Consider the following 54,408-nt stretch of genomic DNA (forward strand, 5'->3'; position numbering starts at 1 on the left):
TTGTGAGGGCGGCCCAAGCGGTGCCTGAGACAATCGGGCCGGAAGGCTTCGACAAGTTCCTCTTCATGCTGCGCCAGACCACAATCGCGCCTCTCTTTTCATGGTACGGGCCGGAAGGCTTCGATCCGAAAGAAGAGCACCAGCGGGACACCATTCGGGCGATGCTCAGCGCCTACATTTCGTCCATCCCAGGGCGGCTAACCCGCGCCCCCAGCCATTTCCATGTGGAGCTATCATGGCTCCCCGAAACACCTGAACCCGAAACGACCGGAGGCGACCATGGGTAAGACCCGAGCCACCAAGAACCACCCGGGCCACATCGAGAAGCGCGGCGAGGACTCGTGGCGCGTGACGCTCTGTGTGGACGGCCAGTACTCGAAGTACACCGTCCGCGGGGACCGAGAGGCCGCCGAGACGAGGGCGCGCACGGAGTACGACACGCTCAAGAGCCGGAGTACGATAGGGCTACCTGGCCCGATGTCGTTCTCCGCCCTCCTGGCACGCTTCGAGGACGCGAAACTGCCTGGGCTCGCGCCGAACACGCAGGCGGGGTACACGAACAGCCTGGCGGCGTTTCGCACGTACTTCGTGAGCGAGGGCCGGGACCCGCAGCTCCATGCGATCCGCCCCGGCCACGTCGAGGGCTTCCTGGCGTGGCGCCGGATGCGCCAACCGGACGGCACGCGGCGGAAAGAGGCGTTGTCGGCCCGGAGTCTACGCAAGGACCGGGCGACGCTGCACTTGCTCTTCGCCTTCGCGCTCACCCTCGAGGTCGTGGACTCCAACCCCGTGAGCAGGACGAAGGCCCCGAAGGGTGACCAGCGCGAGCCGATCATCATCACCGCCGATCAGTACGAGGCGCTCCTGACCGCGTGCGAGGGTCAGCCCATGCTCTACCTGTACGTGCTCATGCTCGCGGAGACGGGTATGAGGTGCGAGTCGGAGGCGCTCTGGGTCCGGTGGGAGGACATGGACCTCGAGACGGGCCTCCTCAACGTCGAGAGCGTCCGAAAGGGCCGTAGGACGAAGAGCGGCAAGTCCCGGCGCGTTCCCATAACGCCGCGCCTCCGCACAGCGATCAGGGCCCACATGGCGCTCTATCGGTTCGCCCGGTACGGCTCACACGCTGACCCTACCCCGTGGGTCTTTCACCACGACGTGAAGCGCCGCCACGCGAAGGCCGGGGACCGTATCCGGTCGCTACGCCGTTCCTTCGCCGGGGCCGTGAAGCGTGCGGAGCTCCCTGCCGACCTCAACCAGCATGACCTTCGCCACCGGCGCGTGACGGTGTGGTTAGCGGAGGGGAAGCCCGCCCACATCGTGCAAAAAGCGATGGGGCACTCTGACCTGCGCACGACGCTGGACTACGCGCACCTCGTGGACGATGACCTGCTCCAGCTCGTGGCTGGACCTACCGAAAACGTCCAAAGCACGGGGTGACGGCCCGGCTCTTTATTCCCAAATCTATTCCCAAACACCGAAGGGCTCCTGGGGAAAACCCCTGGGAGCCCTTCTCCTACCTAGAGGCGCCGCCCGGATTCGAACCGGGGATAAAGGATTTGCAGTCCTCTGCCTTACCACTTGGCCACGGCGCCATACACGACGGGGAGCGGACAGCTTTGGCTGCCGCCCCCCCGATGCCAGAGCGGGAAACCGGACTCGAACCGGCGACCCCAACCTTGGCAAGGTTGTGCTCTACCAACTGAGCTATTCCCGCACGTTTACGGTACCGAACCTAGAAGAAACATTTGGGGTGGTCAATGGCTCCAAACGGGGAGGGAACCAAGTTCCTCGATAGCCCGTAAACCCTTATGTTACGCGGTCAATCGGCCCCATGGGTCTCGGACTGGACCCACCCCCACTACCCGATCCTCATGCGCCGAACGCTGGCTCTCGCCCTCGTGATCCTGGCCCTCTCGAAGGGCGACACGGTCGCCCAGGTCTCCGACGAGACCCTGGTGCCTCAAGGTCGTCTGAGACTCCAGTTCAACCCCTCGTTCACGGCCTGGAACAGTCGGTTCGGCGAGCGCACCGAGGGTGGCGCGCTCGTTTCTGGTAAGGAGGCACTGGGATCGGATCTCACCGACGAATCTGGAGCCGCGCTCTTCCCCGCTGTCGCCGATCTGGAGAGCCATCTGCGGGCACTCTCGGGGAACGACACGTACTCCGGAGTGCTCGGCGCCACGAGTGGCCTGGTGAGTCAGGACGTGACGCGCATCGACCTCGGTGCCCACCTGGGCGTCTTCGATTGGCTCACGGTCGGTGTCGTGGTTCCTCTGGTGAAGACACACACGTCCGTGGACGTCGCGGTGCGGCAGAACGGCGTGGGCAGCGACCTCGGCATCAACCCGACGGTCTCGGAGGCGGACGCGGTACAGCGCTTCCTCGACGCGCTCTCTGGCGCGCACGCGTCATCGCTGGCTCAGGCCGAGACGCTGTGCTCGGCGGACCCGGCGAGCGGCGCCTGTTCCGCGGCGCAGTCACTCGCCAGTCGGGTAGGCTCCTTCTTCGCCTCCTCTGAAGGAGCCTACTTCGCCTCGGCGTTCTTTCCCCTGCAGGGCAGCTCGATCGCTCAGTCGCTGGCCGACCGGGCGACCGCGCTCGATGGCGAGCTCGTCGATGCTGGGCTGGGCGGGATCGGCGCCACGATGGCGTTCGCGACTGAGCTGCTCACGCAGGCGTCGCTCGCCGACGCCCCCTCGGTGGGCGCTTTCGGTATTCAGGGCTCCCGCCTGCAAGGGCTCAACTCCCTGTGGGTGCTCGGAGATGTGGAGCTGTCCGCGCTCGGGCGTATTCTGGAAGGCGAAGTGCGCGACTCGAGCTCGGTCACGCCGCGCGTGAGCTATTCACTCGCCGCTGGCGTGCTCGCCCGGCTCGGCACGGGCTCCGTCGATGCGCACGACATCTTCCTCGATGTCGGGACCGGCGATGGCCAAATGGACATCGAAGCGCGCGTGCTCGCCTTCCTCGGTCTCGGCAGCCGGGTCGGCATCCACCTCGGGCTGCGCTACGGCGTGCAACAGTCCCTGAGTCTGCTGCGGAGAGTCGCGCCAAGGGAGCTCGTGATGCCGCCAGCCAACACGCTCCGGGCGGTACGTTGGACGCCGGCCTCGTACATCGGTGTCGATCTCGAGCCGGTGTGGCGGTTGTCGCCCGAGCTCTCTGCGTTGGCGAGCTATCGGCTCTACTCGAAGGGCATCGATTCCTATGCGATCCTGGGCGACGAACCGGAAGGGAGCGCCCCGGTCGACATCACCGACCTCGAACGCGAGAGCGGCGTCACGGTCCACCGCGCGGGACTCGGCCTGCGGTACTCGACCCTCGAGCCATGGAGCGCGGGCGAAGCGTCGCGACCGCTCGAGCTACACCTCCGCATCATGTCTTCGATCGCCGGCAGCGGAGGCCATACGCCTGTGGCGACGACGGTCGAGTTCGGAATCCGACTTTTCCGTGGAATATGGGGCGGAAGCTAGGCTCCAAGCAGCTCCCGGGCGTGCTCGCGGGAGGTCGGCGACTCCGGGTCCCCCCCCAGCATGCGTGCGATCTCTTGCACTCGAGCCTCCCCCTCCAGCAGGGTCACGGTCGTGGTGGTGCTGAGTGGGTCCTGCGCCTTCTCCACCAGCATGTGTCCGCGGGCCCGAGACGCCACCTGCGCGAGATGCGTGACGACGAACACCTGATGCCGCTCGGCGATGTCTACCAGCTTCTTGGCCACGGCCGACGCCACGACACCGCCGATGCCGGCGTCGATCTCGTCGAAGACGAGTACCGGCACACGATCCACGTCTGCCAAGATCGACTTCAAGGCGAGCATCACCCTCGAGAGCTCCCCGCCGCTCGCGATGCGAGCAAGCGGCATCGCGTCGAAACCCGGATTTGGCGAGACGAGGAATTCGACGCTCTCGGAGCCGCCGCTGCCGGTCGCCCCATGCGCGCGTAGCGCGACCTCGAAGGTGGCGGACACGAGCCCGAGCTCGGGAAGAGTCTCACATACCGAGGCCGCGAGCCGCGTCGAGCCCTTCTGCCTCATAGCACTGAGCCGAGCGGCTTCCTCTTCGAGCTCGCGTCCCGTGACCTCGATCCGCTGACGCAGGAGCTCCAGGTCGTGATCGGAGTCGCCCAGCTCCGCCAACTCGGTCCTCACCCCCTGAGCCACCGCCAGTACGTCCGCCAACTCCGGGCCGTACTTCCGCTTCAGACGAAAGATCAGATCGAGCCGCGCCCGTACCTCCGCAAGCCGATGCGGATCGTGGTCGATGCCCTGAGCGTAGTCGCCCACGTGCCGTCCGACGTCGGAGACCGCATGCGCGGCATTCTGCAGCTCGGTGAGTTGGTCCTGCAGTGAAGGATCGTAGCTCGCAAGCTGCTCCAGGAGCTTAAGCATGGCTGCCATGCGGTCGGCGACCGAGTCATCGGCGCCGTAGAGCGTCTCGTAGATCGAGCCAGCCCCTCGGGCCAGCTCCTCGGCATGCTCGTGCCGTCCAGCTTCCGCCGCGAGCTCCGCGTCCTCGCCCGGTCTTAACGCGGCCTCGTCGATCTCGTCGAGCTGGAAGTGCAGAAAGTCTGAGCGGGTCTCGATCTCGCGCAGACGTTCCTCTCGGTCTTCGAGCTCGCGCTTCAGCGCCTGTCGCGTGCCGTAGAGCGTGGCCACTTTCTCGGCCGACTCTTCTGCGCCGGCATACGCGTCGAGGAGCGCGCGCTGATCTCGCGGCCGCAGCAGGGTCTGATGTTCATGTTGACCGTGTAGATCCACGAGCGCGGAGCCGAGGCTGCCCACAGCACCGGCGGTCGCCGGCGAGCCGTTCACCCAGGCGCGATTGCGCCCTTCGGCCGCGACTTCGCGGCGGAGGATCATCAGACCGTCCTCGAGCCGGAATCCGCTTTCCTCGAGCTCAGCCTCTATCTCCGGCCGATCGCTGACGTCGAAGACCGCTTCCACCGTGGCGCGGTCGGCACCCTTCCTGACCACGCTCGAAGAGGCTCGCTCGCCGAGCAGGAGCGACAGCGCCCCGACGATGATCGACTTGCCCGCACCGGTCTCTCCGGTGAGGGCGTTCAGGCCGTCCGAGAGCTCCAGGGTGAGATCCTCTACGACGGCGTAGTCACGGATGCGCAGCTCTACCAACACTCCTATGCCCGCTCCGGCGGACGCGCCGCCCAGTTCAGCTTGGTTCGCATCGTTCGGAAGAACGTTTGCCCGGGTAGACGGACGAGCGAGACCGTGTGCGGCCCGCGCCGCACCACGACTGATTCGTCCACACCCACGGCTCGCTCTACTTGTCCGTCGACCGTGAGCTGAAGCTCGTGGGAATGGTCGATCGCCTGGACGGTGATCTCCTCGTGCGCGGGAACGACCAGCGGACGTACGGCGAGCGAGTGCGGGCAGATTGCCGTGATCACGATGCACTCGACTTCGGGCACGATGATCGGGCCCCCGGCAGACAGAGAGTAGGCGGTCGATCCCGTAGGACTGGTCAGGATCACGCCATCCGCTGAAATGCTGCCGATGTCCTCCCGGCCTTCCGTGCGACCGACCGAAAGGTTCAACGGTGTCACACGAGCCGCGCCCGAAGTGTGGACCACAATGTCGTTGAGCGCGTGAAACGGCCCAGCCTCCTCACCGTCCGCACTCTGGACCGTCGCCTGGAGCGTGAAGCGACGATCGAGCACAGCCGCCCCATCCAGGACCTCGGTGAGGCACTTCTCGAGATTCTCTTCGGGGGTCGCGGTCAAGAAGCCCAGACGCCCGAGGTTGACCCCGAACACGGGCACGTCGGCGCCCATCGCGAGGCGTGCCGCGCGCAGCATCGTGCCGTCCCCGCCGAGCGCGAGCAGGAGGTCGACCGGTGCGTGCTGCTGATCCAACAGCTCCGCTCCAGTCGGCGCATACGGGTCGCCTTCCTCGAACATCAACTCGAGGCCGCGTGCTTCCGCGAACGTGCGCAAGCGCTCGACGACCGCGGGGGCCTCCGGGCTTCGACGCCGCAGGACGACGCCGATGCGGCGAATGGGTCCTGTCAGCGCCTGCCCTCCTGAGCCTTTCACACTCCCGCGGTGCCTTGGGAGGCCACGGTGCCTTGGGAGGCCACGGTGCCGTGGGAGGCCACGGTGCCGTGGGAGGCCACGGTGCTGCGGGAGGCGGAGCCGACGAGCTCCTTCACTCGAGCCACAATGCCATCCACGTCCAAAGCGATAGTGGCGAGCAGCCCATCGCGTGCGCCGTGTTCGATGAACTCGTCCGGCATTCCCATCGACGCCATGCGCGGTGTCGTCGCCAAGTCCAGATCATGCATCTCGCGCGCCATGAACGCGCCAAAACCGTTGGAGATCTGCGCTTCCTCGACAGTCAGCACCGCCGGGTGCCCACGCACCATCTGCTCGAACACCGTTCGGTCGTACGGCTTCAAGAAGCGGCAATTCACGACCGAACAGCGAATACTCTCGGCGTCCAACGCCTCTGCAGCGGCCACCGACGGCAGCACCATCGTGCCTGTCGCGAGGATAACGCAGTCGCCGCCGCTGCGGAGAACTTCCCACGTGTAGGGCTCGATGCGCTCGATGTCAGCGAGGTCCGGTACCTCCTCCGGCACCGCTGCCCGGGGCCAGCGCACACTCCACGGGCCGTCGTTCTTTTCCGTGGCCAGACGGAGCAGAGCGAGCATCTCGCTGCCGTCCTTCGGAGCCGTCACGGTCATGCCAGGGACGCACAGCATGTACGCGATGTCGAGCCCTCCGTGGTGAGTCGGGCCATCCTCGCCCGCGATGCCGGCTCGGTCCATGCCGAATACCACGGGCAGACTCTGAAGCGCCACGTCGTGCACGATGTTGTCGAAGGCGCGCTGGAGAAACGTGGAGTAGATCGCGACGATGGGCTTCACACCCTGTGTCGCCAGGCCGGCGGCGAACGTCACCGCATGGCCCTCGGCGATGCCCACGTCGAAGTAGCGATCTGGGTGCGCTTCCGAGAACATGTCCGTCGACGTGCCATCGGGCATGGCCGCAGTGATCGCCACGATCTGCGGGTCGCCGTTGGCCAGTTCGATGAGCCCCTTGCCGAACACCTTCTGGTAACGCGGGAGGCCCCCGCCCTTCTTGGTGCCCCGGCCAGTGACCTTGTCGAACGGAGCCGCCGCGTGCCACGTCCACGGATCGTCTTCGGCCTTCGCATAGCCCTTCCCCTTCTTGGTGATCACGTGCACGAGGATGGTGCGCTTCATGTCCTTCACGCGGGAGAAGGTGTCGACCAGCGCGTTGACGTTGTGGCCGTCGATCGGACCCACGTACCGGAAGCCGAGCTCCTCGAAGATCAGCCCTGGGGTGAGCAGGTGCTTTGCGCTCTCCTCCAAGCGGGCCACCATCGTCTCCATGACGTTCGGCGTCCTGTTCAGGATCTCCTTCACGAGGTTGCGCGCCTTGTTGTAGGCCGGGTTCGTGATCATCCCCGTCAGGTACTTGCTCATGGCACCGACGGCAGGCCCGATCGACATGTCGTTGTCATTGAGCACGACCACGAAGTCGCGCTTGGTGTGGCCCGCGTTGTTGAGCGCCTCATACGCGAGCCCACATGTCATCGCTCCGTCGCCGATCACGGCCAGGACGTTGAAGTCCTCACCCCTGAGGTCGCGCCCCACGGCCATCCCCCACGCGGCCGAGATCGAAGTCGCGGCGTGGCCAGCTCCGAATGCGTCGTACTCCGACTCGTCGCGGCGCAGGAACGGTGCGAGACCACCGCGTGTGCGGATCGTCGGCAGGGACTCGTTGCGACCCGTCAGCATTTTGTGGATGTACGCCTGATGTCCGGTGTCCCAGACGATCTTATCGCGCGGAGTATCGTAGACGTAGTGCAACGCGACGGTGAGCTCCGCGACGCCCAGGCTGGCCCCGAAGTGCCCCCCCTTCTCCGACACCACGTCTATGTGCCGGGCACGCACCTCGTCGACGAGCTGGTCGAGCTCATCTCGCCCAAGGCGCCGGATGTCCTCCGGGTATTTGACATGATCCAGCAGCGGCACCGGACCCGCTCCTTCTCAGATGTTCGGCGGTGACGAAAAGAAGATACCCGCACGGACCGTGCCGAACAGGCTATTTGGGGACTAGTTGTCCCGCTCCACGACATAGAGCGCCAGCGAGCTCAGAGCCGGCGCGTCGATGCCTCCGGAGCTGAGCGCCTCCAGCGCATCGTCCACGTGCGCTCGGGCCCGGTTTCTCGCTTCCTCCAGCCCGTAGAGGCCTACGTAGGTCGACTTGTCGAGCTCGGCGTCGCTGGGCCGCTTGCCCAGCGTCTCAGCCGATTGCGTGGCATCGAGCAAGTCGTCCGCGATCTGGAACGCGAGCCCGATCGAAGCGCCGTACCGTCTCAGCGCCTCGACGACATGATCGGCCCCTCGCGCGGCTCTAGCGCCGAGCACGAGGGACGCCATGAGCAGAGCGCCGGTCTTACGGCGGTACAGTCCATTCAGCTCGTCGGGCCCCAGGGCCTCACCCTCGCCCTCCAGGTCGAGCCACTGCCCACCGACCATCCCACCTGCGCCGGCAGCCTCCATCAGCTCACGGGCGACGGCGATGGCACCCTCTGGTCCGCACTCCAACTGCTCTGCCGAAGAAAGCGCCTGTAGTGCTGCCGCGGGAATCAGCGCGGCTCCGGCTCTGGAGGTTACGTCTTCGCCATGATCGACGTGCGTCGTCGGGCGTCCCCTCCTGAACTCCGCGTCATCCATGCACGGAAGGTCATCGTGCATCAGCGAGTAGGCGTGGATCAGCTCCACGGAGACAGCCAGCGGATAGATCAATTCGTTCGCCGCGCCCCCACTGGCTCGATACGCGGTAGAGCAGAGAATTGGTCGGAGTCGTTTGCCCCCGCTCATGACACCATGCCGGATCGCCGCCGCGACATCCGCGTCCGTCTCCGACTCCAACCGGGAGACGACGCGTTCCAGTGTGGCCTCCACCTTCAGCCTCTCCGCGGCGAGGTAGCTCGAGAGACCGAAGCCGCTCACGGCTCGTCTACATCCAGTTCCCGGGTCTTGCCCCCGGCCAGTAGCTCCTCCACGCGTAGCTGCGTTTCGGAGAGCACCCGCTCGGCTTCACGCACGTGCCCGATCCCCTCCTCGAAGAGTTCGAGGGCCTCCTCGAGGGAGACCTCATCGGACTCGAGTCGCGTCAGGATCAGTTCCAGGCGCGAAATCCGCTCCTCCAGCGAGACCGCATCGCTGCTTCCGGCGTCGCGTTCGGTTTCGTCGCTCACGATGGATCGAGCTCCCTGGTTTCCAGCGCCTCGCAGGACACTTCACCGTCGCGAACACGTAGCTCGAACGGTTGGCCCGGCGTGAAGTCCTGCACCGAGCGAAGGACCGACCCGGTTTCAGAACGCGCGACCGAGTAGCCCCGCCGCAAAGTAGCGAGCGGCGAGAGTGCGTCGAGCTTGCCCGCGGCCGCCGCGATGCTCAGGCGCCGCCGTCCCAACGCGGAGAGCATGCCGCGTTCGATCCGGCCCGTGGCGCGGTCGATGGTCTGCTGGACCGGCATGATCCTGCGCTCCATCCGGACTCCCAAGCCCACCAGGTCCTCCCGCAACGCAGATCGACGTCTTTGCATGGTGCCCTGCAGCCCCTGCGCCAGGCGCGAAGGCATCTCTCGGAGTCCGTCGATGAGAACGGCGGCGTCGGGGACGACCGCTTCCGCAGCGGCCGACGGGGTGGGAGCCCTGAGGTCCGCTACGAGGTCCGCGATGGTCACGTCGATCTCGTGGCCCACGCCTGAAACTACAGGCATCGGACAGGCGGCAATCGCCCGAGCCACCGGCTCCTCGTTGAACGCCCACAGATCCTCCACGGAGCCGCCGCCGCGACTCACGATGATGACGTCGGGTTTGCCCGTGGCGGCGAGGGCCTGAAGCGCGCGCGCGATGTCGACCGAGGCGCCTTCCCCCTGAACGCGCGTGGCGCCGAGCAGCACCCGAACCCAGGGCGCACGTCGGCGCAACACCGACACGATGTCGCGCAGCGCCGCACCGGTCGACGACGTGACGACTCCCACTACCGCCGGATAGCGCGGTAATGCCCTCTTCCGCGTCGCTTCCAGGAGGCCCTCGGCCTCGAGGGTGGCGCGCAACTTCTGAAAGGCCAGCCTCCACAGCCCCTCGGCACCCTCTGCCTCGATGCGAGAAGCCACCAATTGGTACTCGCCGCGAGCTTCGTACAGGGTCAGCGATCCGAGTGCTCGGATCTTCATGCCCTCTTCGGGATCGGTCGGTAGATGTTGGGCTTCGCGATTGAACATCACGCAGCGCATCTGTGCACGATCGTCCTTCAGGGTGAAGTAGCAGTGCCCCGGACGCGACCGTGTCCAGCTCCCCACTTCACCGCCGATCCAGAGGGGATCGACGCTGTCCTCGAGCAGTGAGCGCACCGCGCGATTGACCTGCGAGACGGACCAGACCTTCGGTTCGCCAGCAGTTTCGTCCACGGGTGGCGGGGCCTCGACGTGCTCCGGCTTCGGCTCTGGGAAGAGGTCGAGGCTCAGGTCGTTCGACATGGCGCGATTCCTAGCCGGCTGTGAGCCGAGCCGACCTCACGGTATTGCTGAGCAGCATGGTGATCGTCATCGGTCCAACGCCTCCCGGCACTGGGGATATCGCTGCTGCGATCTGGGCGACTTCATCGAACAGGACGTCGCCACACACCCGGTAGCCCTTCTCGCGCGTGTCGTCTTCCACGCGGTTGGTGCCGACGTCGATTACGACGGCACCAGGAGCGACCATGTCGGCCGTGATCATCTCCGGTTGGCCCGTCGCGACGACCAGGATGTCCGCGGTGCGCGTCACTGCTCCGAGATCGGGCGTCCTCGAGTGGCACACCGTCACGGTAGCGTTCCCGCCGGGCGCCTTGCGCATGAGGAGCGAGGCGAGCGGGCGACCGACGATGTTCGAGCGTCCCACGACGACCACGTGCTTCCCGGCTGGATCGTGCCCGCTACGCGTCAGCATCTCGATGACACCGGCCGGCGTGCACGGCGCGAAGAAGTCCCCGGAACCCGTCGCCAGACGTCCCACACTCATCGGGTGGAAGCCGTCCACGTCCTTCGAGGGGTCGACCGCCTCGATCACTCGTCCCTCATCGATGTGCTCCGGAAGCGGGAGCTGCACGAGGATGCCGTGGATCTCGGGGTCGGCGTTCAGGCCCGCCACGACGCCCAGAAGCTCATCCTCCGGCGTGTCCACGGGAAGCGTGATCTGTCGCGAGTGGATCCCCATCGCGGCGGCGGCCTTGTTCTTCATGCCGACGTACATCTGGGATGCGGGGTCGTCCCCGAGCAATACCGTCGCCAAACCCGGTGTCACACCCGCCTCATCCTTCAGGCGAGCGACCTCGGTAGTGAGCTCGCCACGGATCTCGTTCGCGATGTCCTTGCCGGAAATGATCTGTGCGCTCATGCGGCCTAGGCGTGGTTGGTGTCGTCGCGGGCAGAGGAAGGCAGAAAAGTAACACCTCGAGATGCCCCCTACGGCCGCTGTCGGGGGAACTCCACGACAGCTCTCCGCGTTCCTCAGAAGGCTGGAGGGGGCGGTAAGGGGCCGCGATTTCTCGAGAGCGGACAGCGGGTGACTTCAAAGCATCGGTGGCTTCTTCTCGCCACGCTCGTCGCAGCGTGCCAGCAGGAAGCCGGGAGCCCGCTGGGGCCGACGGGCGGACGCACCGGTCAGCAGGATAATCCTCAATGCACCGGCCTGGCGCTCCCGCTCAACGCGACCAACGTCGCCAAGGATGGCATCCCGGCTCTCTCCGATCCCACCTTCGTGGCACCGGACGCGCCCGGGGCTGCCTACGTGAACGGAGAGACGCGCGTGGTCGGCATCGTCATCGCTGGTGAAGCTCTCGCGATTCCCCTGAACATCCTCTGGTGGCACGAGATCGTGAACCTCAGGCGGGGATCACAGGATGTGGCCGTCACCTATTGCCCATTGACCGGGTCTTCGATCTCGTTCGATCGCTCGGTGATCGGCGGCCAGGAGCTACGGGTCTCCGGCCTGCTCTCCGGCAACAACCTCGTGATGTTCGATCGCTCGAGCAATGAGTCGCTGTGGGGCCAAATGGCGGCGCTGGCGCTCTGTGGTCCCGCTCGGGGGCAGGCGCTACCCTCGGTACAGAGCATCGAGACCAGCTTTGCCGAGTGGCAGTCGATGCACCCGGACACGAGGGTCGTCTCGAGTGAGACCGGTCATGACCGCAACTACGGGATCAATCCGTACGAGGATTACTGGATGCTGGACGCTCCCCCCGCGTTCGGCTCCGAGCGTCTTCCGGATCCTCGCCTCCTTCCCAAAGAGCTCGTCCTCGCGATCCCGAGCGGCGAGAGCGCTGGGCTGGCGATCCCCTTCAAGCACCGCGACCCGCAGGCCCGCGAGGCGTTGAACCTCGAGTTCGACGACTCCTTCATGGTGGCGTTCTGGGACGGGCCGAGCCGGACCGCGGCAGCGTACTTCGCGTTCGCCGAGTGGCCGAAAGGCTTCGACGCGGCTGTGGGTCTGTTGACCTTCGACGCGGTAGAGACCGGCTACGTGGACCGCGAAACCGGGACCCTGTGGAATCTGGAAGGCGTCGCGATCGACGGGCCCGGAGTAGGAGGGCGCCTCATGCGGCATGCGCGCTCGTACGTGGCGTTTTGGTTCGCTTGGGCGGAGCTGAGGCCGGACACCGAGATCTACTAGGCTCAACTCTCACGACCGCCGGCGACTACCTCGCGAAATCGATCGCTCTCGTCTCGCGTACGACGACGACCTTGATCTGGCCGGGGTACTGCAACTCGCTCTCGATCTTCCTGGCGACGGCCTCTGAGATCTGCGCCATTTCCCCGTCCGTCACCCGGGAGGGCTCGACCATGACACGCAACTCGCGACCCGCCTGGATCGCGAAGCAGCGCTCCACTCCCGGATGCTCCATTGCGAGCTCTTCGAGCTTCTCGAGGCGTTTCACATAGCCCTCGAACATCTCGCGACGAGCGCCCGGCCTCGATCCACTGATCGCGTCAGCGGCGGAGACCAGGAACGTCTCCGCGAAATGGTGCGGCTCTTCGTCGTGGTGCGCCTTGATCGCGTTCAGGACGATGGCGCTCTCTTCGTGTTTCTTGCACAGCCGGTACCCGAGCTCCACGTGGGTGCCCTCGTGCTCATGCGTCATGCCCTTCCCGACGTCGTGCAATACGCCGGCGCGCTTCGTCTCTGAGACGTCGAGCCCCATTTCCGCCGCCATGTTGCCCGCGAGCAGCGCGACTTCCCTGGCATGCTGGAGCTGATTCTGACCGTATGAGGTGCGGAAGCGGAGTCGACCGAGCGTCTTCACGATCTCTGGGTGAACGTTGTGGATCCCGAGCTCGTAGAGGACCTCCTCCGCGCCCTCGAGCATCGTCCGCTCGACCTCCTTCTGGGCCTTCTCCACGGTCTCCTCGATACGACCAGGGTGAATGCGACCATCCTCGACCAGTTCAGTGAGGGCCATGCGGGCGATTTCCCGCCGCACGGGGTCGAACGCCGACAGCACGACGGCCTCAGGTGTATCATCGATGATCACGTCGACGCCGGTCGCTTGCTCGAACGAGCGGATGTTGCGTCCTTCGCGACCGATGATGCGACCCTTCATTTCATCCGATGGGAGCTGAACGACGGAGACCGTGGTCCGTGCGGTCAGGTCGGCTGCCATTCGTTGGATCGACAGCGCTACGATCTTCCGAGCCTCGCGCTCGGCGTCGCCTTGCGCCTGCTCCTTGACCTCGCGCAGCATGTTGGATGCGTCTGCGCGAGCCTCGTCCTCGAGCGTCTCGATGAGCTCCTTCTTGGCCTCCTCGGCGCTCAGACCCGCGAGCTGCTCCAGCCGCGCACGGGCTGTGCCCTCGGCCTCTCGGGCAGCTGCGTCCCTCCGTGCGACCTCGGCATGGCGGTTGTCGAGCCCCGCGACGCGCTCGTCCAGCTCGGCCTCGCGGGCGTCGAGACGATCTACCTGACGGTCAAAGGCTACCGAGCGCTCCTCATTGCGGCGCTCTGCGCGCTCGACGTCCGCACGGCGCCGTGACTCTTCCTTCTCCCACGCCTCACGAAGGCGGAAGCCCTCCTCTCGCCCGGCGAGTTCGCCGGCTCTGAGCGCGGTGTCCGCATCGTCACTTGCCCGCTTCAGGATGCGGGAGGCCTCGTCCCTCGCCTCGGCTTTTTCCAACTCCCGGTGGGCCCGTTCACGGCTCCGCACGACGAAGAACGCAACGATACCACCTAGGACGAGGCCGACCGCCGCCGCCAGCATTAGCTGCGGGGTGACCATGTATTTACTCCAAATCGGCACCGTGAAGCGCCGAAGGTGAGCGATATGCGACCCTACGGGCTCATGTCAAGAACCGCAGAATCCGACGTGCATCGGGAAATAGGAGGCGGTGGACTCTCTCACGCAAGCTAGCAGCCCGTGGTAGAAGTACAGTGGGCCGCGTTACGGTGCCACGGCTCCAGATCCTAGGCGGTGCGACGACGCCATAGCCGTCGCTACGGCTAGGAGCTCCAACGACGGAGATGGGGCCGTGCCACCGTAACCCACGAACCGGTAGTATTGTCACACCTGGTGGCGGGCGCAGGGGGGTCGCGGCCCAATAGGTCGTCTCTCCTCCTCGCCGTAGAACAACTACGACTCGTCGTCCTTCCTACTCTTGAACTCGCGAGACCCCTGCGCGCGGCCCACTGTACTTCTACCACGGGCTGCTAGAGTTTCTAGTGAGAGCGTGGCACGCCGCGGGCTTCAGTTGTTTTTGTCGCTCGCCGGCGCTTCCGCCTCGATCCGGCGGGTCAGATTCGTCGCCCGCGAGGCGACCTCCTTGCGAAGCTGCTCCAGTTCGTCGATCGCCTGGAAGCACTGGTCCGCGATCGAGAGCGCTGCCAAGATCGCCGCCTTGTGACCTTCGATGAGCCCCGCCTGCATGCGGATCTCATGGATGCGGTCGTCGACCAGTTTTGCGCACCGTTTCGTGTGCTCGGGCGCGACGTTCGCACGAATGGTGTGTTCTTCACCCGCGATGCGGACCGTGACCGACGCTTTCTCGGGACTCATCGCTGCTCCTCCAAGAAGCGGATCTTGGCCAACAGTTTGTCTACGCCGGCCCTGCCCCTCTTCAACCGACCCCGGAGATCCTGGTTTTCCTCTTCCAGCCCGTCGAGTCGGGTCAGCATGCGGCCCGCCTCGGCATCATCGCCGGTAAACCGCTTGACGAGCTCCTCGAGCTCCTCGCTCTTGCCCTCCGCCTCTTCGGCGCGAGTGCTGACATCCGCGAGTCGATCGAGCAGCCCGCCCACCGCGCTCTCGAGCTCAGTGAGCGCAGCGCGGTCGGAGCGTTCACCGCTACCCCCGGTGTTCGACACTCAGCTCCTCCGTGAGCCGTGCCAGTATTCCGTTTACAGCCTCGTCCACTTGCCTGTCCTTCAGGGTCCGGTCCGGCGAGCGGAAACGCAAACGATACGCCAACGACCGTGTCCCTTGCTTAACACCTTCGCCTCGATAGAGGTCGAACAACTCGACCCCCTCCAGAAGCGCGCCACCGTGCACCCGGATCAGCGCCTCCACATCGTACGCCGAAACGCGGTCGGGCACGAGCAGCGCGAGATCCCGTTCCACCGCGGGAAACTGCGGGAGCGGCTGGAAGGTGACGGCCGCGGCCGGGCGCGGATCGGAGGGCAGCTTCACTTCGAGGCCCCAGATCTCTCCGGCCCAGGCAGGCGCGTCGACCGCCTCCGCTCTCAGAAGCCCTCCACGACCCGCGATGGACCCATCCGCAAGGGCGACGTCGAACGCCACGCCCTCCACGAAGGTCCCGTCTTCCGCGGCGGCCGTTGGAGCGACCACGGCGCCCCTGCGGTAGATGGTGGAAGCGACACGCTCGAGGAGCGCCTTGAGGTCCCAGACGGCGATCGCTGCGTCTTCGCTGGACCAGTGAGGCGGTTCCCGACGACCGTGCAGAACCGCGGCCACATGCGTTTCCTCGTGCGGTGCCTCGCCAGAGCCCGCCGACCGGAACGACGTCCCGATCTCGAACAAGCGCACGTCGTGGTTTCCGTGTTTAAAATTGTGCTCGAGCCTGCGGATCAGCGACGGGAGAATCGCACGTCGAATGAACGGCTCGGTCGTCGCGAGCGGATTCGCAACGCGGACGTCGCCCTCACCCTCGGGCACGAACGCCGGGGTCTGGGCTTCGAAGAGGCCGCCGGCAGCCAGCGATCGCCTGAGCTCGTCTTCGAGGGCGAACATCGGGTGGTCGGCAACCGTACCCGGCCGATACGGACCGAGATCGGACGGGAAGTTGTCGTAGCCGTGGGCGCGGGCGACCTCCTCGATGAGGTCGACCTCGCGTCTGACGTCATAGCTGCGGAATCCGGGCACCCGCACGTGCAGCGTGCCATCGGACTCGCCCACGATGTCGAAACCCAGCGGCGTCAGCAGCTCTCGGACGCGGTCGGCCGCGAAGGCGACGCCCAAGAGGTGCTCGATACGTGAGAGCCTGAGATCCACGGTCTCGGCCTCGAAAGCAACGGGACAACAGTCCAGGACCGGCCCGTCGACCTCTCCACCCGCGGTAGCGAGAATCAACGCCACGGCACGAGAAACGGCGAGATCCATACCCTCGGGATCGACGCCGCGCTCGAAGCGATACGACGCGTCCGTGGACATGACCAGCGCCTTGCGCGTCGCGCGAATGGACTTGGCGTCGAAGAGTGCGCATTCCAGCAGGACGTCGACCGTGTCGTCTTCCACCTCCGAGTCGAGACCACCCATGACGCCGCCGATGGCAACCGGACGCTCGGCGTCGCAGATCATGAGCATGTCGGTGGTGAGGGTCCGCATCTCGCCGTCGAGCGTGGTGAAGCTCTTCTCGTCCGCCCGCACCCGCCGCACCACGATGGACGTACCAGCCAGTCCGTTCAGGTCGAACGCGTGCATTGGCTGACCGAGCTCGAGCATCACGTAGCTGGTCGCGTCGACCACGTTGTTGATGGGACGGGCACCTGCGCCGCGGAGCCGTTGCTGAAGCCACGCGGGCGATGGACCTATCTTCACGCCACGAATGACCGTGCCCAGATAACGCAGGCACAAGTCCGCATCATCGATCCGAATCCCCACTCGCCCACGCCGGACCTCAGGAGCGTCCCGCTCGAACGACAGCTCGACGCCGGGATCTCCCTCGATCTCGGGCAGCTCGACCCGCCCCTCGCCCTCCGAAGCGAGCTCGCGCGCGACACCGGCGTGAGAGAGCAGATCGCCGCGGTTCGCCGAGATCTCGACATCGAGCGTCACATCATGCAAAGCGATCGCCTCGACGAACGATTCACCAGCTGTGAAATCACCGTGGATCTCGAGAATACCCTCGTGCTCAGATCCCAATCCTAACTCCTTGGAGGAACACAACATACCCTCAGACACTTCACCTCGGATCTTGGACTTCTCGATCTTGAAGTTCCCGGGTAGTACCGCGCCCACCGGTGCGAACGGATACCACGATCCCGCCTTCACGTTCGGTGCACCGCAAACGACCTTCACCGCCCCCGCGCCGCCGTCGACGGTGCAGAGCGAGAGGCGGTCTGCATTGGGGTGCTGGATGGTCTCGAGTACCATGCCGACCACGATGTCGCCCAACTCGGCTCCGGGAGAGCTGATTTCCTCGACCGGAGCGCCTCGTAGCACGAGGTGCTCCGCGAGCTTCTCCGGGGTCAACTCGAGGCCGGGCACCATGTCCCTGAGCCAACGGTAGGAGACCTTCATGGAGTGAATTGCTCGAGGAAGCGCATGTCGTTCTCGAAGAAGGTGCGCAGGTCGTCCACGCCGTGCTTCAGCTTCGCAATACGTGCGGGTCCCATCCCGAAGGCGAAGCCCGTGTAGCGCTCGGAGTCGTAGCCCGCGTTCTCGAGCACGGCCGGATCGACCATGCCCGCGCCCATGATCTCGAGCCAGTCGGTTTCTTCCTTGGTCCCGTCCGAGCGGGTTACGAAGCGTTTCACGTCGACTTCGGCGCTCGGTTCGGTGAAGGGGAAAAACGACGGTCGGAACCGGGTCTGAGTATCCGAGCCCCAATAGCGCCGGGCGAATTCGGCCAACGTGGCCTTGAGGTCGACAAAGGTCACACCCTCGTCGATCACGAGGCCTTCGACTTGCATGAACGCAGGCGTGTGCGTCGCGTCGTAGCTGTCGCGGCGGTACACCCAACCCGGCGCGATGATGCGAATGGGCGGCTCGTGCGTCTCCATGGTACGCATCTGCACCGGAGACGTATGGCTGCGAAGCAGCACCGAGTCCACCAGATAGAGCGTGTCCTGCTCGTCTGCCGCCGGGTGGTCGAGCGGTGTATTGAGTGCCTCGAAGTTGTACCACTCGGTTTCTGCTTCAGGCCCCCGCGCCCTCGTGAAGCCCAAGTCCCGGAAGATGTGCCAGATCTCGTCTACGGCCTGCGTCACCGGGTGGAGACCACCCTTCCACGGCCCGCGACCCGGCAGCGTGAGGTCTTCGCTGCCGGCCGCGGCCGGAGCTGCGAGCGAGCGCTCTCGTTCCTGCAAGGCGTCGGACACGACCGCCTTGATTCGGTTGGCTTCCTGGCCGACCGAGGGCCTCACTTCCGCCGACATGCCGCCCAGACCGCGTAGAATCACCGAAATCCGTCCTTCTTTGCGCCCGAGGTAGGTGATCCTCGCCACCTCCAGCGCGTCCGAGTTCTGGACGCGTTCGATCGCCGCCAACGCTTCGACCTCCAACGCTCTCAGCGCGTCCCTCGGGTCCTGATCAATCATGCTCTACAGCTTCCTCCGATGGCTCGGAAAAAGGGCCCCACGGCCAAGCCGCGGAGCCCTTCGTACCCGAGCGAAACTGAGGTGCTCAGCCAGCTTTCGCGGCGAGGCCCTCTTTCGCCAGGTCCACGATCGCCACAAACGCCTCGGGGTTGTGAACCGCCAGATCCGCAAGCGCCTTTCGGTCCAACTCGACCCCGGCCTCTTTCAGCCCGTTGATGAAGCGGGAATAGGTCAGGTCGTGTTGACGAACTGCAGCGTTGATGCGGGCGATCCACAGCTGCCGGAAGGTCCGCTTCTTCTTCTTGCGGTCCCGGTAGGCGTGCTCCCAACCCTTCTCGACGGCGTCCTTCGCGGTACGGTAGAGGTTCTTGCGCCCGCCGAAGTAACCCTTGGCGACCTTGAATATCTTCTTCTTACGCTTGTTCCGCGGTACGGCGGAGGTTGCTCTAGGCATGGATCTCCCTCCTCAGGAGCCGTAGGGGAGCATGCGATTGACACGCTTCTTGTCGGCGGCCGACACGAGGGTGGAGCTTCGCAGCCGGCGCTTACGCTTCCGGTCCTTCTTGGTGAGGATGTGGCTCTTGAACGCGCGCATGCGTTTGAGCTTTCCCGTACTGGTCCTCTTAACCCGTTTAGCCGCACCGCGGTGCGTCTTCATCTTCGGCATCGATCTATCTCCGTTCTCCCTGGGGTCCAGGCCCAGGGCCCGGTCTTCACTCTTACTTCGTACTCAGCGGGGCCACGACCATCGACATGACCCGACCTTCCATGTTCGGTTGCGACTCCACCTTGCCGAGTTCTTCGAGATCCTCCATCACGCGCGAAAGCACCTGAAGGCCAATCTCCGGGTGGGTAACCTGCCGTCCCCGGAACATCATGGTCAGCTTGACCTTGTTCCCTTCCTCGAGGAATCGGCGGGCGTGCCCCACCTTGAACTCGTAATCATGATCTTCGATCCCGGGGCGGAACTTCACCTCCTTGACTTTGATCGTGTGCTGCTTTTTCCGCGCTTCGCGGGCGGCCCTGGCGGCTTCGTACTTGTACTTTCCGTAGTCCATCATCTTGACCACGGGCGGCCGGGCCTCCGCGGCAACCTCTACCAGATCCATCCCCCGCTCCGTCGCCCGTTCCCGGGCCTCGTCGATGGAGACGATGCCGATCTGCTCGCCATCGTCCTGGATGAGCCGCACAGGGCTGATCCGAATCTGATCGTTAACGCGGACGCGGTCTCTGCTGATTTGTGCTTACCTCCAATCGAATCGTGACAAAAAAAGGCCCGAGACAGGTCTCGGGCCGCGACCAGGGAAGATGCCAGGAGCAGCCAGAGCACCGACCCCCGCGACCCTCATGTCAGCCTGTTAGAAGCCCTGAGGGTGGGACCGGCGGTCAGCACGGCCCACTTCTCAATTGTGACCCGCCATGAAGACGGACGCAGAATTTGCCGGAACTCTCGTGACACGTCAACTGTGTTGTTTCCATGCCTAAACAGATGGCGCTCAATAGCACGGTTTTCTCGATTTCGGGACGACCCACGGTCGCCAGTGGCGGCGAATCAGGCGTGAGCATCACCCTTTCGGAGCGCTCAACCGAGCGCCCTCGTCTCGACCTCACCGACCACTAGGGCGATGAACTGCTCGCGGCCCATGACCTCCTGCTTCTTTCCCGCGCCCCGCCGGCGGACCGCGACCGTGCCGTCCGCGGCCTCCCGCTCCCCGACCACGCCCATGTATGGGATCTTGAGGGTCTCGGCTTCCCGAATTCGGTAGCCGAGCGTCTCCCGCCCCTCCACCGACGCCCGAATCCCGGCCGACTTTAAGTCGGCCACTAGGGAGCGGGCGCTCTCGTCCCAGTGCTCGCCGACCGGGAGAACTCGCACCTGTTCCGGTGCTATCCAGGTCGGAAACGCGCCGGCGTAGTGTTCGATCAGGCCACCCACGAAGCGCTCCATCGAGCCGAGCAACGTGCGGTGGATGACGACCGCCTTGTGCGGCGTATTGTCGGACCCGATGTACTCCAGGCCGAAGCGTTCCGGCATCTGGAAGTCGAGCTGGAACGTACCTCCTTGCCACTCACGCCCGATCGCGTCCACGACGTTGACGTCGATCTTGGGACCGTAGAAGGCGCCACCGCCCTCGTCGACCTGGTACTCCACACCGCGCCCGTCGAGCACGCCACGCAGCGTCTCCGTGGCCTCGTCGTAGACCGCCGGGTCCCCGATCGCCTTCTCCGGCCGGGTCGCGAGCGCCAGACGGTATTCGTAGCCGAAGATCTTCAGCAAATAGTCCGCCAAGTCCAGCAAGCTGTCGTACTCGTCCGCGATCTGGTCCGGTCGAACGAAGATGTGGGCATCGTCCTGAGTGAAGCAGCGCACGCGAAACATGCCGTGCAATGTGCCGGACCGCTCATAGCGGTAGCACGTGCCGAGCTCTGCGAATCGGAGCGGCAGGTCGCGGTACGAGCGCGTCTGGGTCTTGTAGATCATGAAGTGATGCGGGCAGTTCATCGGCTTCATGCGGAAGCGCGTGCCCTCATCGTCCATCGCCGGGAACATGTTCTCCTCGAAGACCTCGAGGTGCCCGCTGATCTTGTACAACTCCTCGCTCGCGATCTGCGGCGTATACACGAGGTCGTACCCGTGCCGCAGAAGCGTCGTCTTGAGGAACTCCTCGATGGTGTGCCGGATGATCGCGCCCTTGGGGTGCCAGAGCACCAAGCCCTGCCCCACCACCTCCTGGATGGAGAACAGGTCGAGCTCTTTGCCAAGCACACGGTGATCCCGCTTCTTCGCCTCTTCGAGACGCTGCAAGTGCTCTTCGAGGGCGGCCTTCTTGTGGAACGCGGTGCCGTAGATGCGCTGCAGCATCTGGCGCTTCTCGTCGCCTCTCCAATACGCGCCCGCGCCCGAAAGCAGCTTGAAGTGCTCCAGCTTCCCCGTGGTCGGCACGTGCGGACCCTTGCACAGGTCGAGGAACGGACCGTTCTCGTAGACCGTGATCACTTCGTCGGCGTCGAACTCCTCGAGACGCTCGAGCTTGAGCGGGTCGTCGCTGAACAGCTCGCGCGCCTCGTCTTTGGAGACACGTCTGCGCGAAAAGGGCTGATCTGCCGCTGTGATCTCCCCCATCTTCTTCTCGAATTCCTCGAGATCTTCGGGCGTAAACGGCGCATCGACCTCGAAGTCGTAGTAGAAACCGTCGTCGATCGCCGGGCCGAATCCGATGCCCGCTCCGGGACGCAGCTCGCGCACCGCCGTAGCGAGGATGTGCGCCGCCGAGTGCCTCAGGACGGCCAGGGACTCTGGGCTCTTCTCGGTGAGGATCGATATCTCAGCATCCTCTTCGATGGGCTCCGCGAGCCCGACGGTCTCGCCGTTGACGACCGCCGCGAGCGCCGCCGTGGCGAGACCTGGACCGATGGACGCCGCTACGTCGCCGGCCGTGGAACCGCGATCCATTTCGAGGACGTCGCCGTTGGGAAGCGTGATCCGGATCTGTTCGCTGGACATTAGGTTCCTTCTTTGCTTGTGGTTCCGAGTTACGAATCTCGGGCGCCAGCAAGAAAGAAAAAAGCGCGGCGCCCGTTGGTCGGGGCCGCGCTCTGCGTCTGGATTCGATTCAGGTCAATCGACGCACGCCGCCCCGGGGCCGACAATCCGGCCCGTAGTAGTGGTCGTGGTGGCCGTACTCCGTGCGTGCATGGACGCCGCGTCTCCTGATCAATCGAGGTGGCCGAACGATGGTGGGAGGGGGCTGGGACGTCAACCAGTCACACCCCACCCGGACCGCTCCGGAGCCGATAGCGCACAATGTAGCTGACGTCCAATTCGTCAGTGATGACACCCCACATATCTTCGCCCACGATGGCGCGCACTGCCAGGTCCGCCGGGGTAACCGCTCGGCCAACCGGCTCGAGCCCCGAGTCGAAGATCCACCACTCCCGGTCCCCGCTTCCGAGCGAGTTGCGCCGGAGCCAGATGTCGCCGTTGTTCGCGATCACCATCTGGTCGACCGGGGGAAGGAACTGGGGGGCGTACGTCGCTTCACGCACGCGCGCCTGGATCGCCCCCAGCGCCAGGCCCGGGTCTCGCCGGCTCATGAAGCTGTGCATGCCCGCGGCTCGTGCGTCCGCGGTACTGTCGACGACCGAGGGCGGAAGACGCTCGGTCTCGTATCGGGTGGCATGGTCGATCAACGTGTCACCCCCCAGCCCGATGAGTGTGAGCCGCAACGTGCCCGGACCCTGCCCTTCGTGAGCGCGCCTGTCTACGACGAGGTAGCCGTGCTCCGTCATGGCGCTCAGTGGCCCGTCCCCGAATGGCTGCGGACCGAACGAGCCTCCTGGGCGGTCCTCGTTGAGCAGCGCGAGAACGTCCGTAGTGCGGTGCGGGCGCATCCAAACGCGGGCCAACGTCACCCCCGACGCGTCCGTATGGACCACCGGTGTGCCCGTGAGCTCCCCGGTCGCCATCTCTTGGGACCACGCCGGAGACTGCCCCAGCATGGTACCATCGCGAAGCGGCCTCTCGGGCCGTGGCGGGGCTACGGGATGGTCTTCCGCGCTGCCCAGGTCCACGCGAGGCGTGACGGACCCCAGGAAAGCGCCGTCGAGGTCGAAGTAACTCACGCGGTACGCCCGCCCGTCCATCACCCAGAGCGAGTCACCGAAGAAGCCCACGGCGCGGGGCGAGATGAACTCCCCCGGGCCCTCACCCTCGCGGCCTACGCTACCTGCAGCGTCGCCGTCGCGCGTCCAACGACGAATCGGGACTTCGCCAAAGTGCCTCGAGTAGACCAGGCCGTCCGGACCGACGTCGAGTCCTTGCACGACGCCGAACGCATACACCGAGTCATCGACGGAGCCGATGGTCACGAGGGGGCCTTCAACAGTCCAGAGCGCGACATCGAACGGATCGTCGGAGACGTCTTCAGTGTCCGTCCCAACGCAGCTGCCCAGTGACAGGGGAAGCCAAGTGAGTAGCGCCACCCGGACCCTCCTCCCGGGCCCCTTCATCGTCCGGGCCCCGCATCCTCTCGGGCGCCCACCGAGTCGAGTATGTCCCCCACCACCTTGTTCAGGTACGTACCGAACCCACCACCCGGGCTCGGACCCAGCCGCACGATGATCATGTCCCGGGACGGGATGATCATGGTCGTCTGGCCCATGAAGCCCGACGGCCAGTAGGCGTCCTGGGGAATGCGGTCGTAGCGACTCCCGGCGTTCAGCCAGAACATCCCCCCGTACCCGAGGTTCGCGCTGGCCGGAGCTGGCGTGCTCACGAAATCACTCCACCAGTCCGGTAAGATCCGTTCTTCGCCCCACAAGCCGTCCTGGAGATGCAGCAGTCCGAACCGCGCCCAGTCGCGGGCGGACATGTAGTCGTAGCCGGTCATGATGAAATTGCCCCACGCGTCCGTTTCCAGGACCGCGGTCTTGATCCCGATCTTGTCGAACAGGTCCGTCCACGGGAACGCGTGGTAGTCCTGACCGCGCGCCTCCACGGTCTCGCGCACGATCTTGCCCAAGGTGAGCGGGTCGGAGTTCAGGTACTCCCAGCGCTCGCCCGGCTTGGCTTCGAGCGGGAAGCTCACCGCGTGATCGAAGACGTTGATGCCGTCGAAGTAGATCCTGAAGTGATGGTTTTGAGTTGAGAGGGAGCCCGGTCGCCCGAGGCCATAGTTATTGAAGTCGAGCCCACTGCTCATGTTCAGGAGATCCCTGATCGTGATCTTGGAGCGGGGGTCATCGGGGGCCTCGTTCCATTCGGCGATCGGCGCGGCTTGATCCACGCTCAGCTCGCCCTGTTGGACGAGCACCCCGACGAGCGCCGCGGTGATGCTCTTTCCCTGGGACCAGGACAGGTGCGGCATGTCCCTCGGGATGCCAGGGGCGTACCGCTCGCCGATGATCCGGCCCTTGTAGACCGCCACGACCGCGCGGGTGTTCTGACCGTGTTCGTGGTTCGCGATCGCGTAATCGAGGGCCCGGTCGAGGGCTTCGGCATCGACTTCCCTAGGCCGCGGTTGGTCCAGCAGACGCTCACCGGTAGGCCACAGATTCCAGTTCTTGAGGGGCCACTCCGCGCCGACCTCGGAGGCTTCGAAGTAAACGTCATCCGCGCCCCGGGGGAGCAAGGCACAGCCTTGGTCGAGGTTGTACTGCGCCACCCGAGAGGGGACGCCAGGCGCAGTCAACGTGACCCGCTTCCGCTCATCATCGACCTCGTAGGTGAAGTCGTCACCCCAGCCGAAGTGCTCGAAACGCCTCAGGTCGGCCTGAACGTGCAGCTCGGGGTCCCTACCCTGCACCCAGATGCCCGAGCACAGGAGCTTCGCGTTGATGCCTAGACTGAATTCCGCTGGCTCGGCGTCGTCGGACGGCCACTGGGCTCGCACCGGCGGGGCGCACAAGGCGGCGGCTAGGGACAGCAAGATGAGCACACGCGCCATGGTCGCCGCTCCAAGAGTTCAGAGTGTCGCTACTACCGCTGGTCCCACCCCCATATGCCGTACACGACATCCTTCGAGGGCATGTGACCGCACTGCTTCAGCGTCAGCAAGATGCCACCTCTGTGATGGCCCTCGTGAGCCACGAAGTACGCGAGGGTGGTGAAAACACCTTTCTTGAAGCCGCGCCGCTTCGCTTTTCCCTCCCAGACGTCTCCGAGGAAGACAGAAATGGCTTCGGCCGACGCCGTCAACGCTTCCACCAGCTCCTGCTTGTTCGGTGAGTACTTCGACTCGAACTTCTCCAGCCCCTGGGCGAGATCCTTCGCCCTCCTCTCCAGGTGCCAGATCCGCGTGTTGTGCAAGTGAGCGAACTGCCGGGCCACATCTCTGCCGCCCCGGGTCGAAAGCGAGCTACGCAGCCCCTCCACGCTGATGCCCTCGATGAGGTAGAGGTTGATGCGGTGATTGGTCTGCCACGCCTCGATCAGCTCGTCGCGCATGCGTTCCTCGAACTCCGCCACGCTAGCGCCTAGGCATCTGGATCGGTTGAGCCACCTCGGGGCGCACGCTAGCCTGGTACACTTGCTCGAGCACCGCGGACGTCCGGGTGGTGGTCAGGCCGTTCACGCGATCGATCACCGAGGGCAGCTCCCGCCACGAACGATCGATCTGATACAACTGATCGGCGGTCGGTGGCCCACTCACCGACTGGATGGCATTCATCTGGCCGGCACCGCCGTCGGCGTCCCCCAGTTCGTCGCCCACGTCGTCGAGCTCGTCGAGTAGCGCCGTGACCTCTTCGGCGAGCGCCTCGGTCCCGTTCTCTCCTTCATCCAACAGATCCTGCACAGCCTCGAGCTGATCTTCAGCTTCGCTGAGCGCCCGCCTCGCAAGCTGTACGACCCCGGAGAGGCGGTACGACGACATCATCGCCTCGTGCCGCTCGGCCATGACGGCCCGGCTCAATCCGACGCGGGGATCCAGCCGCACCCTCACCTCGCCCTCGATGACCGCGTCCCCGGCGGAAAGCTGCACCAGGTACGTGCCCGGGAGCACGCGCGGTCCCGGATCCATCGGCTCACCGTCCGTGCCGTCCTCGACCAGGCGTAGATCCCAGATGACTTCGTTGAGACCGGCCTCGCCCACGGCTTCTAGCTCGCGGATGGTGCGGCCCATCGCGTCGGTCACCGTGAGGGAGACATCGTCCATCTCGGAGCCGAGATAGTACCTGATGCGCGCGCCTATCGGCGGGTTGGGATCCTCGTGGATGCCGGGCGTCCAACCCTGCGGACGATACACGTTGTACGAAGTGGCACGCCGCACCGAGAACAGATGCGCCGTGGAAGCCACCACCTGCGGCGTCAGCTCTTCGAGCGGCGCGATGTCGTCCATGATCCAGATGCCCCGTCCGTGGGTCCCGATCACGAGATCGTTGTCGCGCGGGTGGATCTTGATGTCATCGACGGGCACCGTCGGCAGACCGTTCTCGAGTCGTACCCACTGCTCTCCCCCGTCGAGGGACGTATACACGCCGATCTCGTTTCCGACAAAGAGCAGGTTCGAGTTTCGAGGATGCAGCGCCAGCGCGCTCACGGAACTCTCCGGAAGTCCGTACGTGATCAGCCGCCAGTCCTCGCCAAAGTTATTGCTCACGTATACGTACGCCGAAAAGTCGTCGGAGCGGTGCCCGTCGAAAGCCACGTAGACCGTGCCGACGTCCGCGTGCGACGCGACGATGCGCGTTACATACGTGTTGGCTGGCAGTCCCTCGACTCGGTCGGTGATGTCGGTCCAGGTGGCGCCGCCATCAAGCGTCACGTGCAATCTCCCGTCGTCGCCGCCCGTGTACAGCACATTCGCATCGATCGGGGACTCGCCGAGCGCGGTCAGGTTGCCGTACGAGGACTGACCGTCGTTGAGCGACATCTGAGGCTCGGAGCCGAGCACACCCATGAGCTCGAGCGTTTCTCGGTCGATCGCATACGTCAGGTCGCCGCTGATCGCCTGCCAGTTCTGGCCGAGATCGGTCGACTTGAAGAGGACATTCGAGCCGAAGTAGATCGTGTTGCCGTCGTGCGCCGACTGCAGGATCGGCGTATTCCAGTTCCATCGCAGATCGGGATCCTCGTCATCGTCTCCCGGTCGCCCGATGGGACGGAGGCGGGAGCGCTCCATCGTCGTAAGATCGACCCGTGTCAGGTTGCCGCCCTGGGACTGCGCAAACATGACGTTGAGGTCCGACGGGTGCGGGACGGTGAAGAAGCCGTCTCCGCTCCCGACGTTGTACCAGTCCCGCGTGCGGATGCCCTTATTCGACCACGTGTCGGACGGCGCGCACCACGAGCCGTTGTCCTGGAGCCCACCGCAGACGTGGTACGGGTCACGCATGTCGACGCTGATCTCGTAGAACTGTGAGATCGAGAGATTGCGGAACTGGAACCAGTTGTCGGACCGGTCCCAGCTCACGGACACACCACCGTCGCCACCGAGCAACAGATGATCCGAGTCGCTCGGATCGATCCAGAGCGCGTGGTGGTCGCTGTGCACGCCCGCCGCGGCGTCGTTCGTGAAGGTTCGCCCGCCGTCTGACGATCGGTACAGGTTCGAACCGCTCAGGTAGATCCGCTCCGGGTCGTTGGGGTCGATGCGAATCTGCGAGTAGTACATCGGGCGGTTGTTCGTCGTGGATAGCTGCTGCCAGCTGTTGCCGCGGTCCGTCGAGCAGTACACGCCGCTGCGGGAACGCCGCCCACTAGGTCCCCCACCGCGGCCCTGTCCCGGGGTGCGCGCCTCGGCCTCCACCAAGGCGCACACGCGGTTGCCATCCCCCCGGTAGATATCGAGTCCGATGCGGCCCTTGTCGCCCTCAGGTAGTCCCTCGGTCAGCTCTGTCCACGTGGCTCCGCCGTCGGTCGTGCGGTAAATGCCGCTGCCGGGTCCTCCACCGTTGAAGCCCCACGCACGCCGCTGGCGCTGGTACATCGCGGCGAACAGCGTCTGCGGATCGTTCGGATCCATCGCGAGGTCGATCGCGCCCGTGTTCTCGTCGATGAAGAGCACGAGCTGCCACGTCTGGCCCCCATCGCTCGTCTTGTAGACGCCACGCTCGGGGTTCGCGCCCCAGAGGTGGCCTACGGCGGCGACGTACGCCACGTCGGGGTCTCGCGAGTGCACCTGAATGCGGGAGATGTGATGCGTGTTCTCGAGCCCCAGGTGGGTCCACGACCCGCCCGCGTCGGTGGAGCGGTATACGCCATTGCCCCACGGCGAAGACTGCCGATTCTGCGGCTCCCCAGTTCCGACCCACACTACGTTCGCATTCGACGGAGCTAGGGTGACATCGCCGATCGATGAGGTCTGCTCGTGATCGAAGATCGGCTCGAACGTCGTTCCCGCGTTTTCGGTCTTCCAGACCCCGCCGGTGGCGGTCCCGACGTAAAAGATGCGCGGGTCGGACTCCACCACGGCCAGATCCGATACGCGACCGCCCATGATGGTGGGACCGATGGGGCGCCACTCGAGCACACGGGTGGCATCCGCGATCTGATCGGGGGTCTGTGCAGCAGCGGGGAGTGCGACCGCCCCAACCGCGAGAACGAAGAAGGCAAACTTATGAACGCACGAAGGGGAACGCATCAGAATCATCTCTCGATCGAACCACCGCTGTGGGAGCAGCCGGACCTATCTACTGACAGGACGCACAGCGGTGGCTGTTGTTGGCGCCCAGGCTCTCGAGCAACTCGATCGCCTCTGGGTACGGCTGGGTCCGTTGCTGTGGTCCGTTGGCCATGTCCACCGTGGTCTGGCCGCGCCGGCTGACCACCATGACGTCGGCCCCGTGGTCGACGAGGTATCGGATCATCTCGGTATCGCCGCGAGCGGCTGCATTGTGTAGCGGAGCGTATGCATTCGCATCCCGCATGTTGACGTCGGCGCCCAGTTCTTCGACGAGATATTTCAACGTCGGAAGCCACGCGTCCGGGACATGCCGGTGTGAGTTGCCCGCATACCCTATGCCGTATCCGTGACCCGTCGCAGCGTGGATCGGGTAGACGCCCGGGCCCCCGGGCGGTACGGGGTCCAACCCCGACTCATCGGCACGGGCTCCACGCCCGCCACGCCGACCCCGAGGCACGTTCACCGTCGGAATACTCGTATCCGCGCCATACGCCACCAGCAGCTTCATGGCCTCGATATCCAGAGCGTGGGCGGCACGCCAGAACGGCGTCGCGCCCGTCATGTTGATGCCGAGGTGCGTGAAGGTGTACTCCATGAACCAGACGTGTTTCGTGAGCCGCTGGTTGGGATCCGCGCCCGCCTCGAGCAGCGCGCCCATGACGTCCAGGTACGTCGCCTGTTGTTGCCGATAGGCCTGCTGTTGCGGGTATCGAGCCTTCGGTGCCCACTGCGTGTTGAGTGTCGCGAAGAGGGGGCCGGTGCCGGCTTCACTCACCACATTCGGGTCGGCACCGCGTTCGAGAAGCTGCAACGCGAGGTCGAAGTGCCCATTGATGACCGCGCCGGCGATCGCACTCGTATGGTCGCCCGAGTTCACCCGGTTAATGTCCGCGCCACCTTCCAGCAGCGCGAAAGCAGCCTCGGCGTGGCCCTCTCGGACAGCATATAACAGCGCGGTCATTCCGCCTGTCGTGCCAACGAGGTCGACGAAGGAAAGTGAAGTCACCTCCGTTGGCGGGGCCTGCTGCGGAGCCTCCTCCGCTTGCTCCCGACCGAGCTCTTGCCGGAGCGCATCGGCAGCCTGATCCAGACTTGCGGTTTGATCTCGTTCCGATTCCGGCGTCTGTATCGCGGCGCGCACGGCCGCCTCCACCTGACTGGGGCTCGGGCGCCACACCTCGTTCCCCGGTCCTGCCTCCGCTCGGAACTCTTCGAGCGCTTGACTACGTCGCTGTCGCGCGGCTCGGTCCTCCACCAACCTCTGAGGAAGGTCCACGACCAGCGAAGCGAGAGCGGGATCGGCTCCATGCGCCAGCAAGGCCCGAATCACGCCGGAACGTCCCTTGGCCGCAGCGAACATCAGTGGAGTCTGGCCCCGACTCGACTCGCGTGCGCTAACGCGTGCCCCGTGCTGGAGCAACGCCGTGACCGCCTCAACGCTGCCGGATCCCGCAGCGAAGTGCAGCGCGGTGGAGCCACCGGCCGTCGTGGTTGCGTTGACATCCGCACCAGCTTCCAAGAGCACATGGACAAACGATGCGTTCCCTTGGCGACCCGCTAGATGCAGCGGCGTGTAGTCACCGAGGCGCGTCGCGGCGTCGACGTTCGCGCCCCCCTGGATCAGAATCTCGGCGATGTCGACGTGGCCGGCTTCCGCCGCCCAGTGCAACGCCGTCATGCCGTCGCCTTCGGACGCGTTCACGTCCGCACCGGCGCGCAGCAACGAGCGCACTGCGTCCGCATCGCCGCGCCTTGCCGCCTCCGTGATTGGTTGATCGGCCAGCGCCCAGCCCGAGAGCGCCATCGCCATGCAAAGCACGCCGACTGATCGGGAGGGAATGCCAACAGATCTCATCGTCCTCTCCTTCATCATTCCGCGTCAGCCCTGGCTCGAGAGCGAAGGCATCGAGAGAGCGAATTCGCCCGTGCTGTCGCCGAAATTGGTCATGTCGTCCAGACCCAGCCCATGCAGCATGCTGAGCATCGCGTTCGCCATCGGGGTCCCGTCCGGTGCCTTCAAATGGAGTCCACCCTCCAGGGCCCCGTTTGCGCCGCCGAGCGCGATCAGCGGTGCGCGACGATGGTTGTGCAAGTTGGAGTCGGCCATCGGCGAGCCGTAAAGAATCATGGTCTTGTCGAGCAGCGAGGTGCCGCCTTCATCAACGTCCTGCAACTTCTCCAGCAGATATGGCAGCATGCTGACGTGGTATCGGTTGATCTTGGCGAACTCCAGAACCGACTCGTCCCGACCCCCGTGGTGCGACGCCGGGTGGAACGGGCGATCGGACCCACTCTCAGGAAAGACTCGCGCAGAGGAGTCGCGGCCCATCTTGAGAGAGAAGACGCGCGTTACGTCTGAGGAGAAGGCCAGCACCTGGACGTCGAACATCAAGTGCATGTGCTCTTCGAAGGAATCCGGGACACCGGCCGGCGCCTCGGGCAGCTCTCTGGGCTCCCCGCTCGAGTTGTGCGCCTCGATGCCCTGGATGCGCCGCTCGATCTCACGGATGTTCTCCAGGTACCGGTCGAGGCGCTCGAGATCGTTCGGCCCGAGCTCGCGCTTGAGCGCGGCGACACGGTCCCCGATCCAGTCCAGTATGCTCGAGTTGGTGCGACGACGCGTGAGGCGCTCTTCAGCAGTGCCACCCGCTCCGAAGAGCTGGTCGAAGGCGACGCGCGGATCCCGGATCACGGGAAGCGGTTCGGTCGGAGACGCCCAACTGATGGAGTCGGTATACACGCAGGTGTACCCATACGCGCAGCCCCCCGACTGATTGATGTTCTCGATGCACAGCTGCATGGAGGGAATCGGCGTATCCTGGCCGAAGCGGTGCGCGTAGAGCTGATCGATCGACGTGCCGACGAAGACATCGGAGCCCTCCGTCTGCTTCGGATGCGCCTGGGTCAAGAAGACGGCACTCGAGCGGAAGTGGTCGCCGCCGATTTCGTGCGGCTTGTACGCCTCCGCCATGCGCACGTCGGTATTGCTGATGATCGTGAGTTTGTCCTGGAACGGTTCCAGCGGGCTCAGCGCGGTGGGAGAGAGGTCGAAGTCCCGCCCTGTTGCGGCCGGCGCCCACAGGTTTTGGCTCGCACCCCATTCGTTGCAGCCCGCGGCTCCGTGCACCATCTCGATCGCGACGAGACGCGTGGGATCGGCGGCCTGGCGCGCTGCCCCAGACCACACACGGCCTGCGGGCACCATCGCGTCCATGAAGGGCAGCGCCACCGCCGCTCCCATACCACGAAGGAATGTGCGCCGGGGAAGATGCCTGCCGGTGATGAACTCCATCTCTGATTCTCCCTCGGGGGGTCAGCCCCTGCTACCGATCGCTCCCGGACGGCTGCTCGACCGCAACCGCCGTCTGCTGCATCTGAAATGCGTCGCTCGTGGCCACACCCAGAATGAACGCCGACATCCTGTACCCCTCGGACGCGGCTTTCTTCGTGATCGCCCGGACGGTGGGCTGATCGTAGTACTCGACGCGCCGCCCAAGCGCGTACGTCATCAGATTCTCGGTGAAGGTGCGGATGAGCGGGATCGGCCGCCGCACCAGCGCCTGCTGTAGCTCCATCGGGCTCGTCACGGGCGTTCCGTCATACAGCTCGCCCTGCGTGTCGAGCAGCACGCCGTTTTCGCGGATCCGCCACCGGCCCGTCACGTCGAAGTTGTCGAGCGCCAGGCCGATGGGGTCCATGAAGCGATGGCACGAGTTGCACGAGGGGCTGGCCCGGTGCAAGGCCATGCGCTCGCGCGTCGTGAGCATACGGCCATCCTCCGACCCCTCGGTCTCATCGAGATCCGGGATGCCCGGAGGCGGTGGAGGCGGCGGGATGCCGAGCAGCACCTCCATGACCCACTTGCCGCGCAGGACCGGTGACGTCCGGCCGGCGTGCGACGTCAGGGTCAGGATACTGCCATGGCCCAACAAGCCTCGCCGCGTCTCGTCCGGATACGTGACCCGACGAAACCGCTCCCCGACTACGCCTTCGATACCGTAGTGCTTGGCCAGCCGCTCGTTCACATACGTGTAGTCTGCGGTGTAGAGATCGAGCAGGCTGCGATCATCGCGAACGAGGCTGTTGAAAAAGAGTTCGGTTTCCCGGCGCATGGCGTCGGCCAACTGCTGATGGTAGTCGGGGTACAACAGCCGGTCGGGGTGCACCTTGTCGAGGTCGTCGAGCCGCAGCCACTGGGCGGCGAAGCGGGTACCGAGCGCGTCGGCGCGCGGATCCGCGAGCATGCGGCGTACCTGGCGCTCGAACTCGGCCGCGTCGGAGAGCTCGTGCCGGGCAGCGCGCTCGATGAGCTCCTCGTCCGGTGGTGTGCCCCAGAGAAAGAACGAAAGGCGTGAAGCGAGCGCGATGTCGCTGATCCGGTAGCTCTCCCCCGGCGTTACGTCACCCGCGGGCTCCTCGAAGCGGAAGACAAAATCAGGACTCGCGAGCATGGCCTCCAGCGCGGTGCGCACGCCCCGCTCGAAGCCGGAGTCCGCCGCCCCCAGGTCATAGAAACTCATCAAGCCCCCGATGTCTTCCGGCGTGAGAGGGCGGCGGAAGGCCCGTGTGCCCAGGCGGGTGACGATCCGTTCGGCGCACGGTCGAGCCTCGGCGGGCGACGCCGGACGGCAGGTGAAGATCCTCTGCCGTGCCGGGGTCTCCGAGACGCCTGTGGCGCCGTACGGTCCGACGATGGCCAGGTCCTTCAAATGAGCGAGAGCGGTCACTCCGTACCCGTTCACGCCGATCTGCCGGTCTGTGAGCGACCAATCGTGAGGCGAGACGAGATCCTCCATGGGACCCTCGCTCTGGCGTAGGAACACGGCGGAGACCCGGTGCGGACCAGCGCGCACGAAGATGGACTCGGACCGCATGTTCACACCGTTCGGATCTGAGACGCTCATCCAACGGTCGACTTCGAGGAGCTGCACCCGCTCCCCGTCGATGGACAGCTCGATCTGCTCTCCTCGGGCGGTGCCTCCGAAGAAGCCACCGGTCGTGGTATGCTCGAACGCCATGTTGAACACGTACTCGGCGTCGGCGGGGAACGTGTGGGTAGTGGAGATGCCCCCTCGGGTCCCGAAAGGCGCGCCCTCGGCACGGTCCCATTGGGAGACGTATCCGGGGTTCGTATACGTCGTAGTGCTTGGCAACGCGTCCGGATCGCCCACGGCGAGACGAGCGATCTCGCTCGCGGCGTTCATGTACGCGTCCAACAGCATCGGGGACAGCAACTGCACGTCCGCGATGTTGTCGAAGTTCGCACTCTTCGTATCGAGCGGCAGGTACCGGCCCGCGTCCACGTCGAGCGCCAAGAGCTCACGGATCGAACGCTCGTACTCGGCCCGGTTCAGACGCTGGAACGTCCGGCCGCCGGGCATCGGGTGCGCGGCCGCAGCCGCATCCAGAACGTCCTCGAGGGCCTCTGCCAGAGCCACCAACGTGTCCCCGGCGGGACGCCTCGCGCCCGGCGGTGGCATCATCGCCGCGCGCAGCTTGCGGATCATCTTCTCCGCGACTTCCGCGTTCTCGCTTGCCGCCTCGGCGTCGAACTCCTCCAGCGACATGTTACCGCGCAGCATGCGGTCGTTGTGGCAACGAACGCAGTACGTCTGAATCACCTCGTTGTGGGAGGCGGGCTGGGATACGGCGAGAACCGCACCCGAGGGGAGAGCGGGCGCGCGATCCCAGGGAGCGACACCGGTCTCAGGCTCGCCCACCAAGACGATCAGGATGCCGAGCGCGGACATCGTGGTGAGCGTTTTCATTCGGGTCTCTTCATTGGCGTCCTAATCACGACCCCGGGGGCGAGCCTCGTGTTGACGGTCACAGCGCCCAGCGGACTCCGTCGAGGATGCGATTTCATAATGTACAGGGGGACTCTCCGCGCCGCCACGAAAGTCTTGGCGACGCCTGGCAAGGGACCAGACAAAGGAGTAGAATGGCTGATGATGAAACACGCCCTCGTCACCACACTGTTTGCTCTCTCCGCAATTACCGGGCACCTCTCCGCCCAGCAGGCGCCTCCGGCGGAGCTCACCGAGGAGGCGCTCAGCACGTACACGAAGGCGCACGTCGTGCTGGACTCGGCGCGTGACGCATTCCAACGCGAATTCGGCCGTACCCACGACGTTCAGGGGCAGGCGCGGCTGAGGACCGAGCTGGCCGAACGGATCGAGACGATCCTGTCCGAGCACGGAATCCCCCAGGAGGAGTACGACCGGATCACGGCTGTGATCAGCGTTGACCAAGCTCTCCGCGAACGCTTCGAGGAGCTCCTGGCACTGTTGCTAGCCGGCGCTGGGGCCGGCTAGCAGCCTACACAGTTGTGGTTATTCTTGGCTCCGAGCCCCTCGAGCAGCGCGATCGTGCGGGGGAATGGCGTGATGCGCTGCACGGGACCATTCGCCATGTCCACCGTGGTCTGACCGCGTCGACTCACCGTGTTAACATCCGCGCCACGCTCGACCAGATACAGAATCAGCGCGTCGTCGCCGCGTGAGGCGGCGTGGTGAAGTGCACTGTATGCGTTGAGGTCCCGCAGGTTCACGTCCGCGCCTAGCTCATCGACGAGGTAGCGCACCGCGGGGAGCCATCCATCCGGCACATGTCGGTGGATGTTCGCCGCGTAGCCCTCCCCGTAGCCGACACCAGACGCTGCGTGGATCGGCCACACACCCGGCCCGCCGACCGGAATCGGCGGCAGCCCTGACGGATCGTCGCCGGCCGTGCTCTCGCCCCTACTCCCGCCCCTGGCGAAGCGGCGGCCAGGTGTCTTCAAGGTCGGTACATTCGGATCGGCGCCGTACGCTACCAGGAGCTTCATCGCCGCGACGTCCAGAGCATACGCCGCGCGCCAAAACGGTGTCGCACCGGTACGGTCGACCCTCAGGTAGTCGTCCCCGAACGTGGTGAACCAGAGCTGCTTGGTGAGTCGCACGTTGGGGTCTACTCCTCCGTCCAGGAAGGCTCGCATCAGGTCGAGGTACGTGACCTCCTGCTGCAGCCGGTGCGTCGGCTGCGGGTGCCGAGACTTCGGGATCCACTGTGTGTTGAGCGCGATGTAGAGTGGGGTCGCGCCCGCGTCGCTCGCGAGCTGTGCGTCGGCGCCGCGCGCGAAGAGCTCCATGGCCAGATCGAAGTGGCCGTTGAGGATCGCCATCAGCAGTGGACTCGTGCGGTCCCCCGCGCTCACCTGATCGATCTCGGCCCCGCCGTCGAGCAACGCCATCGCAGCGCCGGAATACCCCTCACGAACCGCGAGCAAGAGCGCACTCAGACCACCGTACCCTCCCACGAGCTGCGCGTGCGACAGCCGCTGCGCCACGCGGTCCCGCTGAGCTTCGTTGACATCTATGCCCCCGGCGCCACCGCTCCCGCCCGGAGCGGTGCCCGGAGCGGGGGGAGGCGCGCCCGCACGTTCGACTACACCCGCCCCTCGCGCCGATACCGGCTCGCCGCGCTCGACAGCCGCGCGTCGTCGCTGCTCGGCCTGGTCGTCTCGGTCCTCGGCGTCTCTCGTGGGCATGTCCAACACGTGGGCTGCCAAATCGATCGCCGCGCCACCGTCCAGCAGCGCGCCGATCGCTTGCACCCGGCCCGCCGCTGCGGCGAACATCAGCGGCGTTTGCCCCCAGGCCGTCTCCCGCCGATCGACCTCGGCACCGTACTCGATCAGTGCCGCCACCGCGGAGGCGCTTCCGGACGCCGCCGCGAGGTGGAGCGGCGCTACGTGTCCGGTCGTGGTCTCCGGATCGGCCGTGGCCCCGGCCTGGAGCAGATCGCGCACGACCGACGCGTGACCGCCCCTAGCCGCGAGGTGCAGCGGACGGTACGCCCCGAGGCGTGTCATCGATTCCACCTGAGCTCCAGCCGACAATAACAGCGAGGCGAGCTCGCTGTCTCCGCGCTCGGCGGCCCAGTGCAGAGCGGTCATGCCGTCTCCGAGCGCCGCGTTCACGTCCGCGCCCTGCTCGATCAACGCGCGAACCTCGGCGGCGTCCCCCCGCATCGCGGCCTCCGCGACCGGTGCATCGGGCGGGGTAGCGGCCCACGTCAGCAGCGCGCATGCCAACACGCATAACACCTTGTGGTGGAGTCGCTTGGAGCCCTGTACCTTATGCATCATCGACCCCTCATCCGGACGCTTCATGCCGACGCCGTGAGTGCGAGCGCCCCGGTGTTGTCCCCGAACCGGGTGACGTCCTCGAGCCCCAGCTTGTGCAGCAGGGTGAGCATCGCGTCAGCCATCGGTGTTCCATCGGCAGCCTTGACGTGCAGGTTCCCCTCGAGTTGCCCGTTCGCGCCGCCGAGCACGATCAACGGGCAGCGGCGGTGATTGTGCAGGTTGGAGTCGGCCATCGGGGAGCCATAGAGGATCATCGTCTTGTCCAGCAGGTGGGTATCGCCTTCCTCGATCTCCCTCAGCCGGTCCATGAGGTACGGCAGGAGACCGACGTGGTACTCGTTTATCTGGGCAAAGTTGAGCACCGGCTCTTCACGGCCACCGTGGTGCGACGCGGGGTGGAACGGAGTGTCCGTCCCGCTCTCCGGATAGACCCGTGACGACGCGTCGCGCCCCAGCTTCAACGAGAACACGCGCGTCATGTCGGACGCGAACGCGAGCGCCTGCAGGTCGAACATCAGCTTCACGTGCTCGCTGAAGGAGTCCGGCACACCCGCCGGTGCCCCCGGCAACTCACGAACCTCCCCCGTTCGGTTCTGCGCCTCGACGCTCTGGATGCGTCGCTCGAGCTCCCGCACGTTGTCCAGATACCGATCGAGGCGCACCGTGTCGTTCGGTCCGAGTGACCGTTTGAGCACCGCGAGGTCCTCGGCGATCCAGTCGAGGATGCTCCGGCTCGTCTGCCTACGCGCGGCGCGCTCTTCCGGGCTGCCGCCTGCGCCGAACAGCTGATCGAACGCGACCCGGGGGTCGCGGATCATCGGGAGCGGCTCGGTGGGCGAGGCCCAGCTGATCGTATCGGTGTAGACGCACGCGTAGCCATACGCGCAGCCACCCGCTTGATCGACGTTCTCGATGCACAGCTGCATGGACGGGATCGGTGTGTCCTGCCCAAAACGCTGCGCGTAGATCTGGTCCAGCGAGATGCCGACGGAGACGTCCGAGCTCTCGGTCTGCTTCGGGTGCGCCTGGGTCAGGTAGACCGCGCTGGACCGAAAGTGATCGCCCCCGATCTCCTTGGCCTGTGCCGCCTCGGCGTTGCGCACATCGGTATTGCTGATGATCGTCAGGTAGTCCCGGTACGGCTCCAGCGGCCGCAGCGCGCTCGGCGAGAGATCGAAGTCTCGACCCACCGCGACCGGCGACCACAGGTTTTGCGTGGCACCCCACTCGTTGCAACCGGCCGCGCCGTGCACGATCTCGATCGCGATCAGACGGGTGGGGTCATCCACCCGGGGAGCCTTGGACCACACGCGCCCGGCCGGCACCATCGCATCGAGAAACGGCAACGCGACCGACGCGCCCACACCCCGGATGAACGTGCGTCGCGGAATCTGCTTGCCGGTGATAAATTGCATGTTATCCGTCTCCCTCCGCGTTCACGGCTGCTGGCCCTGTGTGCCCTGCTGCACGACTGCGTTGGCGCGCTGCATCCGGAAAGCATCGCTCTTCACGACGCCCAGGATGAACGCCGAGATGCGATAGCCGTCCGCTTCCGCGGCCCGCGCGATCGCTCGCACGGTCGGCTGATCGAAGTACTCGACTCGCCGCCCGATCGCGTAGGCGAGAAGGTTCTCCGTGAAGGTCCGGATGAGCGGGACCGGACGGTTCAGCAGCGCCCGCCTGAGGTCGGCTGGGCCCGCAATCGGCGTACCGTCATACAGTTCCCCGCGTGTGTCCAGCGGGCTGCCGTTCTCGCGGGTCCGCCACTTGCCCGTGACTCCGAAGTTGTCGAGCGCGAGGCCGATGGGATCCATGAAACGATGGCAGGAATTGCACGTCGGGCTGGCGCGGTGCTGCTCCATGCGCTCGCGGGTCGTAAGCACGCGACCATCCACTACGTCGTCAGTCTGTTCGAGATCCGGAATGCCCGGCGGCGGCGGCGGCGGCGGGCTCCCGAGCAAGACCTCCATCACCCATTTCCCCCTCAGCACCGGCGAGGTGCGCCCGGCATGGGAGGTCAGGGTGAGGATGCTGGCGTGCCCGAGCACGCCCCGACGTGTGTCGTCGGGGTACGTGACGCGCCGGAACCGCTCGCCACTGACGCCGGGGATCCCGTAGTGCCGGGCCAACCGCTCGTTCACGAAGGTGTAGTCCGCAGCGTACAGGTCGAGCACGCTGCGATCCTCACGCACCAGGCTGTTGAAGAAGAGCTCGGTCTCTCGACGCATGGCGTCCGCGAGCTGCTGATGGAAGTCCGGTTCCAGGCGGACGTCCGGGTGGATCTTGTCGAGGTCCTGGAGGCGCAGCCACTGGCCAGCGAAGCGCGGCCCGAGCGCGTCGGCCTTCGCGTCAGCGAGCATGCGCAGCGTCTGCTCTTCGAGCACGCGGTCGTCGCTGAGGGAACCGCTCGACGCCAGCTGTCGCAACTCAGCGTCCGGAGGCGACGCCCACAGGAAGTAGGAGAGGCGCGACGCCAGTGCGAAGTCATCGATCTGGTACGTCTGTCCTGCGACGACCCGCGCGGGAGGCTGCTCGAAGCGGAAGACGAAGCGCGGGCTCGCGAGCATCGCCTCGAGCGCGGTGCGCACTCCCAACTCGAAACCACCGTCCGCGGCCGCCTCGTCATAGAACGACATCAAGCCCGCGCGATCGTCTTCGCTGAGCGGGCGGCGGAACGCCTGCTCGCCCAGCCTCGAGATGATCTCGGCCGCGCACGGGCGAGCCTCACTCCGCGACGCAGGCGTGCACGTGAAGATGCGCCTCCGAACCGGCGTGTCGGAGACGCCTGCCGTCGTCGTGAGCGGCCCACCGACTACCAGGTCCCTCAGATGCGGCAGCGAATTCACGCCGTACGTGCCCGCGATCGCGGTGCTGGCGAGCGACCAGTCGTGTGGCGCGATCAGGTCCTGTACCGGCCCGTCCGTGCGCTTGATGAACGCCGCCGTCACACGCCGCGCGCCGCCCGCCACCAAGATCGGTGCGCTCGTCATCTCGACGCCGTTCGCGCCAGAGACGTGCATCCAACGGTCCATCTCGAGCAGCGCGACCCGCTCGCCATCGATCGAGATCTCGATCTCCTCGAGTGCGTCGGCGGTCTGGAGCGCGGACCGTCCGTTGCCGACGACCGTGCCTGTCGTCTCGTGGTGGAACGAGATTCGGAAGACGTACTCACCATCCGCGGGAAAGTTGTGCACGACCGACGTGCCGCCACGCGTGCCGAACGGAGCGCCCTCGACTCGCTCGGTCTGCGACACCCAACGCGGGATCCGGTACTGTGTCTCGCTCGCGGTCGCGTCCGGGTTTCCGACAGCGAGCCGACTGATTTCCGCCGCGGCGTTGAGGTACGCGTCGAGCAACGTCGGCGACACCATTTGCACGTCGGCGATGTTGTCGAAGTTGGCGCTCTTCGTATCGAGCGGAAGATACGCACCAGCCTCGATTCGCAGACCGAGCAGATCGTAGATCGAACGCTCGTATTCGGCGCGGTTCAGACGCTGGAACGTTCGTCCACCGGGATTCGGGTCCGCGGCAGCGGCTGCGTCCATGTGCGCTTCCAGCGACTCCACGAGAACCAGCAAGGAGTCACCGGACGGCCGCCGAGCACCGGGCGGCGGCATCATGCCCACGCGAAGCTTCCGGATCATCCGCTCCGTGATCTCACCGGCCTCGTCCGCCGCGTCCAGCGTGAACCCTTCCAGCGAGAGGTTACCGCGCAGCATCCGGTCGTTGTGGCAGCGCACGCAGTACTGTTGCACGACGGCGTCGGACGTGGCGGACGGGAAGCCCAACAGCGAGGCAGGCGCGGGTGAGAGAGTCGCAGGACCGCCAGGGACCGCGCCGCCGCCCCAGCGACCAGCGTCGGGGGCCAGCGTGACCATGAGCAGTCCCGCGACCAACATCGCCGTGACGACGTAGTTCATCCGTGCCTCAAATCCGCGCCGGTGTGATCGTTCTCACAGGAGACACTCAGCGTGTGCCGACCTGTTGTCATCTTGCTCACACAGTACGCCAAAAGCCCGTGGCTGACCAGCGATTTCGCGTTGCTGGGCCGTCCCACCTGTTATTGGGCGATCGCTGGCCAGCCACCAGGTGGCGGCTTCTTTTCTGAAACAGGACTGCAACGGGAGGGCTTGAACCTCTTATACGATCACCCTCGCATGCCGGTTATCGCCCGACGGAGAAGGAGAAGAGGCGGAACACCACACGGGAGTCGTCTGGTGGGTCTTCCGGGTCCGTGTTCTGACGCCCGCGGGGCTTCACGATGAAGAGCACGATGGCAGTCAACAGTCCCGCGCTCCCCCCTAGGACAAAGCCCGTCGAGATCTTATCGAACTCCCTGCGCCGAAACGACACGATCTCGTCGGTCGGTATCCGGATCATCTGGTTGAGGTTGGTGGTGATGAATCCGTCCTGACGCCGTCCGATCGGGACCAGGAGCAGCAAGTCCTGCCCTTCCACGCCCACGAGCGTCCCGTCGATGACCGGGGCGTCCTCGCCGAGGTCCGAGATGTCGGCTAGTTCCGCCGCGCCTCGGCGCGTCGTGTGCACGCGTACGCCCTCGCCCGGTGCGGTCGTCTCGAGCTGGGCCGGTACGTATCGGAAGCATCCCGGCGACGAGAGCGCCAAGGCGATTAGGGCGAGGCCCTTCCATCCGGGTGGTCCTTGCACGCAGTCCACGTGGCGTTCGCATTCTCGAGGCGATGGGGTAACGAGTCGCACCGCGCGCATTAGAGAATCATCTCCACGAAAGCGCAAGCCCGGGGCTCGCACCCACTGGACGGCTCATCTCAGTTTCAGTCTCATACCAGCCACCACCGTCAAAAGGAGGAAGACCTCAACACCAACGCACTCAGTCGCCTCTCGCACCCTCCCGCTATCGCGCGTAGAGTGTGGAAACAATCCTTTGCACGTGTCACCCGATGTTTTCCTAAGTGCAAGACCGCCCGGTCGCTCGGCGTATGATTACTGGCGACCAACGTGAAGGCTGAATCGGTATGGATGCAGTATGGCTTGTCCTCTGGGAGCGCCCGTCGTCGACGGGCCCGAGAACGCCCTACCGCCGCTTCCTTCACACTCTGCGGATTCCCCAGCTGATGCTGTGCCTCTTTTTGTTCGTAGTGTCCGCCGACGGCACGGAGGCTCAGCAGGTCGTATACGGCACCGTGACCGAGCGTGGCTCTGGGCAGCCTATCGAGGGGGCGATGGTCGTTCTGCTCCGTGGCGACCAAGTCGTCACGCGCGTCCTTTCTACCGCGAACGGCTCATTCACGATGACCGTCCGTCGGCCCGGACGGTACGAGCTACGCGTCGACCGGATCGGGTATTCCAGCACCTTCTCCGAGGCGTTTGACGTCGCGTCCGGCGCCACGGTTGAACGCAGAATCGAGACAGCTGTCCGGCCGGTAAGGCTGAGGGGTCTGGACGTGTCCGGTGACCGTCGCTGCGAGGTGCGACCTGCGGGCGGACTCGCGACCGCGACCGTATGGGAGGAGGTCCGCAAGGCATTGGCCGCGGCCACGTGGACCTCCGAGCGCGAGCTATACCGCTTCGCATGGATACACTATGTCCGCGATCTGGACGCAGAGACCCAGCAAGTCCTGGATGAGGAGCGGACGCGGAGAAGGTACTTCACGCCGCAGCCGTTCGAGAGTGTGGATCCCGACACTCTCGCGGCCTACGGCTTCGTACGAGAGCAGTCGGGTGAAGTGCTCTACTCTGCTCCCGATGCCGCCGTCCTGCTGTCGGATTCGTTTCTCGACGGTCATTGCTTCGCTCTCGATCACAAGTCAGAGGACGGACGAGGGTTCGTCGGCCTGCGTTTCGAGCCTATCCCAGCTCGGAGGCTGCCGGACGTGAGGGGTGTGCTTTGGGTGGACGAAGAGAACGGGCGTCTCGAGTCGTTGGAGTACGAGTACGTCAACCTCGGCCGTAGAGCGGCGGTCCAGGGCGACGACGCGAGCGGGCGCATGTTCTTCCGCGAGCTGCCCAACGGCACATGGATCGTGGAAGAGTGGAGTATCCGGATGCCTCGACTCGTCGACATCCGGGACGAGTTTGGGCGAACGCGACGCTATGACGTACGGGGATACGTCGAAGAAGGGGGTTCGGTAACGCGAATCACGACCTCGGCCGGTGTAGCCTTGAACGGAACACGGACCGCCATCTACGGAACCGTCACGGACAGTGTGGGGGGCCCGGCCGAGGGGGCGCGCGTGTGGATCGTGGGCACTGATCTCGAGGCTCTGACCGATGCTGAGGGAGTCTTTCGGTTCGAGGACGTCGGCGTAGGCACCTGGTCTCTACGCGCCTCACACCCTGCGCTGGCCCAGCTCGGTCACTCGGGCAGTATCGCAAACGTCACGGTCGCGCGTGACAGGGTTCGCCAAGTGCGGCTGGGGCTCCCGTCGATCAGTTCCTTCGTCTATGACCGGTGCCGGAGTTCGGGATCTGTCGACGCCGAGAGCGTGATTCTGATCGGGAGAGTAGTCCACTCTGACGGGGCGCCCGCCCCACATGCCGCGATACGGGTGGTCTGGACCCAGGCGCAGGGCACGTACCGACGCAGCTTTGAGGGCTACGGCACGGACGCGGACAGCATCGGCGTGTTCACTGTGTGCGAAGTGCCAAGCGGTAGCAGTGTGATCGCGACCGCATCGGCTGGAGATGAGCTGTCTGGCGCCACAGAGCTCTCGCTCCCAGACGTCGCCGGTGTAGTGCCGATCGAGATTGGTCTTGCACGCTCGATCGATGCCCCGATCCCTACGACCCGTGAGGAGACATCTATCGACGCCGGAGAGGAGGCTGCCTGGCTGGCATCGGTAGGCTTCGATCTGCGTGAGGACCGAGCTCTACTGCACCGAACCAAGAGGGAGATGATCGACCTTGGCTACGACACTCTGCTACAGGTGTTGAGCGAGATTCCCCGACTGGAGGCCAGGCTGCTGATCACTGGAGAGATGGTATTCCGACTCCACCCGACCACCGAGTGGTCACGGTTCTCCGATGTCGACGACAGCTGTGAACTGGACTTCTACCTGAACGGGAGCCTCGTCCGGCAACGAATTGACGACATTTGGGAAGTCCAAATCCATCGGATGTTGGAGCCCCGGGTCGTAACCGGGATTGAGGTCTTCGAGGGCTCCTCATCACCGGTTGGGGCACCGGAAGATTGCGGCTACATCCTGCTTTGGGTGACGCGCCTTCGGCACCGCGATGATCCGGACTTCACGGGGACCGTGCGAGGTCGTGTTCTCGGCCTTGGGGATCTGATCCCAGCGGACAGCGTCGTGTTGCGAATACAGCCGGGCCTTGCGGAAGCCCGGTTGGACGATCAGGGCCGCTTCGATTTCGGCCCGTTGCCTCCTGCCGTCTATGTGATCGAGGCGAGCATTCCGGACTGGGGAACGTGGAGCACACAGATAGAGCTGCGCGCGCGCGCGGCGGTGGACGTGGTGATCGAAGTTGTGTCGCGTCTCCGTGGGCGGGACCGGAGTCGATCAGCTGATCTGGATCGCAATCCCGGATGACGCAGTGCCGTTCTGTGCGTTCACTGTACCCGTGACGTCGTAACTGCCCGCGTCCGAATACGTGTGCTCAACACCACCCGCGGCCTCAACGGGCGCGCCGCCGAACGGGACCGTGTCTATCACTCCATCTCCCCAATCCACGATCACCGAGATCAGCCCCGTGCCCGTGGCGCTATAGGTGACGGTGACCAGCTCACCGACCGCAGCGGTTTCGGACTCGGCGGCGATGCTGATGGTGACTGGTCGCGTGCCGGTGATCGAGTCGTCCAGGCAACCCGCGGCAACCGTAGCTACCACGAGGAGCCCTGCAAAGAAAATTGTTCGCCTCATGCTTCAGCGTCCGAGAGGGAGAGTGAAGAGGCCAGCTGTATATCGTGTAGTCGAATGGCCGAGGTCAAGACGTCCACGGCGCGTGGCAGCTCGGTCTCGGACCGGTCACGTTCTGATGACCATTGCTCGTTCTCGAACATAGCCGTAGTGTAGGCCCACTTAAGCGACTCTCCCGAACACGCATGGTCCCCTCGCTTCGTACACCGGATGTCTGTCGTGGGTAGTGTGCGGTTGGGAACGCGTCGCGAAGAAATACGATGCGGCATCTGGCCGAAGGAGGACTCCATGGCATCGAATATCGTTCGAATCGAACTTCCATCAGCTCCACGGACGGGCCTTGTGGCTCTGCTCGTTTTTGCGTTGATGGCACTGACCGCACCTGCGGCACAAGCCCAGACCGGTCAGCTCACGGGAGCGGTGACGAGCGCTGCGTCCGGTGCTGGCCTCGCCGGGGTTCAGGTGTATCTGGAAGGTCAGGACCTCGGAGCGCTCACGCGTCCCGACGGTCGGTTCCTGATCCTCAATGTGAGGCCAGGTACGTACGACCTCAGCGCACAGCGCATCGGCTACGGCACGGTCACGCGGTCGGTCACGGTGACCGCCGGCGGGACGACCACGACCGACTTCGCGCTCGACATTCAGGCGCTCGGCCTCGACGAGATCGTCGTTACGGGTACCGCCGGCGCGGCGACCCGGCGCGAGATCGGGAATACGATCACCCAGATCAACATGGCGGACATACCGGACGCGCCGCTCCGCATATCTGATATGCTGCAGGCGGCGGCGCCCGGACTCGACGTCTACGGCGGCGGGTCCCTCGGGCAGGCCAAGATCATCCGGCTCCGTGGCGCTAACAGCGCGCTGCTGAACAGCCACCCGATCATCTACATCGACGGCGTGCGCATCAGGAGCGAACCCCTTCCGGACGCGAACCCGCCGGACCGTCGGGGTGGTCGGAGCGGCAACATCGCCGTCAGCCCTCTGGACCAGATCAACCCGGCCGACATCGAGCGGATCGAGATCATCAAGGGCTCGGCGGCCACGACGCTGTACGGCACAGAGGCGGCCGGCGGCGTGATCCAGGTCTTCACGAAGCGCGGCACCGGTGGCGCACCGGTGTGGAGCGCCGAGGTCCAGACCGGGACCGAGTGGAGCCGCGAGTTCGGCGTCGAGGGGTCCGGGATCCCGTACAACGGCATGGAGCACTTCATGTGCACCGGGATCTTCGAGTGCGGCCAGTTCGCCAACCAGGCGTACAACCAGGACTACTCCCTCTCGGTGCGTGGCGGCTCAGGCGGGATCAACTACTTCGTATCCGGGTCATTCAGCGACGCGCAAGGCATGCTGGCGAACGACACCCAGAAAAGGTACGGGACGCGCGCGAATCTGACGTTCCAGCCGACCCCGGACCTCCAGGTCCAGTGGAACACGTCGTACGTCAACCTCGCCTTGACCACGACCAACGGGCAGAACAACGCCCAGGGCATCACGCTGAACGCCTTCCGCCAGGAGCGGAACTACTTCACTACCGGCGACCCTGAGGTGCTCAGCGAGCTGCTCGAGCAGCAGCTCGACGAGAACGTGGAGCGGTTCACCACGGGACTGACGCTCACGTACACGCCGATCGAGAACTTGACGAACCGCTTCGTGGTGGGATACGACTGGACGGCGCGTGAGCATCGCAACCTCCGCCCGTTCGGGTGGCGTCAGGTGCCGGAAGGCTCGCTGCTCAACAACACCTTCCAGAACCGCGTGCTCTCGCTCGACTACGTCAGCACCTACCGGTACACCATCTCCGACCAGATCTCGACCAACTTCTCGTGGGGCGGGCAGGCGACCGGTGACGACGACCGTTTGCTCGAAGGCTTCGCCGAGAACTTCCCGGGGGCCGCTGATCCGACGATCAGCTCCGGGGCGGAGAGGCTCGCGTTCGAGGAGCGCTCGAAGATCTGGAACGCCGGCTTCTTCTTCCAAAACGTGTTCGACGTGTCCAACAAGTATTTCCTGACGCTCGGGGTGCGCGTGGACGGAAACAGCACATTCGGCTCGGACTTCGCTCTGCAGGTCTATCCGAAGGGCAGCGTGTCGTACGTGCTTTCGGACGAGGACTTCTACCCCGACTTGGGCGAGATGAGGCTGCGCTTCGCGTACGGTCAATCAGGCCGCGCGCCGGGCGCCTTCGACGCGGTGCGGACGTGGAGCCCGGCGGGGCTGGCCGGCATTCCGGCCTTCGTGCCGCAGAACGTGGGCAACCCCGACATCGGCCCCGAGGTCACCACGGAGGTCGAGGGTGGCTTCGACGCGAGCTGGTTGAACAACCGGCTGACGACGACGTTCACGTACTACCGGCAGACCACGGACGACGCCCTCTTCAGGATCGACCAGATTCCCTCGGGCGGCTTCACCAGGAGCCAGCTTACGAACATCGGGAAGATCAAGAACAGCGGCATCGAACTCGACGTCGACGCGACGGTCTTCCAAAGCGCCAGTTGGGGCGTGGACTTGGGCGTGAACTTCAGCACGAACCATTCGGAGATTCTCGAGCTGAGGGACCCGAACCTCGAGACCACGTGCCGCAAGGTCGGCTATCCGCTTCGCGCGCGGTGTAACGAGAGGATCGCGAATCCGGACCAGCTCGTGAGTTCGTTCCGCGATGTCGAGTTCGTCCAGCCGAGTGACCCGGAGTTCCAAGGAGACGGAACCCGGGCGAGAGAGTACCTCTATGGCCCGAACCTGCCGACGACGTTCTTCAGCCCGTCGATCAGGATCCGGGCGCCCAAGGGCATCAGCCTGAGCGCGCGTGGGGACTACAAGGGCGGCTTCTACATGAACGAGCAGACGTTCGCGATCGGGCGGAGCGTCCGCTCGCCGCTCTGCTTCCCGTATTACATCGACCCGGAGAACTCGAACGCGCTGAAGGACAACATTCCGGCGATCTGGATGTCCCGCTGCAATACGAACGATACTGAGGGCTACATGTGGGACGCGACCTTCTTCAAGCTGCGCAGCATTTCAGCGACGATTCCTGTGGACTTCGCCTTCCCGGACAGGGTCGGCTCGTCGCAGCTCACGCTCGCGCTCAACAACTCCTTCCTTTGGATGAAGGAGATGCCCTTCATGGACCCAGAGGCGAGCGCCGATCCGGGCAACAACACGGGGCCGCAGCAGGGCTACAACTTCGAGGAGACGGTGCCCGCACCGATCACGCTCCGCGTATCCCTCCGAGTCGTGTTCTAGGGGGGACGAACAATGACAACCATGACGAAGAGACATTGCATGACGGGAGTCCTCGCGGCCGCGGTGGCGTTCACCACGGGATGCGATGTGGTCAACCCAGGTCCGATCCAGGACGAGTTCCTGGTCCAGGAGGAGTCGCGCGAAGGGCTGGTGAACGGCGCCCAGCGACAGCTCATGGTCGGGCTCGCGGGGAATGGGTCGATCGCGCGCTGGGGAGGGCTCATCGCCCGTGAGTACATGCCCGGCGGCCAGATCGGTGCGCACGGCCACAACCCGGACAATCAGGCCGGCAACCTCGAGCCAGGTGACTCGGGCCCGTTTGGAACGCTCCAGCAGGCTCGTTTCATCGCCGAGACGGCGATCACGCTCTTCGAGGAGGCTGGGGGCGTCGGGGCCGAGCTCATCGCCCAGGCCAACATCTGGGCCGGGTACTCGAACCGCGTGCTCGGTGAGCACTACTGCGAGGGCGTCGTCAACGGCGGTGAGCCGTTCGTCGGGACCGCGTATCTGGAGCGGGCCGAAGCTCAGTTCACCGTCGCGATGAGCGGCGGGTCGGCCGGTCAGCGGATGGCGGCGCAAGCCGGGCGCGCGCAGGTGCGTGCGTTCCTGGCGACGTACGGCCTGCGGAGTTGGGCGGAAGCGGCGTCGGATGCCGGAGCGATCACGGACAACTCGTGGAGTTACGACATCCTCACGGACGCGAGCAGCGCGACCACACGGAACTCGCTGTACTGGGCGATCGCGGGCACGCCTTACGGGTCGTACACAATGTGGAACTCGTACTACGGGAACCAGCCGGATCTCACGCAGGCACAGCCTCACGACGAGAACGGAGGCTTCGGTTTCCCGATCGCGGGAACGGGGTACTTCGAGACGTCCGGAGATCCACGCATCGCATGGGGCCTAGGCTCCGCACCGTTCGCGGTCGGGGCGCTCGACGAGTTCGGTCAGGTGTACTGGCAGATCCCGCTGAAGTATACCGGCCCGAGTGATCCTATCCGCCTCGCGAGCGGACGCGAGATGCGCCTCATCGAGGCCGAGGCGAAGCTCGCTGGGGGCGACTTCAGCGGCGCGATCGCGGACATCAACGCCATGAGAGCCGGGATCACCACGATCGCAACACCGAGTGGTAGCTTTGCCGGAGGTACCGCACTGGCGCCCTGGCCCGCACCGGCTGACGCAGCCGACGCGTGGAGGATGCTCAAGCGCGAGCGCGCGATCGAGCTGTTCTACGAGGGCCGGACATTGGGCGACCAGCGCCGCTGGGCACAGAACTCCGTGCCAGGCGACCTCGAGCTGCCGGACTTCGCCGCGGTGTCGTCGCTCTTCACTACCTGGGAGCGCGGTTTGGATGCCGCCGAATCCTTCCTCGGCAAATACGGGTTGACGGGCCGTCAGCTCTGCTTCGACATCCCGAACAGCGAGCGGGAGCTGAACCCGAACCTCCAGGAGGTCGGTTGATGGTGTAGGTGTGACCGGACGGGTCGCGCGACCTCTGGCCGCACGCCCGAACGGCTGAAGAGACCCGCCGCCCCCTGCTTCGGCAGGGGGCGGCTTCTTTGTTATCGTCCGATGGTGAACAAGAAGAGGTGAGGATTTTCCTTGCCGTTCACCGCGCTCGGTGGCAGGGTAGTGGCATGGACGGACTACCGATGAATTGGCTCGATGAAAGCGAGCCCGAAGACGCCGCCTCGGAAGAGCTGACTCGGGCGACCTCGGTCTGGTGTCCGTATTGCGGAGTCGAGGTCGAGCTCATCATCGACCCCACCGGTGGCCCGGTCCAAGAGTACGTCGAGGACTGCGAGGTCTGCTGTCAGCCTTGGTCCTTACGCGTGACTCTGGATCAGGACGGACAGTCGAGCGTGGAAGTCGCCACGCTCGACGAAGGCTGACGCCCGCACACTCGCGTCAATTCCCTTCGGCCCGAGCGCCCACCTCGCGTGCTTCGACAAGCTTCGCGACCGCGGCTAGCGTCGTCTGCGCCGCGTTGAAGCCCAAGCGGAAGTCGGCGTCCGAGAACGTGACGAAGAGATCCGTCGGCTGGTGCCAGTGCGGGTTCGCCCGGTTTCCCGTTTCATAGAGGCGCCGGTTTTCGCGAAGGCTCACCGAAGGCACGAGATCCATGAAGGGCGTCGAGTCCGTGTTGCTCATCGCGTTGCTCATGACCGCTGGATAGTCCGTCGCGAACATTCGGTTCGCGTTCAACAGCACGAGCGCGAGCTGGGCCGACTCGGCCGCCATCACCGAGTTGAGCTGGAACTCGATGTCCACGTCGGCATCCAGCGCTTGGTTGAACGTCACCGGGTTGCCGTGGTCCCACAGCATCATGTCGTGCTGAATCATGCCGAGCCACTTCGGCTCAGGATATCGTCCTGAACCTGCCGGGTCCTCGATGCCCTGGAGCTCCGCCCGCTGCTCCACGTAGGCACGGGCTCCGTTCAGCCCCGTCTCCTCGTTGTTCCAGAGCGCGAACCGGATGGTCCGCGCGGTCTCGATTTCGGGGCCGGACAGGGCCCTCGCGATCTCCATGACAAGCGCGGTGCCCGAGCCGTCGTCGTTGGCGGCTTCACCCCCGCCGCGACCATCCATATGCCCGCTGATGATGTACATCTCGCCCGGCACGTCACTGCCCCACTTGGTCGCGAAGACCTGCTCACGAGGCTCGGGCGTGTCCGATCCACGCGGAGTGAACATGTAGTGTACACGCTCCGTTTCGTAGCCCCATCCCTGGAGCTGAGCCTCGATCCAATCGACTGCGGCAGCGTTACGCGGCGTGCCCTGCTCGCGATCCCCGAACTCGGTCAGTCCGCGGATCAGCTCCTTGTAACTGTCGAAGTCGAGCCGGGCAACGATCTTCTGCCGCGCACTGTCGGCCGCCGACATCGGCACGCCACCCAAAATATTCCGGGTCGAGCGAGCAGGTCGCTCGCTCTGACCTCCCCGCCCCTGCGCGGCGGCCTCACCGGACCAGCCGCTGAGCATGATGAGGGCAAACGCCGTCAGTAGGGAGCGTGAGGGGAGCTGCGCGAAATCGATGCAGTTCGGCATGATGGTTCCGTGGACAAGGCCGTCTGGGGCGAGAGACACAACATCCGCCCAGTGGCCAGCGTGGCGCAAGCGGGGGGGGGTACCCCCGCGGCATGAGCGTGGGTCGCGCCATTCCGCGTGGGTCGCTTGGCCACCCCAGTATGGTTATCCATGGACGCGGGACCCATGCCAACCGGAGTCGAACTAGTTGAAGAATCGCGCACTGATCGGGCTCGCGTTGGGCTTGGCAGCGTTGCCTCCCAACGCGGCGGCGGCGTTGCCAGTGCAAGCGAGCACCTTCGAAGCGGGCGAGGCGGCTGACCGGGCCCCAGAGCCCGGTTCTCGACTCCGTGTTTGGCTCCTCACCACCGGACCGGGAGACGCGGTCTGGGAGCGTTTCGGCCACAACGCGCTGCGCGTGCTGGACACCGAGACAGGCCGGGACGTCGCCTACAACTGGGGCATTTTCGACTTCGACCAGGTCGATTTCGTTCCCCGGTTTCTCAAGGGCCAGATGCTATACATGATGGCGCCGTTCTCGACGGCTGCGATGGTCGACTCGTATGCGCGTGCCAATCGTGAGGTCGTGATGCAGGAGCTGGCTCTCACGCCCAGCCAGCGCCTGATGCTGCTCGAACTCGCGGAAGTGAATGCGTTGCCACGGAACCGAGACTACTCCTACGACTACTTCCTCGACAACTGCTCGACCCGCATCCGTGACTTGCTCGACCAAGTCCTGGGCGGCGCACTCTTCGAGCAGCTCGGCACGAGGGAGACGGGCACGTCGTACCGGACCCACACGCGGCGCCTCACCCAGATCGATCCGGTCGTGTTCACGGGGATGGACGTGCTTCTCGGTAGCCCCGGTGACCGCCCGATCTCCCTTTGGGAGGAGATGTTCGTTCCCATGACGCTACGGGACGCCATCCGAGACGCGACCGTCACGAACGGAGACGGGCTCGAGGTACCGCTGGTGATGGCCGAGGAGGTGGTAGTGCCTTCGACGCGGAAAACCGAGCCGGTACGCGCGGTGTCCTGGTTCTGGCGCTATCTCGTGCTGGGAGCTCTCATGGGCGGGGGGCTCGCGTGGGTCGGGCGGCGTGCCGCGACCGGAGCCCGATCGTTCCGTGTTCTCTTGGGTGCGCTCGCTTCCACGTGGAGTTTGCTGGCGGGCGTGAGTGGCTTGATCCTCGTACTCGTGCTGCTCACCGATCATTGGTCGATGACGCGGAACGAGAGCCTATTCCTCCTCAACCCCGTGTCGTTGCCGCTCGTCGTCCTGGCACCCTTGGCGCTGGGCGGGAGGGATGCGGCTGTCCGGCACGCGCGCATCCTCGGCTTCGTCGCGGTCGGAGTCGCGGCACTCGGCCTTCTCTTCCAGCTGCTACCGGCGACCGCACAGCAGACGGGAATGCTCTTCGCGCTCTTTCTGCCGATCCACATCGGCCTCGCCACGGCGTTGAATGCCGTGGCAACGGTCAGCCGTTCAGAGCCCGGTGTACCGCCGAGGCGAGCGTTCAGCCTCCAGGGCTCGGCGCCAGATGCCCATCGAACCAGGCCACCATGGCGGCCTGTGCTTGGGCTCGGTGATCCGGATTCCTGAAGCCGTGATCCCCACCTGCGATGGTGATGAACTCGGACTCCACTTCTTCAGCTTGCAGCGCGGCGTACATGAGCTCGCTGGCGCTGATCGGCACGAGCGTGTCCGCATCTCCATGGATCAGGAGCGTCGGGGGGTCGTCAGGAGTTACGAAGAGGATCGGCGAGATCGAGGCAGCCTGGTCCTCGGGGAAATCGAGCGCCGGGAACCGCTCGCTCGGGCCGACGATCGGCCGAAGGTCGACCGGAGGATAGTACGCGACCACCGCCGCCACCCGGGCGGGCGTCCGCAGCACCTCGTCCCTCGAATCCTGCTCGCCCTCGTCGGAGCCGAGGCCAAGCATCAGCGACAGATGCCCTCCGGCGCTTCCGCCGAAGACGCCCAGACGGTCCACGTCGACGCCGAGATCGGCGGCGTGCAAGCGCACGTATCTCAAGGCACGCCTCACGTCGGCTTCGGCCTCGGGCACCTTGTAACGCGGCGCACTTCCATGCCGCACCGCAATGACCGTCAACCCCTTCTCGAGAAGCCCCGAGAAGCTCCGGCTAGCCAAACGCTGAGGCGGCCCCCAACGCGACACCCATCCGCCGCTCACCATGTACAGCACCGCGCCGCCGTGGGCGTTCGCCGGTCTGAACACGTCGAACGTCAGCGCCATGCCGTCCTTGTGGCCGTACACCACGTCCGGCGTGATTTGGAGGTCGTCGTCGCTCGCAGTGGCACTCTGCTGACCAGCGATCGGCATGGGCAGCGCAGCTGCGACTAGAAGCAAGCCGAGGGGGAGGATTCGGGCTGTCTTCAACATCTCAAACTCCATCGATCTCTGGGGCACCCAAACATTTCGCAGGGCCATCATAGGCGCGCAGGCCTGATGGTTCCAGCCCAGGCTTCGAGGAAGCCATCCTACTGGATTCGAGCTACGAAACTGACGTTGCCTGTGTTATTCGGGCCCACATAGCTGAGGTCGTTCTGCAGGGTCCAACGAATGTGGGTGACGCACGTGTCGTAGGTCGCCGGCGCACTGCAACCGGCGGAGACCGGTACATAGGTCCACGTGCTGGCCCCGTCGTCGGAGTACTCCACCGTGACGGACACGCCGGACGGGAGGTTGTTCACCACGCTGCCCACCTTGAAGTCGACCTCGACCGCTAGCGAATCCAGGATAACTACATCCGTGGCGTCATCATCGCCGTCGTTGGTGACGGTGAGGGTGTAAGTGAGATCGGTGCCCGGCGGCGGCGTGCCGCTCGGACTGACAGCTTTCCCCGTGGTGAGGTTGGGCCGGATAACCGTGAGCTCCAGCCGACCGTCATCGGTCGTTGCGGCGTTGGCAACCGAACGGGCAAGGAAGAGGAGCGTGTCAGCCGTACCGGCCGCGACATCGGCTACGGAGTACGTCACGGTCACGATCGCCGTATCTGCGGCGGCCAGGCCTGACACCCGCGCGCTGTCGGGGTCCGCGCCCTGAGTCACGCCCGTTCCCGTTATCGACACCACGGTGATCGCCGTGCCGGGGCTCTGGGTCGTCAACAGATCGAAATCGTCGGTGGCGTTACCGTTATTGACCACCGTGAACGCCACTGTGTAATTCGTGCCGTTGCTGGGGAGGCGACTCGCCGTCGTGGCGTCCGGCGTCA

General features: G+C 65.3%; 40 protein-coding genes and 2 tRNA genes. 9 read left to right on the forward strand and 33 right to left on the reverse strand.

All coding sequences use genetic code 11. The features are described 5' to 3' along the window. Window positions 1-279: 279 nt before the first annotated feature. Complete coding sequence (locus IIB36_14765) at window positions 280-1,440, forward strand: tyrosine-type recombinase/integrase (protein ID MCH7533000.1); 1,161 nt, start codon at window positions 280-282, stop codon at window positions 1,438-1,440. An 84-nt stretch (window positions 1,441-1,524) separates the two neighbouring features. Here IIB36_14765 and IIB36_14770 read toward each other — a convergent pair. Further along, window positions 1,525-1,595: transfer RNA gene (locus IIB36_14770), tRNA-Cys, on the reverse strand. Window positions 1,596-1,644: 49 nt separating this feature from the next. Further along, window positions 1,645-1,717 (reverse strand) — tRNA-Gly (locus IIB36_14775). 157 nt (window positions 1,718-1,874) lie between these two features. Here IIB36_14775 and IIB36_14780 point away from each other — a divergent pair. Then, window positions 1,875-3,473, forward strand: coding sequence for a hypothetical protein (locus IIB36_14780; protein ID MCH7533001.1), 1,599 nt, complete (start codon window positions 1,875-1,877; stop codon window positions 3,471-3,473). On the opposite strand, the gene recN is transcribed toward IIB36_14780, so the two are convergent. The 7 genes from recN to folD all read right to left on the reverse strand — a co-directional run bounded on the left by recN (window position 3,470) and on the right by folD (window position 11,431). Then, window positions 3,470-5,128 carry a DNA repair protein RecN gene (gene recN, locus IIB36_14785; protein ID MCH7533002.1) on the reverse strand — a complete coding sequence of 553 codons (1,659 nt, stop codon included), beginning with the start codon at window positions 5,126-5,128 and terminating at the stop codon, window positions 3,470-3,472. The two genes, IIB36_14780 and recN, sit on opposite strands and share 4 nt — an antisense overlap. Before the next feature lie 2 nt (window positions 5,129-5,130). Then, entirely contained in the window at window positions 5,131-6,045 is a 915-nt protein-coding gene (locus tag IIB36_14790; GenBank protein ID MCH7533003.1) for an NAD(+)/NADH kinase, read from the reverse strand. Beyond that, complete coding sequence (locus tag IIB36_14795) at window positions 6,042-8,012, reverse strand: 1-deoxy-D-xylulose-5-phosphate synthase (protein MCH7533004.1); 1,971 nt, start codon at window positions 8,010-8,012, stop codon at window positions 6,042-6,044. The genes IIB36_14790 and IIB36_14795 overlap by 4 nt, the downstream gene beginning before the upstream one ends. 81 nt (window positions 8,013-8,093) lie before the next feature. Further along, window positions 8,094-8,996 carry a polyprenyl synthetase family protein gene (locus IIB36_14800; GenBank protein ID MCH7533005.1) on the reverse strand — a complete coding sequence of 301 codons (903 nt, stop codon included), beginning with the start codon at window positions 8,994-8,996 and terminating at the stop codon, window positions 8,094-8,096. Further along, the gene (xseB, locus tag IIB36_14805; GenBank protein MCH7533006.1) at window positions 8,993-9,244 is read right to left on the reverse strand and encodes an exodeoxyribonuclease VII small subunit; all 252 of its coding nucleotides are present in this window, start codon (window positions 9,242-9,244) and stop codon (window positions 8,993-8,995) included. The genes IIB36_14800 and xseB overlap by 4 nt, the downstream gene beginning before the upstream one ends. Further along, window positions 9,241-10,533, reverse strand: a complete 1,293-nt coding sequence (xseA, locus tag IIB36_14810; protein MCH7533007.1) for an exodeoxyribonuclease VII large subunit — start codon at window positions 10,531-10,533, stop codon at window positions 9,241-9,243. Before xseA ends, xseB begins: the two co-directional genes overlap by 4 nt. 10 nt (window positions 10,534-10,543) lie before the next feature. Then, the gene (gene folD, locus IIB36_14815) at window positions 10,544-11,431 is read right to left on the reverse strand and encodes a bifunctional methylenetetrahydrofolate dehydrogenase/methenyltetrahydrofolate cyclohydrolase FolD (GenBank protein MCH7533008.1); all 888 of its coding nucleotides are present in this window, start codon (window positions 11,429-11,431) and stop codon (window positions 10,544-10,546) included. Window positions 11,432-11,599: 168 nt separating this feature from the next. Between folD and IIB36_14820 the strand changes: the two genes are divergently transcribed. Further along, window positions 11,600-12,706, forward strand: a complete 1,107-nt coding sequence (locus IIB36_14820; protein MCH7533009.1) for a DUF3179 domain-containing protein — start codon at window positions 11,600-11,602, stop codon at window positions 12,704-12,706. Window positions 12,707-12,731: 25 nt separating this feature from the next. Here the strand turns inward: IIB36_14820 and rny are convergent, their stop codons facing one another. The 16 genes from rny to IIB36_14900 form a co-directional block, all read right to left on the reverse strand. Beyond that, a complete protein-coding gene (rny, locus tag IIB36_14825; GenBank protein ID MCH7533010.1) occupies window positions 12,732-14,306 on the reverse strand; it encodes a ribonuclease Y in 1,575 nt (524 codons plus the stop codon). A 465-nt stretch (window positions 14,307-14,771) separates the two neighbouring features. Then, window positions 14,772-15,080 (reverse strand): cell division protein ZapA, encoded by a 309-nt coding sequence (gene zapA, locus IIB36_14830; protein ID MCH7533011.1) that lies wholly within the window; start codon window positions 15,078-15,080, stop codon window positions 14,772-14,774. Continuing rightward, window positions 15,077-15,388: a hypothetical protein gene (locus tag IIB36_14835; GenBank protein ID MCH7533012.1), complete on the reverse strand. Its 312-nt coding sequence runs from the start codon at window positions 15,386-15,388 to the stop codon at window positions 15,077-15,079. Before IIB36_14835 ends, zapA begins: the two co-directional genes overlap by 4 nt. Beyond that, complete coding sequence (locus IIB36_14840; GenBank protein ID MCH7533013.1) at window positions 15,369-17,780, reverse strand: phenylalanine--tRNA ligase subunit beta; 2,412 nt, start codon at window positions 17,778-17,780, stop codon at window positions 15,369-15,371. The genes IIB36_14835 and IIB36_14840 overlap by 20 nt, the downstream gene beginning before the upstream one ends. Then, window positions 17,777-18,799 (reverse strand): phenylalanine--tRNA ligase subunit alpha, encoded by a 1,023-nt coding sequence (gene pheS / locus IIB36_14845; GenBank protein MCH7533014.1) that lies wholly within the window; start codon window positions 18,797-18,799, stop codon window positions 17,777-17,779. The genes IIB36_14840 and pheS overlap by 4 nt, the downstream gene beginning before the upstream one ends. Before the next feature lie 85 nt (window positions 18,800-18,884). Further along, a complete protein-coding gene (gene rplT, locus IIB36_14850; protein MCH7533015.1) occupies window positions 18,885-19,253 on the reverse strand; it encodes a 50S ribosomal protein L20 in 369 nt (122 codons plus the stop codon). Window positions 19,254-19,265: 12 nt separating this feature from the next. Further along, window positions 19,266-19,466: a 50S ribosomal protein L35 gene (gene rpmI, locus IIB36_14855; protein MCH7533016.1), complete on the reverse strand. Its 201-nt coding sequence runs from the start codon at window positions 19,464-19,466 to the stop codon at window positions 19,266-19,268. A gap of 52 nt (window positions 19,467-19,518) precedes the next feature. Beyond that, entirely contained in the window at window positions 19,519-20,037 is a 519-nt protein-coding gene (locus IIB36_14860) for a translation initiation factor IF-3 (protein ID MCH7533017.1), read from the reverse strand. Between the two features lie 344 nt (window positions 20,038-20,381). Beyond that, window positions 20,382-22,304: a threonine--tRNA ligase gene (gene thrS, locus IIB36_14865; GenBank protein MCH7533018.1), complete on the reverse strand. Its 1,923-nt coding sequence runs from the start codon at window positions 22,302-22,304 to the stop codon at window positions 20,382-20,384. 260 nt (window positions 22,305-22,564) lie between these two features. Then, complete coding sequence (locus tag IIB36_14870) at window positions 22,565-23,782, reverse strand: hypothetical protein (GenBank protein ID MCH7533019.1); 1,218 nt, start codon at window positions 23,780-23,782, stop codon at window positions 22,565-22,567. Window positions 23,783-23,805: 23 nt separating this feature from the next. Continuing rightward, the gene (locus tag IIB36_14875) at window positions 23,806-25,245 is read right to left on the reverse strand and encodes a serine hydrolase (protein MCH7533020.1); all 1,440 of its coding nucleotides are present in this window, start codon (window positions 25,243-25,245) and stop codon (window positions 23,806-23,808) included. 32 nt (window positions 25,246-25,277) lie between these two features. After that, window positions 25,278-25,745 (reverse strand): hypothetical protein, encoded by a 468-nt coding sequence (locus IIB36_14880; protein MCH7533021.1) that lies wholly within the window; start codon window positions 25,743-25,745, stop codon window positions 25,278-25,280. A gap of 22 nt (window positions 25,746-25,767) precedes the next feature. Next, a complete protein-coding gene (locus tag IIB36_14885) occupies window positions 25,768-28,890 on the reverse strand; it encodes a hypothetical protein (protein ID MCH7533022.1) in 3,123 nt (1,040 codons plus the stop codon). Window positions 28,891-28,930: 40 nt separating this feature from the next. Beyond that, window positions 28,931-30,778: an ankyrin repeat domain-containing protein gene (locus IIB36_14890; GenBank protein ID MCH7533023.1), complete on the reverse strand. Its 1,848-nt coding sequence runs from the start codon at window positions 30,776-30,778 to the stop codon at window positions 28,931-28,933. Window positions 30,779-30,802: 24 nt separating this feature from the next. Further along, a complete protein-coding gene (locus tag IIB36_14895; protein ID MCH7533024.1) occupies window positions 30,803-32,215 on the reverse strand; it encodes a DUF1552 domain-containing protein in 1,413 nt (470 codons plus the stop codon). Window positions 32,216-32,246: 31 nt separating this feature from the next. Continuing rightward, a complete protein-coding gene (locus IIB36_14900; protein ID MCH7533025.1) occupies window positions 32,247-34,691 on the reverse strand; it encodes a DUF1592 domain-containing protein in 2,445 nt (814 codons plus the stop codon). 180 nt (window positions 34,692-34,871) lie between these two features. On the opposite strand from IIB36_14900, the gene IIB36_14905 reads away from it, so the two are divergent. Continuing rightward, complete coding sequence (locus IIB36_14905) at window positions 34,872-35,237, forward strand: DUF4168 domain-containing protein (protein MCH7533026.1); 366 nt, start codon at window positions 34,872-34,874, stop codon at window positions 35,235-35,237. Here the strand turns inward: IIB36_14905 and IIB36_14910 are convergent. From IIB36_14910 to IIB36_14925, 4 genes are all read right to left on the reverse strand, one after another. Next, window positions 35,234-37,051 (reverse strand): ankyrin repeat domain-containing protein, encoded by a 1,818-nt coding sequence (locus IIB36_14910; GenBank protein MCH7533027.1) that lies wholly within the window; start codon window positions 37,049-37,051, stop codon window positions 35,234-35,236. The two genes, IIB36_14905 and IIB36_14910, sit on opposite strands and share 4 nt — an antisense overlap. 20 nt (window positions 37,052-37,071) lie before the next feature. After that, window positions 37,072-38,466, reverse strand: a complete 1,395-nt coding sequence (locus IIB36_14915; protein MCH7533028.1) for a DUF1552 domain-containing protein — start codon at window positions 38,464-38,466, stop codon at window positions 37,072-37,074. Window positions 38,467-38,487: 21 nt separating this feature from the next. After that, window positions 38,488-40,971 (reverse strand): DUF1592 domain-containing protein, encoded by a 2,484-nt coding sequence (locus IIB36_14920; GenBank protein MCH7533029.1) that lies wholly within the window; start codon window positions 40,969-40,971, stop codon window positions 38,488-38,490. 244 nt (window positions 40,972-41,215) lie between these two features. Further along, window positions 41,216-41,719 carry a hypothetical protein gene (locus IIB36_14925; GenBank protein ID MCH7533030.1) on the reverse strand — a complete coding sequence of 168 codons (504 nt, stop codon included), beginning with the start codon at window positions 41,717-41,719 and terminating at the stop codon, window positions 41,216-41,218. A gap of 425 nt (window positions 41,720-42,144) precedes the next feature. Here IIB36_14925 and IIB36_14930 point away from each other — a divergent pair, with 425 nt between their 5' ends. Further along, entirely contained in the window at window positions 42,145-44,577 is a 2,433-nt protein-coding gene (locus tag IIB36_14930; protein MCH7533031.1) for a carboxypeptidase regulatory-like domain-containing protein, read from the forward strand. On the opposite strand, the gene IIB36_14935 is transcribed toward IIB36_14930, so the two are convergent. Next, window positions 44,548-44,907: a PKD domain-containing protein gene (locus IIB36_14935; protein MCH7533032.1), complete on the reverse strand. Its 360-nt coding sequence runs from the start codon at window positions 44,905-44,907 to the stop codon at window positions 44,548-44,550. The two genes, IIB36_14930 and IIB36_14935, sit on opposite strands and share 30 nt — an antisense overlap. A gap of 285 nt (window positions 44,908-45,192) precedes the next feature. Between IIB36_14935 and IIB36_14940 the strand changes: the two genes are divergently transcribed. The 3 genes from IIB36_14940 (at window position 45,193) to IIB36_14950 (ending at window position 50,036) form a co-directional block, all read left to right on the forward strand. Continuing rightward, a complete protein-coding gene (locus IIB36_14940) occupies window positions 45,193-48,144 on the forward strand; it encodes a TonB-dependent receptor (protein MCH7533033.1) in 2,952 nt (983 codons plus the stop codon). A 39-nt stretch (window positions 48,145-48,183) separates the two neighbouring features. Then, window positions 48,184-49,605: a RagB/SusD family nutrient uptake outer membrane protein gene (locus tag IIB36_14945; GenBank protein ID MCH7533034.1), complete on the forward strand. Its 1,422-nt coding sequence runs from the start codon at window positions 48,184-48,186 to the stop codon at window positions 49,603-49,605. A gap of 191 nt (window positions 49,606-49,796) precedes the next feature. Next, window positions 49,797-50,036 (forward strand): CPXCG motif-containing cysteine-rich protein, encoded by a 240-nt coding sequence (locus IIB36_14950; protein ID MCH7533035.1) that lies wholly within the window; start codon window positions 49,797-49,799, stop codon window positions 50,034-50,036. A 16-nt stretch (window positions 50,037-50,052) separates the two neighbouring features. Here IIB36_14950 and IIB36_14955 read toward each other — a convergent pair whose 3' ends face one another. After that, complete coding sequence (locus IIB36_14955; protein MCH7533036.1) at window positions 50,053-51,126, reverse strand: M20/M25/M40 family metallo-hydrolase; 1,074 nt, start codon at window positions 51,124-51,126, stop codon at window positions 50,053-50,055. 253 nt (window positions 51,127-51,379) lie between these two features. Here IIB36_14955 and IIB36_14960 point away from each other — a divergent pair, with 253 nt between their 5' ends. Then, window positions 51,380-52,774, forward strand: coding sequence for a DUF4105 domain-containing protein (locus tag IIB36_14960; GenBank protein ID MCH7533037.1), 1,395 nt, complete (start codon window positions 51,380-51,382; stop codon window positions 52,772-52,774). Here IIB36_14960 and IIB36_14965 read toward each other — a convergent pair. Continuing rightward, window positions 52,689-53,576 carry an alpha/beta hydrolase gene (locus tag IIB36_14965; GenBank protein ID MCH7533038.1) on the reverse strand — a complete coding sequence of 296 codons (888 nt, stop codon included), beginning with the start codon at window positions 53,574-53,576 and terminating at the stop codon, window positions 52,689-52,691. The two genes, IIB36_14960 and IIB36_14965, sit on opposite strands and share 86 nt — an antisense overlap. 98 nt (window positions 53,577-53,674) lie before the next feature. Beyond that, window positions 53,675-54,408, reverse strand: a 734-nt coding sequence (locus IIB36_14970; protein MCH7533039.1) for a DUF11 domain-containing protein, incomplete at its 5' end; no start/stop codon positions are given.

The sequence above is a fragment of the Gemmatimonadota bacterium genome (assembly GCA_022560615.1).
Taxonomy (GTDB): Bacteria; Gemmatimonadota; Gemmatimonadetes; order Longimicrobiales; family Gaopeijiaceae; genus UBA1138.

Bases quoted from the DNA above. Each gene is read 5' to 3' on its own strand.
- zapA (MCH7533011.1), bottom strand. From the start codon at position 15,080: ATGAGTCCCGAGAAAGCGTCGGTCACGGTCCGCATCGCGGGTGAAGAA.
- IIB36_14920 (MCH7533029.1), bottom strand. From the start codon at position 40,971: ATGAACTACGTCGTCACGGCGATGTTGGTCGCGGGACTGCTCATGGTC.
- IIB36_14840 (MCH7533013.1), bottom strand. From the start codon at position 17,780: ATGAAGGTCTCCTACCGTTGGCTCAGGGACATGGTGCCCGGCCTCGAG.
- IIB36_14965 (MCH7533038.1), bottom strand. From the start codon at position 53,576: ATGTTGAAGACAGCCCGAATCCTCCCCCTCGGCTTGCTTCTAGTCGCA.
- IIB36_14955 (MCH7533036.1), bottom strand. From the start codon at position 51,126: ATGCTCAGCGGCTGGTCCGGTGAGGCCGCCGCGCAGGGGCGGGGAGGT.
- IIB36_14935 (MCH7533032.1), bottom strand. From the start codon at position 44,907: ATGAGGCGAACAATTTTCTTTGCAGGGCTCCTCGTGGTAGCTACGGTT.
- xseA (MCH7533007.1), bottom strand. From the start codon at position 10,533: ATGTCGAACGACCTGAGCCTCGACCTCTTCCCAGAGCCGAAGCCGGAG.
- IIB36_14945 (MCH7533034.1), top strand. From the start codon at position 48,184: ATGACGGGAGTCCTCGCGGCCGCGGTGGCGTTCACCACGGGATGCGAT.
- IIB36_14905 (MCH7533026.1), top strand. From the start codon at position 34,872: ATGATGAAACACGCCCTCGTCACCACACTGTTTGCTCTCTCCGCAATT.
- IIB36_14895 (MCH7533024.1), bottom strand. From the start codon at position 32,215: ATGGAGTTCATCACCGGCAGGCATCTTCCCCGGCGCACATTCCTTCGT.
- thrS (MCH7533018.1), bottom strand. From the start codon at position 22,304: ATGTCCAGCGAACAGATCCGGATCACGCTTCCCAACGGCGACGTCCTC.
- IIB36_14890 (MCH7533023.1), bottom strand. From the start codon at position 30,778: ATGAGATCTGTTGGCATTCCCTCCCGATCAGTCGGCGTGCTTTGCATG.
- rny (MCH7533010.1), bottom strand. From the start codon at position 14,306: ATGGTCACCCCGCAGCTAATGCTGGCGGCGGCGGTCGGCCTCGTCCTA.
- IIB36_14880 (MCH7533021.1), bottom strand. From the start codon at position 25,745: ATGCGCGACGAGCTGATCGAGGCGTGGCAGACCAATCACCGCATCAAC.
- IIB36_14940 (MCH7533033.1), top strand. From the start codon at position 45,193: ATGGCATCGAATATCGTTCGAATCGAACTTCCATCAGCTCCACGGACG.
- rpmI (MCH7533016.1), bottom strand. From the start codon at position 19,466: ATGCCGAAGATGAAGACGCACCGCGGTGCGGCTAAACGGGTTAAGAGG.
- IIB36_14875 (MCH7533020.1), bottom strand. From the start codon at position 25,245: ATGGCGCGTGTGCTCATCTTGCTGTCCCTAGCCGCCGCCTTGTGCGCC.
- IIB36_14900 (MCH7533025.1), bottom strand. From the start codon at position 34,691: ATGAAAACGCTCACCACGATGTCCGCGCTCGGCATCCTGATCGTCTTG.
- IIB36_14780 (MCH7533001.1), top strand. From the start codon at position 1,875: ATGCGCCGAACGCTGGCTCTCGCCCTCGTGATCCTGGCCCTCTCGAAG.
- pheS (MCH7533014.1), bottom strand. From the start codon at position 18,799: ATGATTGATCAGGACCCGAGGGACGCGCTGAGAGCGTTGGAGGTCGAA.
- IIB36_14950 (MCH7533035.1), top strand. From the start codon at position 49,797: ATGAATTGGCTCGATGAAAGCGAGCCCGAAGACGCCGCCTCGGAAGAG.
- IIB36_14765 (MCH7533000.1), top strand. From the start codon at position 280: ATGGGTAAGACCCGAGCCACCAAGAACCACCCGGGCCACATCGAGAAG.
- IIB36_14910 (MCH7533027.1), bottom strand. From the start codon at position 37,051: ATGATGCATAAGGTACAGGGCTCCAAGCGACTCCACCACAAGGTGTTA.
- IIB36_14885 (MCH7533022.1), bottom strand. From the start codon at position 28,890: ATGATTCTGATGCGTTCCCCTTCGTGCGTTCATAAGTTTGCCTTCTTC.
- IIB36_14930 (MCH7533031.1), top strand. From the start codon at position 42,145: ATGCTGTGCCTCTTTTTGTTCGTAGTGTCCGCCGACGGCACGGAGGCT.
- folD (MCH7533008.1), bottom strand. From the start codon at position 11,431: ATGAGCGCACAGATCATTTCCGGCAAGGACATCGCGAACGAGATCCGT.
- IIB36_14915 (MCH7533028.1), bottom strand. From the start codon at position 38,466: ATGCAATTTATCACCGGCAAGCAGATTCCGCGACGCACGTTCATCCGG.
- rplT (MCH7533015.1), bottom strand. From the start codon at position 19,253: ATGCCTAGAGCAACCTCCGCCGTACCGCGGAACAAGCGTAAGAAGAAG.